Source organism: Ectopseudomonas khazarica (assembly GCF_004521985.1).
Classification (GTDB): domain Bacteria; phylum Pseudomonadota; class Gammaproteobacteria; order Pseudomonadales; family Pseudomonadaceae; genus Aquipseudomonas; species Aquipseudomonas khazarica.
On record NZ_SBHZ01000006.1, the window covers coordinates 165,812 to 222,987 of the forward strand.

At 66.0% G+C, this 57,176-nt stretch carries 50 protein-coding genes (2 of these 50 running past the window's edge); 32 read left to right on the top strand and 18 right to left on the bottom strand.

Translation table 11 applies throughout. The features are described 5' to 3' along the window. From EPK82_RS09760 to EPK82_RS09770, 3 genes are all read right to left on the bottom strand, one after another. Positions 1-290, bottom strand: the start of a protein-coding gene (locus tag EPK82_RS09760; RefSeq protein ID WP_134676438.1) for an amino acid ABC transporter permease. 457 nt of this gene lie to the left of the window's left edge; the window shows 290 of its 747 coding nt (coding positions 1-290); the start codon lies at positions 288-290; its stop codon lies off the left edge, out of view. A 237-nt stretch (positions 291-527) separates the two neighbouring features. Continuing rightward, positions 528-1,436 (bottom strand): glutamate/aspartate ABC transporter substrate-binding protein, encoded by a 909-nt coding sequence (locus tag EPK82_RS09765; protein WP_037056297.1) that lies wholly within the window; start codon positions 1,434-1,436, stop codon positions 528-530. A 246-nt stretch (positions 1,437-1,682) separates the two neighbouring features. After that, positions 1,683-2,576, bottom strand: a complete 894-nt coding sequence (locus EPK82_RS09770; protein ID WP_134676439.1) for an acyltransferase — start codon at positions 2,574-2,576, stop codon at positions 1,683-1,685. A gap of 161 nt (positions 2,577-2,737) precedes the next feature. Here EPK82_RS09770 and EPK82_RS09775 point away from each other — a divergent pair, with 161 nt between their 5' ends. The 6 genes from EPK82_RS09775 to creC all read left to right on the top strand — a co-directional run bounded on the left by EPK82_RS09775 (position 2,738) and on the right by creC (position 9,796). Further along, positions 2,738-3,976, top strand: a complete 1,239-nt coding sequence (locus tag EPK82_RS09775) for an HD-GYP domain-containing protein (RefSeq protein WP_037056302.1) — start codon at positions 2,738-2,740, stop codon at positions 3,974-3,976. A gap of 95 nt (positions 3,977-4,071) precedes the next feature. Beyond that, positions 4,072-4,584, top strand: coding sequence for a retropepsin-like aspartic peptidase RloA2 (rloA2, locus tag EPK82_RS09780; protein WP_134676440.1), 513 nt, complete (start codon positions 4,072-4,074; stop codon positions 4,582-4,584). A 162-nt stretch (positions 4,585-4,746) separates the two neighbouring features. Continuing rightward, on the top strand, positions 4,747-6,777 hold the full coding sequence (locus tag EPK82_RS09785; protein WP_134676441.1) for a methyl-accepting chemotaxis protein: 2,031 nt from the start codon (positions 4,747-4,749) through the stop codon (positions 6,775-6,777). 189 nt (positions 6,778-6,966) lie between these two features. Then, positions 6,967-7,404 carry a CBS domain-containing protein gene (locus tag EPK82_RS09790; protein ID WP_037056309.1) on the top strand — a complete coding sequence of 146 codons (438 nt, stop codon included), beginning with the start codon at positions 6,967-6,969 and terminating at the stop codon, positions 7,402-7,404. Positions 7,405-7,550: 146 nt separating this feature from the next. Then, positions 7,551-8,231, top strand: coding sequence for a two-component system response regulator CreB (creB, locus tag EPK82_RS09795; RefSeq protein WP_037056312.1), 681 nt, complete (start codon positions 7,551-7,553; stop codon positions 8,229-8,231). Between the two features lie 143 nt (positions 8,232-8,374). Then, positions 8,375-9,796 carry a two-component system sensor histidine kinase CreC gene (gene creC, locus EPK82_RS09800; RefSeq protein WP_134676442.1) on the top strand — a complete coding sequence of 474 codons (1,422 nt, stop codon included), beginning with the start codon at positions 8,375-8,377 and terminating at the stop codon, positions 9,794-9,796. Between the two features lie 380 nt (positions 9,797-10,176). Here the strand turns inward: creC and EPK82_RS25195 are convergent, their stop codons facing one another. From EPK82_RS25195 to EPK82_RS25200, 6 genes are all read right to left on the bottom strand, one after another. After that, positions 10,177-10,737 (bottom strand): hypothetical protein, encoded by a 561-nt coding sequence (locus tag EPK82_RS25195; protein ID WP_197738851.1) that lies wholly within the window; start codon positions 10,735-10,737, stop codon positions 10,177-10,179. A 94-nt stretch (positions 10,738-10,831) separates the two neighbouring features. Continuing rightward, complete coding sequence (locus tag EPK82_RS09810; protein ID WP_134676444.1) at positions 10,832-11,149, bottom strand: hypothetical protein; 318 nt, start codon at positions 11,147-11,149, stop codon at positions 10,832-10,834. Positions 11,150-11,298: 149 nt separating this feature from the next. Beyond that, positions 11,299-11,853 (bottom strand): YdeI/OmpD-associated family protein, encoded by a 555-nt coding sequence (locus EPK82_RS09815; protein WP_134676445.1) that lies wholly within the window; start codon positions 11,851-11,853, stop codon positions 11,299-11,301. A 244-nt stretch (positions 11,854-12,097) separates the two neighbouring features. Continuing rightward, positions 12,098-14,398, bottom strand: a complete 2,301-nt coding sequence (locus EPK82_RS09820; RefSeq protein ID WP_134676446.1) for an ATP-dependent DNA helicase — start codon at positions 14,396-14,398, stop codon at positions 12,098-12,100. Next, a complete protein-coding gene (locus tag EPK82_RS09825) occupies positions 14,395-16,026 on the bottom strand; it encodes a VRR-NUC domain-containing protein (RefSeq protein ID WP_134676447.1) in 1,632 nt (543 codons plus the stop codon). The genes EPK82_RS09820 and EPK82_RS09825 overlap by 4 nt, the downstream gene beginning before the upstream one ends. 224 nt (positions 16,027-16,250) lie before the next feature. Further along, positions 16,251-16,712, bottom strand: coding sequence for a hypothetical protein (locus EPK82_RS25200; RefSeq protein WP_208651114.1), 462 nt, complete (start codon positions 16,710-16,712; stop codon positions 16,251-16,253). A 170-nt stretch (positions 16,713-16,882) separates the two neighbouring features. On the opposite strand from EPK82_RS25200, the gene creD reads away from it, so the two are divergent. The 7 genes from creD (at position 16,883) to trhP (ending at position 23,748) form a co-directional block, all read left to right on the top strand. Then, a complete protein-coding gene (gene creD, locus EPK82_RS09835; protein ID WP_047591870.1) occupies positions 16,883-18,226 on the top strand; it encodes a cell envelope integrity protein CreD in 1,344 nt (447 codons plus the stop codon). Between the two features lie 47 nt (positions 18,227-18,273). Then, complete coding sequence (locus EPK82_RS09840; protein WP_037056330.1) at positions 18,274-18,576, top strand: hypothetical protein; 303 nt, start codon at positions 18,274-18,276, stop codon at positions 18,574-18,576. Between the two features lie 144 nt (positions 18,577-18,720). Further along, positions 18,721-19,503, top strand: coding sequence for a PA3715 family protein (locus EPK82_RS09845; protein ID WP_134676449.1), 783 nt, complete (start codon positions 18,721-18,723; stop codon positions 19,501-19,503). Positions 19,504-19,677: 174 nt separating this feature from the next. Further along, a complete protein-coding gene (locus EPK82_RS09850; protein ID WP_037056334.1) occupies positions 19,678-19,938 on the top strand; it encodes a DUF4212 domain-containing protein in 261 nt (86 codons plus the stop codon). Positions 19,939-19,941: 3 nt separating this feature from the next. Then, positions 19,942-21,711 (top strand): sodium:solute symporter family protein, encoded by a 1,770-nt coding sequence (locus EPK82_RS09855; protein ID WP_037056336.1) that lies wholly within the window; start codon positions 19,942-19,944, stop codon positions 21,709-21,711. Positions 21,712-21,801: 90 nt separating this feature from the next. After that, positions 21,802-22,308 carry a hypothetical protein gene (locus tag EPK82_RS09860; protein WP_037056343.1) on the top strand — a complete coding sequence of 169 codons (507 nt, stop codon included), beginning with the start codon at positions 21,802-21,804 and terminating at the stop codon, positions 22,306-22,308. A gap of 132 nt (positions 22,309-22,440) precedes the next feature. After that, on the top strand, positions 22,441-23,748 hold the full coding sequence (gene trhP, locus EPK82_RS09865; protein WP_134676450.1) for a prephenate-dependent tRNA uridine(34) hydroxylase TrhP: 1,308 nt from the start codon (positions 22,441-22,443) through the stop codon (positions 23,746-23,748). Positions 23,749-23,923: 175 nt separating this feature from the next. Here the strand turns inward: trhP and EPK82_RS09870 are convergent, their stop codons facing one another. Beyond that, positions 23,924-24,625, bottom strand: a complete 702-nt coding sequence (locus tag EPK82_RS09870) for a 3'-5' exonuclease (RefSeq protein WP_037056347.1) — start codon at positions 24,623-24,625, stop codon at positions 23,924-23,926. Further along, the gene (locus tag EPK82_RS09875; RefSeq protein ID WP_047591877.1) at positions 24,622-26,553 is read right to left on the bottom strand and encodes a putative nucleotidyltransferase substrate binding domain-containing protein; all 1,932 of its coding nucleotides are present in this window, start codon (positions 26,551-26,553) and stop codon (positions 24,622-24,624) included. Before EPK82_RS09875 ends, EPK82_RS09870 begins: the two co-directional genes overlap by 4 nt. Before the next feature lie 177 nt (positions 26,554-26,730). Here EPK82_RS09875 and EPK82_RS09880 point away from each other — a divergent pair, with 177 nt between their 5' ends. Next, positions 26,731-28,797 (top strand): LTA synthase family protein, encoded by a 2,067-nt coding sequence (locus EPK82_RS09880; RefSeq protein ID WP_134676451.1) that lies wholly within the window; start codon positions 26,731-26,733, stop codon positions 28,795-28,797. A 96-nt stretch (positions 28,798-28,893) separates the two neighbouring features. Here the strand turns inward: EPK82_RS09880 and EPK82_RS09885 are convergent, their stop codons facing one another. After that, entirely contained in the window at positions 28,894-31,071 is a 2,178-nt protein-coding gene (locus EPK82_RS09885; protein ID WP_134676452.1) for a malate synthase G, read from the bottom strand. A gap of 359 nt (positions 31,072-31,430) precedes the next feature. On the opposite strand from EPK82_RS09885, the gene EPK82_RS09890 reads away from it, so the two are divergent. Both EPK82_RS09890 and EPK82_RS09895 read left to right on the top strand, forming a co-directional pair. Further along, entirely contained in the window at positions 31,431-31,880 is a 450-nt protein-coding gene (locus EPK82_RS09890) for a GNAT family N-acetyltransferase (protein WP_134676453.1), read from the top strand. Positions 31,881-31,913: 33 nt separating this feature from the next. After that, on the top strand, positions 31,914-32,432 hold the full coding sequence (locus tag EPK82_RS09895) for a glycine cleavage system protein R (RefSeq protein ID WP_037056085.1): 519 nt from the start codon (positions 31,914-31,916) through the stop codon (positions 32,430-32,432). A gap of 253 nt (positions 32,433-32,685) precedes the next feature. On the opposite strand, the gene rarD is transcribed toward EPK82_RS09895, so the two are convergent. From rarD to EPK82_RS09920, 5 genes are all read right to left on the bottom strand, one after another. Then, positions 32,686-33,582: an EamA family transporter RarD gene (gene rarD / locus EPK82_RS09900; RefSeq protein WP_134676454.1), complete on the bottom strand. Its 897-nt coding sequence runs from the start codon at positions 33,580-33,582 to the stop codon at positions 32,686-32,688. Between the two features lie 359 nt (positions 33,583-33,941). Further along, on the bottom strand, positions 33,942-34,916 hold the full coding sequence (locus EPK82_RS09905) for a serine/threonine protein kinase (protein WP_134676455.1): 975 nt from the start codon (positions 34,914-34,916) through the stop codon (positions 33,942-33,944). A 74-nt stretch (positions 34,917-34,990) separates the two neighbouring features. Further along, a complete protein-coding gene (locus EPK82_RS09910; RefSeq protein WP_134676523.1) occupies positions 34,991-35,755 on the bottom strand; it encodes a TOBE domain-containing protein in 765 nt (254 codons plus the stop codon). A gap of 61 nt (positions 35,756-35,816) precedes the next feature. Further along, entirely contained in the window at positions 35,817-36,557 is a 741-nt protein-coding gene (locus EPK82_RS09915; protein WP_134676456.1) for a ComF family protein, read from the bottom strand. Positions 36,558-36,600: 43 nt separating this feature from the next. After that, positions 36,601-36,894, bottom strand: coding sequence for a hypothetical protein (locus EPK82_RS09920; protein WP_134676457.1), 294 nt, complete (start codon positions 36,892-36,894; stop codon positions 36,601-36,603). A 186-nt stretch (positions 36,895-37,080) separates the two neighbouring features. Here EPK82_RS09920 and bioB point away from each other — a divergent pair, with 186 nt between their 5' ends. From bioB to EPK82_RS09975, 11 genes are all read left to right on the top strand, one after another. Beyond that, entirely contained in the window at positions 37,081-38,139 is a 1,059-nt protein-coding gene (bioB, locus tag EPK82_RS09925) for a biotin synthase BioB (protein ID WP_037056076.1), read from the top strand. Between the two features lie 106 nt (positions 38,140-38,245). Next, complete coding sequence (gene bioF / locus EPK82_RS09930) at positions 38,246-39,415, top strand: 8-amino-7-oxononanoate synthase (RefSeq protein ID WP_037056074.1); 1,170 nt, start codon at positions 38,246-38,248, stop codon at positions 39,413-39,415. Next, positions 39,408-40,130: an alpha/beta fold hydrolase gene (locus EPK82_RS09935; RefSeq protein ID WP_134676458.1), complete on the top strand. Its 723-nt coding sequence runs from the start codon at positions 39,408-39,410 to the stop codon at positions 40,128-40,130. Before bioF ends, EPK82_RS09935 begins: the two co-directional genes overlap by 8 nt. Beyond that, on the top strand, positions 40,120-40,977 hold the full coding sequence (gene bioC, locus EPK82_RS09940) for a malonyl-ACP O-methyltransferase BioC (RefSeq protein WP_394346197.1): 858 nt from the start codon (positions 40,120-40,122) through the stop codon (positions 40,975-40,977). The genes EPK82_RS09935 and bioC overlap by 11 nt, the downstream gene beginning before the upstream one ends. Before the next feature lie 62 nt (positions 40,978-41,039). After that, on the top strand, positions 41,040-41,729 hold the full coding sequence (gene bioD, locus EPK82_RS09945; protein ID WP_037056071.1) for a dethiobiotin synthase: 690 nt from the start codon (positions 41,040-41,042) through the stop codon (positions 41,727-41,729). A gap of 96 nt (positions 41,730-41,825) precedes the next feature. Beyond that, entirely contained in the window at positions 41,826-42,125 is a 300-nt protein-coding gene (locus EPK82_RS09950; RefSeq protein ID WP_047592815.1) for a hypothetical protein, read from the top strand. A gap of 52 nt (positions 42,126-42,177) precedes the next feature. Next, positions 42,178-42,912 (top strand): putative metalloprotease CJM1_0395 family protein, encoded by a 735-nt coding sequence (locus EPK82_RS09955; protein WP_134676459.1) that lies wholly within the window; start codon positions 42,178-42,180, stop codon positions 42,910-42,912. 169 nt (positions 42,913-43,081) lie between these two features. Continuing rightward, a complete protein-coding gene (locus EPK82_RS09960) occupies positions 43,082-44,887 on the top strand; it encodes a phenylacyl-CoA dehydrogenase (RefSeq protein ID WP_134676460.1) in 1,806 nt (601 codons plus the stop codon). 115 nt (positions 44,888-45,002) lie between these two features. Next, positions 45,003-46,322 (top strand): GGDEF domain-containing protein, encoded by a 1,320-nt coding sequence (locus EPK82_RS09965; RefSeq protein WP_218952838.1) that lies wholly within the window; start codon positions 45,003-45,005, stop codon positions 46,320-46,322. A gap of 103 nt (positions 46,323-46,425) precedes the next feature. Continuing rightward, positions 46,426-48,216, top strand: coding sequence for an acyl-CoA dehydrogenase C-terminal domain-containing protein (locus tag EPK82_RS09970; protein ID WP_134676461.1), 1,791 nt, complete (start codon positions 46,426-46,428; stop codon positions 48,214-48,216). A 162-nt stretch (positions 48,217-48,378) separates the two neighbouring features. Then, entirely contained in the window at positions 48,379-50,157 is a 1,779-nt protein-coding gene (locus EPK82_RS09975) for an acyl-CoA dehydrogenase C-terminal domain-containing protein (protein WP_037056060.1), read from the top strand. Positions 50,158-50,208: 51 nt separating this feature from the next. On the opposite strand, the gene EPK82_RS09980 is transcribed toward EPK82_RS09975, so the two are convergent. Further along, a complete protein-coding gene (locus tag EPK82_RS09980; RefSeq protein WP_134676462.1) occupies positions 50,209-50,802 on the bottom strand; it encodes a HutD/Ves family protein in 594 nt (197 codons plus the stop codon). A 216-nt stretch (positions 50,803-51,018) separates the two neighbouring features. On the opposite strand from EPK82_RS09980, the gene hutI reads away from it, so the two are divergent. From hutI to hutH, 5 genes are all read left to right on the top strand, one after another. Beyond that, positions 51,019-52,230, top strand: a complete 1,212-nt coding sequence (gene hutI / locus EPK82_RS09985; protein ID WP_037056058.1) for an imidazolonepropionase — start codon at positions 51,019-51,021, stop codon at positions 52,228-52,230. Then, complete coding sequence (hutG, locus tag EPK82_RS09990) at positions 52,220-53,158, top strand: formimidoylglutamase (protein WP_134676463.1); 939 nt, start codon at positions 52,220-52,222, stop codon at positions 53,156-53,158. Before hutI ends, hutG begins: the two co-directional genes overlap by 11 nt. Before the next feature lie 93 nt (positions 53,159-53,251). Continuing rightward, positions 53,252-54,577 (top strand): YjiH family protein, encoded by a 1,326-nt coding sequence (locus tag EPK82_RS09995; RefSeq protein WP_134676464.1) that lies wholly within the window; start codon positions 53,252-53,254, stop codon positions 54,575-54,577. A gap of 39 nt (positions 54,578-54,616) precedes the next feature. Continuing rightward, entirely contained in the window at positions 54,617-56,287 is a 1,671-nt protein-coding gene (gene hutU, locus EPK82_RS10000) for a urocanate hydratase (RefSeq protein ID WP_134676465.1), read from the top strand. Then, on the top strand, positions 56,284-57,176 hold the 5' portion of the coding sequence (gene hutH / locus EPK82_RS10005; RefSeq protein WP_037056054.1) for a histidine ammonia-lyase. The gene runs 649 nt beyond the window's last position; the window shows 893 of its 1,542 coding nt (coding positions 1-893); its start codon is at positions 56,284-56,286; its stop codon lies off the right edge, out of view. The genes hutU and hutH overlap by 4 nt, the downstream gene beginning before the upstream one ends.

Genomic DNA, 57,176 nt, shown 5'->3' on the forward strand with positions numbered 1-57,176 from the left:
TCCAGGGGTTCCGGCAGCAGGTCCGGCACCAGGAAGTACCAGAGGAACAGCTGCACCAGCAGCGGCACGTTGCGGAAGATTTCCACGTAGGCGGTGGCCAGGCCGGACAGCCAGCGGTTCGGCAGGGTACGCATGACGCCGAGCAGCGCGCCGAGCGCCAGGGCGATCAGCCAGCCTGCCAGGGCGATGGCGATGGTCCAGCCCAGGCCGGTGACGAACCAGTCCAGGTAGGTCTCGCTGCCGATGCCGGTGGACTTGAAGTAGATGCCCCAGTCCCAGTTGTAATTCATTGCAACTTTCCCCTCTGCTGAGGAAACGATCTGCTGCGCGTCGGCTCTGCTGTGTCGAAGGCAGATGCTCGCTGGCGAGATCGTGAATACGTTGGCGAAGCGCGAAAGCGGGCGACAGTTCCCCGTATCCGCGTGGGCGGATGGTCTCGGCTTCGTCAGGAATTAGGTTGGGGAGGCCGCAGGCCTCCCCGGAGTCCCCGCGCCGTCACGCCTCGTGAGCGTGGCGGCGCATCACCGTCAAATCTGTTCTGCGGATTTGTCGGTCGGGTTGGCGATCAGCTGCTTCAGCTCGTCGCTCATGGGGAAATTCAGGTTCAGGCCCTTCGGTGGGACGGGCTGCTGGAACCACTTGGCGTAGATCTCGTTGATCTCGCCGGAAGCGAAGGTGTCGCTGATGGCCTTGTCGACCACCTTCTTGAAGGCCTCGTCGCCCTTGCGCAGCATGCAGCCGTAGACCTCGAAGGACTGCGGCGTGCCGACCACGCTCCAGTCGTCAGGCTTCTTGGCCTTGGCCATCTCGCCGGCGAGCAGGGCGTCGTCCATCATGAAGGCCACGGCGCGGTTGGACTCGAGCATCAGGAAGGACTCCCCGTGGTCCTTGGCCGAGATCACGTTCATGCCCATCTGCTTCTCGGCATTCATCGACTTGATCAGGCGCTCGGAGGTGGTACCGGCGGTGGTCACCACGTTCTTGCCCTTGAGGTCGCCGAAATCCTTGATGCCGCTGCTGTTCCTGGCCAGCAGGCGGGTGCCGACCTCGAAGATGCCGACGGAGAAGTCGACCTGCTGCTGGCGTTCGACGTTGTTGGTGGTGGAGCCGCATTCCAGGTCGACGGTGCCGTTCTGCACCAGGGGAATACGGGTCTGCGAAGTCACCAGGTTGTAGCGTACCTTGAGGTCAGGCAGGCCCAGTTCCTGTTTCAGCGCCTCGACCACTTTCAGTTGCAGATCGTGGGAGTAGCCGATGGGTGTGCGCGAGTTGTCGCCGAAGTAGGAGAAGGGGATGGAGGAGTCGCGGTGGCCCAGGGTGATGGTGCCGGTGTCCTTGATCTTCTTCAGGGTGCCGGTCAGCTCCTCTGCGATGGCCGGAGTGGAGAGAATGGCTGCAGCGACGGCCACGCTCAGTACACGGTGGAAGGTACGCATGAATCGAGTCCTCGGTATTGTTGTTGTGATGGCGTGCTCACGCCACTTTGCTCACGGAAGGTCTATCGCATTCCTGAGGGGGACTTGAGCAGGTTGCATGCCAGCGCTTTCGAGGACCTTGTATTTATTTCAAGTGATTGATTTTAAAGAAATTAAACTTATTGCCCGAGCGGGGCGAGATGCCTGTTCGTTCGACCTTCCGACCATCGCGCTGCGCGGCATTCGGAAAACCGAACGACAAGCCGGTCATGGCTGGGCGTCGTGGCGCAGGTCGGCGATGCGCGCGTCCTTGGCCTGCCACAGCGCGGACACCCAGTCCTGCATCTGCTGGCGGAAGGCGGGGTCGTTCTCGTAGTCGCCGCGGCACAGCGTCGGGTCGAGAGGCAGCGTGCGGATGTCGACGATGACCTTCGCGACCTGGCCGCTGAGCAGGTCCCAGAAGCCTGGTACCTGCTGGTCGGGATAGACCAGGGTCACGTCCAGCACGGCGTCCAGCTGCTCGCCCAGCGCGGCGAGGACGAAGGCCACGCCACCCGCCTTGGGCTTGAGCAGATAGCGGTACGGCGACTGCTGCTGCGCCTGCTTGGCCGGGGTGAAACGGGTGCCTTCCAGGTAGTTGACCACGGTGACGGGCAGGCGCTTGAACTTCTCGCAGGCCGCCTTGGTGATCTCCAGGTCCTTGCCCTTCATGTGCGGGTTCTTCTCCAGGAATGCCCTGGAATAGCGCTTCATGAAGGGGTAATCCAGCGCCCAGAAGGCCAGGCCGAGGAACGGCACCCAGATCAGTTCCTGCTTGAGGAAGAACTTGAAGTAGGGCGTCTTGCGGTTGAACGCCTGGACCAGCGCGGGAATGTCGACCCAGGACTGATGGTTGCTGATCACCAGGTAGGAGCAGTCCTGGCGCAATTCGGCATTGCCGCGAATGTCCCAGCGGGTCGGGGTCAGCAGGGCGAAGATGCGCTTGCAGTTCTCGGCCCAGAATTCGGCGACCCACATCACGCCGCGCGAGCAGGCGTCGCGCGCGGCCTGGCCGGGCAGCACGAATTTGCCCAGCGCGATCAACAGCAACGGGCCGATCAGGATCAGGGTGTTGGCGAGTAGCAGAACGACGTTCGCAAGGCCGGTCAGCAGGGGGCGCATGTCGACTCCATGGCAGGCGGTGAGCGGCCATCTTATGCAAGCGCGACGCTTTGCTCAAAGCGCTGCTGACTGGCCTATTGCCAGTTGAGAGGCTATATACCCATGAGCCTCATCGGAAGTAGCCTGGTCAGGGAAGGCATTCTCATCTTTCGGTACATGCCATGCTCAAACGGATCGCCGTCACCGATCTTCGTGTCGGAATGTTCATCCAGGAATTCTGTGGTTCGTGGATGGATCACCCCTTCTGGAAATCCAAGTTCGTCCTCAACTCCGAAAAGGATCTCGCACGCATTCGCGACAGCGCGATCAGCGAACTGTGGATCGACGTCAGCAAGGGGGCTGACGTCGCCGCCGGTGTGCAGGCCGCCACCGAGGCCGAGGTCGAATGCGAGGCACAGGCCCGCCTGCTGGCCGCCATCGAGCCACCCAAGGTCAGGAACCTGTCGATGGAGCAGGAGCTGGAGCAGGCGGTCAAGCTCTGCGCGCGCTCCAAGCAGGCAGTGGTGGACATGTTCAGCGATGCACGCATGGGCCAGGCGCTGCAGTTCGATCAGGCCGAGTCGCTGGTGGAGGAGATCTCCCAGTCGGTGATGCGCCACCCCAATGCGCTGATCAGCCTGGCGCGGCTCAAGCACAGCAACGAATACACCTACATGCACTCCGTCGCGGTGTGCGCGCTGATGATCGCGCTGGCCCGTCAGCTCGGCCTGCCCGAGGCGGCCGTGCGCGAGGCGGGGCTGGCCGGCCTGCTGCACGACATCGGCAAGATGGCGGTGCCGCAGGACCTGCTGGACAAGCCCGGCAAGCTCACCGACGGCGAGTTCGCCGCCGTGCGCAAGCACCCGGAGGAGGGCGGCAACATCCTCATCGCCAGCAAGCAGGTCAGCGCGCTGGTGCTGGATGTCTGCCTGCACCACCACGAGAAGATCGACGGCAGTGGCTACCCCCATCGCCTGCAGGGCGAGCAGATCAGCCTGCTGGCGAAGATGGGCGCGGTGTGCGATGTGTACGACGCCATCACCTCGAACCGTCCGTACAAGGCGGGCTGGGACCCGGCGGAGTCGATCCGCAAGATGGCCGAGTGGAAGGGCCACTTCGACGAGCTGGTGTTCCAGGCCTTCGTCAAGACCGTCGGCATCTACCCGGTCGGCGCGCTGGTGCGCCTGCAGAGCGGCCGCCTGGCCGTGGTCATGGAGCAGAACCCCAAGGCGTTGCTGGCGCCCAGGGTCAAGGTGTTCTTCTCGGCCAAGTCGCGCGTGCCGTTGCCGCAGAGCGTCGTCGATCTGAGCAAGATCACCGATCAGGACCGTATCGTCGGGCGCGAGTCCGCCGAGGAGTGGGGCTTCGAGCGCCTCGACGAGCTGTGGACCGGGATGGAGCTGGAAGGCCGCGGGCGCTAGCGCCTGAGGATGTAGCATGCGGTAACGCTTGGCGGGGAACATGGCCCGGGCAGGGCAGTCGTAGATTCGGTCACCGCAAACGAGAGGACCGACCCTTGAAATATGCTCTGCTCCTGCTGGCCGCCGCCATCAGTCTGCCGGCCATGGCCAACCAGCAACCCGATCTCTACGGTCGCTACGAACTGATCAAGCTCCCGGACCTGGGCAAGACCCTCAAGGCCAAGATGGACACGGGCGCCATGACCGCCTCGCTGTCCGCCAAGGACATCGAACCCTTCACCCGCGACGGCCAGGACTGGGTGCGCTTCCGTCTGGCCGTGGACGGTGCCGACGACACCCTGTACGAACATCCGCTGGTGCGCATCGCCGAGATCAAGAAGCGCGCCGAGGAAGGCGGCGAAGCCGGTACGCAGGACGTCGCCTACTCGCAGCGACCGGTGATCGAGATGCCGATCTGCCTGGGCGACGAGGAGCACACCATCGAGATCAACCTGACCGATCGACGTACCTTCAGCTATCCGCTGCTGATTGGTGCCAGCGCCATGCGCGATCTTGGTGCAGCGGTGGACCCGGCCGAGCGATACACCCGCGACCGTCCCCAATGCTGAGTTAATTGTCGCATTTCGGCAAAGGCTGATTCCCATTGGCCATTACACTCATTCGGAGTGCCCTGTAACGACTTCCTCGCGCCATGGGGCGCCGGGCCTGCTTCTTGCTAACTGCAATTGTTTGCCAGGCCTGTAGGCCCATTAGGTCACTGAGGTGTCGTCATGACGGGAGTACTCAAGCCGGGTGTACGGCTGCTGCAGCGTTTCAGTTTTGCCCACAAGTTCCAGCTGGTGTTCCTGTTGTTCGCATTGCCGTTGGGCTATGCGCTCTGGGTGATCAGCAGCGATTCCCTCTCGCGCCTGGATTTCGTCGACCGCGAGGTCGAGGGTGCGCAGGCGCTCGAGCGCATGGCCAAGGTGCAGCAGGAGCTGATCGCCCAGCGCACCCTGTTCGCCCGCTGGAAGGGCACCGAAGACGCCGCCGAAGGGCAGCTGCGCCAGCGTGAAGCGCAGCTCGATGCGGCCCTGGAGCAGGCGGCCGAGCCGCTGCAGAGCGCGTTGATCAGCGCCCAGGCGCGCGAGCACTTTCAGGCCCTGCAGGGCGAGCGCGACAGCCTGCGTGCGGAGGCGCTGAAAAAGGTGGCGCTGCCCGATGCGCTGGAGCGCTACCAGAAGACCCTGCTGCATCTGATCGCGCTGCGCGAGCAGGTGGCGACCGACAGTGCCCTGATTCTCGATCCGAATCTCGACACCTACCTGATGATGGAGCAGATCACCTACATCATGCCGCGCCTGCTCGAGCAGCTCGGCACCTTCGCCGCGCAGGGGCATGGCGCCGTGGTCTCGCAGCATTTCACCCTGCAGAGCCGGGTGCTGATCCGCGACCTGCGCCGCAGCCTGGACGAGCAGCAGGCGCAGCTGGTCAAGGCGCAGACCACCCTGTCACGCGAGGCCCCGCAGGCCATGCGCCAGCTGAGCGAACCCTTCGAGGCCTCGCTCAAGGCCTTCGACGATTTTCTTGCCCAGATCGACCGCGACATGTTCGAGGCCAGCCCCATGGCGCTGACGCCCGAGCAGTTCATCCAGCGTGTCGAAACCCTGCAAGTGCAGCTGCAGGACTTGCAGCAGGCGATCTATCAGCAGTTCTCCGTCAGCCTCGGTGGCTATCGGCAACGGGCGCTGAACACGATGATCGAGGTGGTCGGTGCGTTCGTCCTGCTCACCCTGCTGGCGATGTACGTGATGCTGTGCCTGAACGCTTCGATTCGCATCAGCACCGGCAACATCATCGAAGCCGCGCGTGGCCTGCGTGACGGTGACCTGCGCGTGCGCATGGAAGTGAACGGACGCGACGATCTGGCGGCCATCGCCCAGGCATTGAACATTGCCGTCGAGCAGATGCGCGACTCGCTGCAAGGGGTCAACCGCGAGAGTCAGCAGCTCGACAGCACGGTGCAGCTGCTCGGTGGCCAGGCCCAGCACGCGCTGGACGCCGTCGAACAGCAACAGGCGCAGATGAGCCAGATCGCCACCGCCGCCACGCAGATGGCCGCCACCGCGCAGAGCGTGGCGCAAAGCTGCGAGCAGGCGGCCGTGGAAGCGCAGCAGACCCGTGAGGTGGCGCTGAGCAGCAACCAGCGCAGCGAGCGCACCAGCGCCAGCATGCGCCAGCTCAGCAGCCGCCTGGGCGACAGCGCCGCGGCGTTGCAGGAGCTGCGTGAGCAGACGCAGCAGATCAACCGGGTGGTCGAGGTGATCAAGGGCATCGCCGAACAGACCAACCTGCTGGCGCTCAACGCCGCCATCGAGGCCGCCCGCGCGGGCGAGGCGGGGCGCGGGTTCGCCGTGGTCGCCGACGAGGTTCGCTCGCTGTCCAAGCGCACCCAGGACTCGACCCAGGAGATCGCCCAGACCGTGGACAACCTGCAACGCGTGGTCGGCCAGTCGGTCACGCTGATGGAGGACGCCTGCTCCCAGGCCGACGGCGATATCGGCAGCGTGCTGGCCATGGGTGACGAGCTGCAGAACATCGTCGATTCCGTGCAGCGGGTCAGCGACCGCCTGGCGCAGATCGCCACGGCGGCCGAGCAGCAGGCCGCCACGGCCGATGAGGTCAGCGGCAACATCCAGCAGGTCGACCAGGCCGCAGGGCAGTTGCTCGATGGCGCCCAGGCCGTCAGCAGCGCGGCCGAGCAGTTGCGCCGGGGCAGCGAAGGGCTGGCGCAGAATACCGGGCGTTTCAGCCTCGACTGAGGTTGGGGGTGCAGCCGAAAGCAGCGGTGCGCCGAGGCGGCGCCGGAGCCGGGCCGGAGCGCCAGCCCGGCCCGTTCCTCGCCTGTTGTGGCCGGCCTGAACGGCATTCGGCGATCTTTCGTGCAGCTCCTGAGCTGACCTGGCTGGCCAACTCTGCTAAAAACAATGCAAACCACACGGAGCCCCAGCATGAAAACGGTCGCCGAAGTCCTCAGAACCAAGTCGAACGCCCTTCTTTACAGCATCGATGCCGACGACTCCCTGCTCGATGGCCTGCGCATCATGTCCGAGAAGGGCATCGGCGCCCTGGTGGTACTGTCTGGCGGGCGGCTGGTGGGCATCGTCAGCGAGCGCGACTACGTGCGCAAGGTGGCCCTGGCCGAGCGCTCCATGCTGGCGGCCAAGGTCAGCGAAATCATGACCCGCGACGTGATCAGCGTCGGCCCGCGCGACAGCCTGCAGCACTGCATGGAGCTGATGACCGAGCGCCGTCTGCGCCACCTGCCGGTGCTTGCCGAGGGCGAGCTGATCGGCCTGCTTTCCATCGGTGACCTGGTCAAGGAAACCATCGCCGAACAGGCCGACCTGATTCGCCAGCTGGAGCAGTACATTCGCGGCGAGCACTGAGCCTGCCCGAGCGCGTCGCGGTGCCCCCATCCAATGGCAGTTGCAGCCCGCCAACGGCGTCCCGGCGGGTTGCCCCCGCCTGCGCTTGACGCCCGCCGCCGCCCTCGGCAGTCTCCTGCCGTCGAACCCCAGGTGCAGGACGCCCGATGCCGCAGATACTCATAGTCGAAGACGAAGCCGCGATTGCCGACACCCTGGTCTATGCTCTGCAGGCCGAAGGCTTCACCACTCACTGGTCGAGCCTCGGCAGCGAGGCGCTGAGCCTGCTGGAGAGCGGTCGCTTCGACTTGGCCATCCTCGACGTCGGCCTGCCGGATATCAGCGGCTTCGAGGTGTGCAAACGCTTGCGGCGCTTTTCCGAGGTGCCGGTGATCTTCCTCACCGCGCGCAGTGAAGAGATCGATCGCGTGGTGGGCCTGGAGATCGGCGCCGACGACTATGTGGTCAAGCCCTTCAGCCCGCGCGAGGTGGCCGCCAGGGTCAAGGTCATCCTCAGGCGCATGGTGCCGCGCGAAACCACGGAGAGCGTCGCGCCAGGCGTTTTCCAGATCGACGACGCGGCCTTTCGCATCCACTACCACGGCCAGGCGCTGAGCCTGACCCGCCACGAGTTTCGCCTGTTGCGCACCTTGCTCGGCCAGCCGGGGCGGGTGTTCTCCCGCGAGCAGCTGCTCGACGCGCTCGGCGTGCCCAGCGAAGCCGGTTACGAGCGCAACATCGACAGTCACATCAAGAGCCTGCGGGCCAAGCTGCGCAGCGTTGCCGCCACCGAGGAACCGATCCAGACCCATCGTGGCCTGGGCTACAGTTTCGAACCGGCGGCCTAGCGCCTTTCCTCGATCTGCCAGGCTCGGTCGAGCGGCGTTGCAGATGCCTTCGGAATGCTCGTTCACCCTTGTAAACTCCGCGTCCTCGGGCGTTTGCACCACCCTTTCCCTCCAGTTCGCGAGACCGTAGAGAGGCTCCTACCATGCCGTTGGGCGTTCGCATCTTCCTCGTCTACTTCCTCTTCGTCGGCCTGGCGGGCTGGTTCGTGCTCAGCACGGTGATGGACGAGATTCGTCCCGGCGTGCGCCAGAGTACCGAGGAGACCCTGGTCGATACCGCCAACCTGCTGGCGGAGATCCTGCGTGACGAGGTCAAGGCCGGTACCCTCGGCCAGGGCCGCCTGCCAGAGGCACTGGAGGCCTATGGCCGGCGCCAGCCGCAGGCGACCATCTGGGGACTGACCAAGGCCGAGGTCAACCACCGCATCTACGTCACCGACGGCCAGGGCATCGTCCTGCTCGACTCAGCGGGCCAGGCGGTCGGTCAGGACTATTCGCGCTGGAACGATGTGCTGCTGACCCTGCGCGGCCAGTACGGTGCCCGTTCCACCCGCGAAGACCCGAATGACCCCGATTCGTCGGTCATGTACGTGGCGGCGCCGATCAAGGATGGCGAGCGGATCATCGGCGTGGTCTCGGTGGCCAAGCCCAACCGCACCCTGCAACCCTACATCGAGCGCTCGCAGAACCGCCTGGCCTGGCTCGGCGCCGGCCTGATCGGCCTCGGCCTGCTGATTGGCGCGGCGCTGTCCTGGTGGCTCAGCGCCGCACTGGGCAAGCTGACGCGCTATGCCCAGGCGGTCAGCGAGGGGCAGCGCGCCGAGGCGCCGCAGGTACGGGGTGGCGAACTGGGGCAACTGGCCGTGGCAGTCGAACGCATGCGCACCGAGCTGGAGGGCAAGGCCTACGTCGAGCGCTACGTGCACACCCTGACGCATGAGCTGAAGAGCCCGCTGGCCGCCATCCGGGGCGCCGCCGAACTGCTCGAGGGCGACATGCCGGTGGAGCAGCGCCAGCGCTTCGTGGCCAATATCCAGCAGGAAAGCGCACGCCTGCAGAACCTCATCGAGCGCCTGCTGCATCTGGCCCAGGTGGAGCAGCGCCAGGGGCTGGAGGAGCGCGTGACGGTCGCGCTGGGGGCTCTGGTCGACGAGCTGCTGCAGGCGCAGCAGGCACGCATCACCGCCGCCGGTCTGCAGGTCGAAGAGGCGCTGCCAGCGGGCCTCAGTCTGCGGGGCGAGCGCTTCCTGCTGCGTCAGGCGCTGGCCAACCTGCTGGACAATGCCCTGGACTTCACGCCACCCGGCGGGCGCATCCGTATCGCCGCCGAACGCCGGGGCGAGGGTGTCGTGCTGCGCCTGTTCAACCAGGGCGAAGCCATCCCCGATTACGCGCTGGCACGCCTGACCGAACGCTTCTACTCCCTGCCGCGCCCCAATGGCGGGCGCAAGAGCACGGGGCTTGGCCTCAACTTCGTCCAGGAAGTGGCCGAACTGCATGGCGGCGAGCTGCAGGTCGGTAACGTCGAGGGGGGCGTAGAAGTACGCCTGACGCTGCCCACATAGGATGGGTAGCGCAACGCGAAACCCAACATCTGTTGGTTTCCAATTTTCGCTGCGCTCAAGCCAGGCAGGGTGGACAAGCTTCGCGTTGTCCACCCTACGCGACTGAAGCGTCTCCCACGGGACGGTGCCTGACAGCGCCCGCATGCAACCTGCTTCGCCACTGACTACATCCGGTCCGCCAGCGCTGCGGTGTTGCGCCCCTTGACCCCGGATGGCGCGTGGAGCGATTCGTTCAACGACCGATGGCTGACGCGGTTCGCCGCTGATGTGTCCTTGCTTGTTTGAATAAATATCTATTTATTCGATTCATTGCTTCGTTTATTTGCGCTATTCAATCGATTTCATGTGAGTAGCATAGGTTCCGTACTCACTTTCCAGCCTCATCCAGGAGCCTGATCATGAAAAAGCAAATCCTCGCCAGCCTCGTTATCGCCGCACTTTCCGCCAGCGCTTTCGCCGCGCCGCAGATTTCTGTTCAGTCCGTCGCTGCCCCTGTCGTCGCAGCAGACGGCGCTGACCGCGTGGGTGCGCACCGAGTGGCCGAAGGGGGCGCCGAGCGAACCCTCGAGCGCTTTCGTGTCGCCGAGGATGGTGCTGACCGCGTTGGTGCCGATCGTGTCGCCGAGGGCGGTGCCGAGCGCGTAGGTGTCAATCACATTGCAGAAGGCGGGGCCGAACGTACCCTCGAGCGCTTTCGTGTCGCCGAAGATGGCGCTGATCGCGTCGGTGCTGATCGTGTCGCCGAGGGCGGTGCCGAGCGCGTAGGCGTCAACCGCATTGCAGAAGGCGGGGCCGAACGTACTCTCGAGCGCTTGCGTGTCGCTGAAGATGGCGCTGATCGTGTCGGTGCCAATCGTGTCGCCGAGGGTGGTGCCGAGCGAGTGGGCGCCAGTCGCACTGCCTGATCGACGCTTCACTCCGCTTCGACTGAAGGCGCCCATCCGGGCGCCTTCGTCGTTTATCGATAGCGCCCACGTTCTGCGTGGGTGCTATCCAGGGTTTGCTGTAGTGCCATGGCCTCGCCTGCCGATCCCTTCAGATGGCCTGGCCCAGCGCGAAAACAGGCAGGTACATCGCCAGGATCATGACGATGATGGCCAGCGTCAGGCCGATGACGCCCGTCAGGCAGGCGGCCAATGGCCGGCGTTCGGCCTTGGGCCAGAACAGGAACGCCGCGATCACCAATATCGGCAGCACCCAGAGCCACAGGTGGTAGCTCAGGGCGAGCTGCGTCATCAGCGGTAGTTGGGCCCCGAAACTGTCGAAGACCTGCTGAAACGCAGGGATGACCAGCATCGGCAGCGCCGCCGCAATGAGTGCACAGATCAGCCCCACGATCAGGCGGATGGCCATGGTGGCGCTGCCACCCTGATCCGACCCGCCTTCGAGGGGCGACTGAGGGGGTTGGTATGGATTGGTCATAGGGCCATGGTGTCTGGGGAAGGGGAGGGCTCGATGAGCGAAGCGACTCAGGTGTCAGGCGTTTCAACGCCGTTCGTCATTCAGGAGTCTTCCGCTTCGGGCGCTCGGAAAGCCTTGCTGTAGTAACCCGACTGATCGAAGCAGCAGACCCGTTTCTTTCCGGATGCCAGCATGTCGCAGGCATCGGCAATGCGCTTTTCGCGCGTCTTGAGCTGCTTGGCTGACGTGATCCAGTGTATCCAGTCTACGCGCGCGATGGTCGTCGTGGCGTTCCACACTTCACAGGCTCGAGGGGTGGCTGCCAGTGCCACCTGCAGATCCGACGGGATCTCGGGTTCGGGTTCACTGGCGACAGGGGTGAGCTCCAGTGTCACGACATCCCCGGCGGCCGCGCCTGCGGCTTCCTGCAGGGCGCTGCTGACCTGCAGCCAATGGCTCAGTTGGCCATCCGGCTCAAGGGTCGCCTGGAACGGGTGGCCATTGAGCCTGCCGGCAACGGTCGTCCTGCCGCGTCTTGGCAGCTGTTCGCTGGCTTCCCTCGGCAGTACCACGAACGTCCATGACCTGTCGCCGGCAGGCTTTGCCGGGCGCAGAAGCCTTGCTTCGAAGCGGCATTTCACATCGGCTGTCGTCACGGCAAACCCTCCGTTCAGTACGCCTGGCCATGCATGGACGCGCAATGGCGCACAGGCTGCGGGCGGTCTCGATGGATGACCTTCCGGGTCATGCTGGAAATCCTTCTCTGGTTCGCCGTCTGTGGCGAGGCGCTGGAGTGTCTGGAGGTTATACCGCATGTCGGATAGCTGTTGGGAGGCCATGATCCCGCGCTGAGCGTCCGGCCTCCGGAGAGCGGCGCCATGATCGTGGACACATCCGCTGCTACGGATCGGCTTGCGGTTGCAGCGTATGGGCTTGTCGCGGCAAACGCAGCAGGTCGACCTGCCACCAGGTCGGCAGCAGGCGACGGACTTCCGGGCGGGCGAAGCGGTCGTCGATCAGGTAGAGCACGCCCTGGTCTTGCGGTGTGCGGATCACCCGGCCAGCGGCCTGAACCACCTTCTGCAAACCGGGATAGAGGTAGGTGTAGTCGTAGCCGTTGCCGAACAGGGCGTCCATGCGTTGGCGGATTTCCTCGTTGATCGGGTTGAGCTGCGCCAGGCCGAGCGTGGCGACGAAGGCGCCGATCAGGCGTTCGCCGGGCAGATCCACGCCTTCGCCGAAGACGCCGCCGAGCACGGCGAAGCCGATACCGCGACCACCGACCTGGAAGCGTTCGATGAAGCCCTGGCGCGCTGCTTCATCCATCTGCCGTGACTGCGTCCACAGCGGAATCTGCGGGTGATCGCGGCGCAGTTGCTGCAGCACCTGCTCCAGGTACTGATAGCTGCTGAAGAAGGCCAGGTAGTTGCCGGGGCGTTCGCTGTACTGGCGCGCCATCAGCTGGCAGATCGGTGCCAGCGAGGCATCGCGGTGCTGGTAGCGGGTCGACAGGTTGCGCACCACCTGCACGTGCAGCTGTTCGGCGCTGAATGGCGAGGCGACGTCCAGGCACTGGGTCTCGATCGGCAGGCCGAGCAGGTCAAGGTAGTAGTGGCTGGGGCTGAGGGTGGCTGAGAACAGCGTGGCGCTGTGCGCCTCTTCGAAGCGCGGGCCGAGGAAGGGCGCCGGCAGGATATTGCGGATGCACAGCGTGGAATGGCTGCGCCCGTTGCCGGCCTCTTCGCGGTTGATGTCGAACAGTGAGTGCGGGCCGAAGCTTTCCGCCAGGCGGCAGAACAGCATGGCGTCGAGGTAGAAGCTGAGCAGTTCACCGGCATTGCCTTCGGGCTGGTCGGTGAGCAGGTCGGTGATGGCGCTGACCGCCTTGCCCAGCGCGGCGAGCAGCAGGTCCGGCGCCAGCGGATAGACCTGGTAGGGGACCTGCTGTTCACGGTGCAGCTGGTCCCAGTGGCGGTCGACCCGTTCCAGCACGCTCCTCAGGCGTTTCGGTGCGTCGCGGCACATGGCCTTGAAGCGCGCCTGATCCAGTTCGGCGCTGTACATGCCGCGCCCGCGCTCGACCAGGTTGTGCGCCTCGTCCACCAGCAGGCAGACGCGCCACTGGTTGACCAGGGTGAGGCTGTGTAGCAGGGCGCCGAGGTCGAAGTAGTAGTTGTAGTCGCACACCACCACATCGCTCCAGCGGCACAGCTCCTGGCTCAGGTAGTAGGGGCAGACGCCATGGGCGATGGCGATGTTGCGCACCGCCTGCTGGTCCAGCCAGCGCTCCTTGAGCGCCGCGCTGCGTGCTGCCGGCAGGCGGTCGTAGAAGCCCTTGGCCAATGGGCAGGAGTCGCCGTGGCAGGCCTTGCTCGGGTGCTCGCAGGCCTTGTCGCGGGCCACGTGTTCCAGCACGCGCAGTGGCGTGTCCGGCTCGCGCAGGCGCTGCAGGGCATCCAGCGCCAGGCGCCGGCCCGGTGTCTTCGCACTGAGGAAGAACAGGCGGTCGAGCTGCTGGCCGGGCATGGCCTTGAGCTGCGGGAACAGGGTGCCGAGGGTCTTGCCGATGCCGGTGGTGGCCTGGGCCAGCAGGTAGTGGCCGTCGCGTGCCGCGCGGTACACGGCCTCGGCCAGTTGCCGCTGGCCGTGGCGGAATTCGCCGTAGGGGAAACTCAAGGCCTCCAGCGCCTGGTTGCGCGCCTGCTGGTGGGCCTGTTCCTGCCGCGCCCAGGTAATGTAGCGGCGGCAGTGCAGGGCGAAGAACTCACCCAGCGACGCGGCGCTGTGGCGCTCGCGGAAGACCGTCTCCTGCTGGGTGATGACGTTGAAGTAGACCACTGCCAGGTCCAGCTCGTCGCAGCCCAGCTCCTGGCACAGCAGCCAGCCATAGATCTTCACCTGCGCCCAGTGCAGCAGGCGGTGGTTGGCGGGGATGCGCGAGATGTCGCCTCGGTGGGTCTTGATCTCCTCCAGCAGACGAAACTCGGGGTCGAAGCCGTCGGCGCGACCACTGACCGTCAGCCCTTCGAACTGGCCGATCAGTGGCAACTCGGACACGTAATCCGGGCCGCGCCGGGCCACCACCGTGGCGTGCCCGGCCATGCCCTCCTGGGCCGTCGGCGAGGGAGTGAAACGCAGGTCGAGATCACCTTCCTTGGCGGTGAACTCGCACAGCTCGCGCACGGCGACGCGCAGGTTCAATCGAGCCACTCCACGTAGCAGACGCTGACCGGCATGCCGTGCTCGGCGCAGAACGCCAGCCAGCGCTTCTGGTTGTCCTGCAGGCGGTCACCGGGGCCCTTCACCTCGATCATCCGGTAGCGTCCCTCGCGGGGCCAGAACTGGATCAGGTCGGGCATGCCGGCGCGGTTCTCGCGAATATCGGCCAGCAGGCGGCGGAACCAGGCGCCCAGGTGCGCTGGCGGCAGGCAGGCCAGCGCCTGCTCCAGGCGCTCGGCATCGAGCAGCTCCCAGAACACGAACGGTGACTGGATGCCGAATTTCTCGGCATGGGTACGGCGCATGGCGTCGCGATAGCTGCCGTCATCCAGGCGCGCCAGGCAGGCGGCGAACAGCTCGCTGCGCCGGGCGTGGAAGTCGGCGCGGTGCAGATCGACCGGGCCGGTATGAAAGGGATGGAAGAAGGCACCAGGCAGCGGGGCGAAGATCGCCTCCCAGCAGAGCAGGCCGAACAGCCCGCAGATCAGCGTGTTCTCAACGTAATGCACCGGCGCATCGGGCGCGGCCAGGTGCGCGGCCACGGCCAGCTCGACGCTGGCGGCGCGCGGCAGGCGCAGGTCGAGACGATCCTCATCGAGCTTCGCCGCCTTGGGCGCTGCCGGCAGGCCGAGGCGCTTGCGCAGGCGGGTGCGTGCGCGTCCGGCCAGTTGCGCTTCCTCGGCGTTGAGCGGCGCTTCTAGCACCTGTTCGACCAGGGTCAGCGCCTCGGCATCCTGGCCCAGGCGTTCCAGCACGCGAATCTGCCGTTGCCGCGAGCCGAGTGCGCGGGTGTCGCGATACAGCGTCAGCGCCGAGTCCAGTTCGCCCGCGCGCTCCAGATGCTGCGCCAGTTGCAGCAGCAGGCGCTGGTGACGTTCGTTGATATGCGCGCTGGCGCTGGCAAAGTCGCCGAGCTGCTGCAGCACCTCGGGCACCGTCACGCCTGCTTCGAAGGTCTCGCGGCAGAGGCGCAGATGCAGGTAGTCGTCGACGTCCTGACGGCTGCGAAAACCGCGTGAGCCGGGGGTGATCGGCACCTGCTCGTAACGGAATATCCCCAGGTCGGCCAACACGAACTCCGACCAGTCCTGTGCCAGGTTGCCGAAGAACATCAGCCGCAGGCGGTCGCACAGCGGGCCGATGGCCAGGCTCAACAGGCGCTCATCCAGCCGTGGGCACCAATCGGCCAGGCTGCGCGGTTCCGTGTGCAGCGCGCGCAGGTGTTCGAGCAATTCGCTCTTCTTCAGGCTGCCGCCGGGCAGGTCGTCGGCGAAGTGCGTGGCCAGCTCATCCTTGAGCAGCAGGGCGCCCAGCTCGTCGAAGGTCAGCGCTGCGTGCTCGATCAGCCAGCCCGACGCCAGCAGCGCGCCAGCCGCAGTGGCGATGTCGCCGATCTCCGCATAGCGCAGCTTGCTGGCGCGAAAGTGCACGCCCTTGCGCATGACCAGGCGCACCAGCAGCGCCTGGGATGGCAGCGGCAGTTGGACAAAGTTCGCGACGAAGGCCAGCTCGGCGGCGTCCATCAGGTCGCGATGATGGGTGTCGAGCCAGTCGAGGGCCTTGCGGAAGTTGGCCAGGTAATAGAGTTCGGGGGCGTCGAGGTTGAGCATGGTGCGAAGTCTTACTGGTTTTTTATACAGATGCCAGTGCCGTTCACCCGCTGCAGTGCCTGAGCAGACGGAAGGCGGGGCGCCTGAGTCGTGCCTGAGAAGTGAGCCTATCTAGCTGATTGGAAAGAGGTTTTTCAGCTATCGATGGCGTCGATTGTCACTATCCCGAGATGTCCCTTTTGCCGTTCCGGGGCGTGCGTAACATGACAACCGTACCCAGTTGCTCACCCCTTCTCAGGAGAACGAACATGAAAAAGCAGATCCTCGCCAGCCTTGTCCTCGCCGCCCTGTCCGCCAGTGCCTTCGCCCTGCCGCAGGTAACCGTCGAGCAACCCACCGCCCCTGTCGTCGCTGAAGATGGCGCCGATCGTGTAGGCGCGAACCGTGTCGCCGAAGGTGGTGCCGAGCGTACGCTGGAGCGTTTCCGCGTAGCCGAAGATGGCGCCGATCGCGTCGGTGCGAACCGCGTTGCCGAAGGCGGTGCCGAGCGCACGCTGGAGCGTTTCCGCGTAGCCGAAGATGGCGCCGATCGCGTTGGTGCGAACCGTGTCGCCGAAGGCGGTGCCGAGCGCACACTGGAGCGTTTCCGCGTCGCTGAAGATGGCTCCGATCGCGTCGGTGCGAACCGTGTCGCCGAAGACGGTGCCGACCGCGCAGGTGCCAGCCGTATCAGCTGATCCGGTCATCCATCACGCGGGAGCAGTCTCATGCCGCACAGCCGTTAGCAAGGGCGCCCTCGACCGGCGCCCTTTCTGTTTCTCACATTCTCCACACAATCTCCACGCTCGCCCCATACCCCCGCCACCCAGGCTGCCCAGACTCTGCCGTACCTTCACTCGCTACGGAGAGCCGTACCATGAGCCGTACCCTGGGCTTCAAGCTGGGCGCCATCGCCCTGCTGATTCTGCTGTTGATGATTCCCCTGTTGATGATCGATGGCCTGGTCGACGAGCGCCAGGGCCTGCGCCATGACGTGCTGCAGGACATCGCGCGCAGCTCCAGCTATCGCCAGCAGGTCACCGGGCCGATTCTGGTCGTGCCTTACATCAAGACCACTCACGAGTGGAAAACCAACAAGACCACCGGCGAGCGCTATACCGAGGAGCGTCAGCAACGCGGACGCCTGTACTTCCTGCCGGAGCGCTTCGTGCTCGAAGGGCAGGTCGGCACCGAGCTGCGGGCGCGGGGCATCTACCAGGCGCGCCTGTACCACAGCGACAGCCAGGTCAGTGGCCAGTTCCGCCTGCCGGCGCGCCTGGGCCTGGGCGACGACCTCGGCTTCTACCGCTTCGAGAAACCTTTCCTCTCGGTCGGCATCAGCGACATTCGCGGTATCAGCAATGACCTGCAGCTGCGCCTCAATGGCCAGACCCTGAGCTTCGCACCCGGCAGCGGCGACGACAGTTTCGGCGCGGGCGTGCATGCACCGATCCCCGCACTCGACCCGCAGGGTGGGCAGAGCCTGGAGTTCGCCTTCGACCTCAAGCTGCAGGGCACCGAGCAGTTGTCGATCGTGCCGGTCGGGCGTGACAGCCGGGTCAAACTGAGCTCCGACTGGCCGCACCCGAGCTTCGTCGGCGAGTACCTGCCGAACCGTCGCAGCATCGACGCCAAGGGCTTCACGGCCGAATGGCAGACCAGCTTCTTCGCCACCAACCTGGAGGAGGCGCTGCGTGACTGCGTGGTGGGCGAGCGCTGCCAGGCGCTGTTCGGCCGCCACTTCGGCGTCAGCTTCGTCGACCCCGTCGACCAGTACCTGAAGACCGACCGGGCGATCAAATACGCGCTGTTGTTCATCGCCCTGACCTTCGCGGCGTTCTTCCTCTTCGAAGTGCTCAAGCGCCTCGCCGTGCACCCGGTGCAGTACGCCCTGGTGGGGCTGTCGCTGGCGCTGTTCTACCTGTTGCTGCTGTCGCTCTCCGAGCACCTGCCTTTCGCGCTGGCCTATGGCCTTTCCGCCACGGCCTGCGTCGGCCTGATCGGCTTCTACGTCAGCCACGTGCTGCACAGCTGGCAGCGTGGCATGGGCTTTGGTGCCCTGCTGGCGGCGCTCTACGGGATGCTCTACGGCCTGCTCAGCGCCGAGGATTACGCCCTGCTGATGGGCTCGCTGCTGGTCTTCGGCGTGCTCGGCAGCGTGATGGTACTGACCCGCAAACTGGACTGGTATGGCGTTGGCCGCGCGGCCCCGCAAGCCTGAATCATATGGCGCGGCAGTGGCCGCGCCGCTTCTCTGGAGGTGATCCCATGCGTCTTCTCATGCAGTTTTCCGCGTGCCTGGGCCTTGGCCTGGTGGTAGCCGTGATGATTCTGATCGGTCTGATGTTCGTTGGCTGGTTCGACGTCATCGATGGTCTGCTGATGACTGGCAAGCCCCTCGCCAGCCTGAGCCTGATGGTGTTGCCGGAGGGCTTCTGGAGTTCGCTGACGGGGGTGCAGGACGCCGCGAACAACAGCTCGCTGCGTTCCTTTCTGGCGCTGTGTGCCGCCCTGGGCCAGGTCGGCCTGATCCTGGCGCTGGGTTTCATGCGCCTGTGGTACCGCGCATGAGCGGGCATATCGGTTTGCGTGAGGAGGCGCGTGCCGGGCATCTGCTGGCACGACGCATCGCCTGGCTGTTTCGCGATGCCCGTCATGGGCAGTGGTGCTGCGCTGACGTAGACTCACGGCGGGATGAACAGGAGGTGTTCAGGGATGACATTCAGACTCGCCGCGGGCCTGGCCGGCCTGCTGACCGCCAGCGTGGTGCTGGCCGATGACTGCTCGGCGCAACTGCCTGGCTGGCTGGAACAGGCGCACCCGGGCCAGGCTGGCGGAATCTGGCTGCAGGATGAGCGCGGGGCCTATCGGGTGGATGCCCGGCAGAGCATCTGCAAGGTCTGGCCGGCGCGGCCGCACCTGGCCCTGGTCGCCGTGCCGCTGCTGCGCGAGGAGCATGACGACCATGGCCAGAGCGACCTCGAAGTCCTGCTGCTCGATAGTGCCAGGCAGGACGTCGTGGCGCGCCTGATCGAACCCAACCGGCTGGATTGGGATGCGATATTCGTCGATGGCATCGAGTTCGACACCGCCCCTTATCGTCTGCGTGCGCAGGACCTGGCCTTCGGTGTCCGCATCAAGCGGCGCAACGGATCAGCCCCCAATCCCTTCCTCGAAACCGAACTCAACCTGTACGAGCTGGATGGACAGCACCTGAGGTCGGTGCTGAGCGAGCTGGTGGTGCAGCGCTCGGGAGGGGAGTGGGATACCCACTGCGCCGGAGAGTTCAGCGAATCCACGGGCGTGGTGATCATCACCGAGCGCGTCGGGCATGCCGGCTATCGCGACCTGCAGCTCAGGATGAGCGCTATCCACAGCCGCTCCGCAGAGGTCGCGGGCGACTGTCAGACGGTCGAGCGCAGCACCCAGCGTTCCCGATACACCATCGAATACGGCGACGAGCGCTATCTGCTGCCGATCGAGCTGTCGCCGCTCTGAGCGGCCACCCGCTCCCGCACGATCTGCGCGAGGTTTTGCAAAACAGCGCCCGCATGCCGCACATGGACGGGCAGTCATGACGATCTTCGGCTAATACCAATGTCTAGCTGTCGGCTTTTGCTGGCCAGCTGCTAGTTTGAAGGTGCATCAGAATAACAATAACCGGAGGCGTCTATGACTTCTGAACAAGCAAATGCCGCGGCCTACTGGAAGGCCAATGTGCGGCTCATCACCTGGAGCCTGATCATCTGGGCGCTGGTTTCCTACGGATTCGCCATGATTCTGCGCCCCATGGTCGCGGGTATCTCGGTAGGCGGTTCCGACCTCGGATTCTGGTTCGCGCAGCAGGGCTCCATCCTCTTCTTCATCGGGCTGATCTTTCACTACGCGTGGAGACTGAACAAGCTCGATAAAGAATTCGGCGTCGAGGAGTAGGTCATGAGCCAGTTCGTAATCAACATGCTGTTCGTGGGGGCGTCCTTCGCGCTCTACATCGGTATCGCCATCTGGGCGCGCGCCGGTTCCACCAAGGAATTCTACGTCGCGGGCGGTGGCGTCCATCCGGTCACCAACGGCATGGCGACGGCTGCTGACTGGATGTCCGCAGCCTCGTTCATTTCCATGGCGGGCCTGATCGCCGCCGGTGGTTATGCCAACTCCACCTTCCTCATGGGCTGGACCGGTGGCTACGTGCTGCTGGCGATGCTGCTCGCGCCCTACCTGCGCAAGTTCGGCAAGTTCACCGTGCCGGACTTCATCGGTGATCGCTTCTACAGCCGCGGTGCGCGTCTGACTGCGGTGATCTGCCTGGTGATCATCTCCGTCACCTACGTGATCGGCCAGATGGCCGGTGCCGGTGTCGCGTTCTCGCGCTTCCTCGAAGTGAGCAACTCGACCGGTATCTGGATCGCCGCAGCGGTGGTGTTCGCCTACGCCGTATTCGGCGGCATGAAAGGCATCACCTACACCCAGGTGGCGCAGTACGTGGTGCTGATCATCGCCTACACCATTCCGGCGATCTTCATCTCCCTGCAGCTGACCGGTAACCCGATTCCGCCGCTGGGCCTGTTCGGTGACCATGCCGAGTCCGGCCTGCCGCTGCTGCAGAAGCTCGATGCCGTGGTCCGTGACCTGGGCTTCGCCGCCTACACCGCTGACGTCGACAACAAGCTGAACATGGTGCTGTTCACCATGTCGCTGATGATCGGTACTGCCGGTCTGCCGCACGTGATCATCCGCTTCTTCACCGTACCGCGCGTGGCCGATGCCCGCTGGTCCGCTGGCTGGACGCTGATCTTCATCGCGCTGCTGTACCTCACCGCTCCGGCCGTGGCCTCCATGGCACGCCTGAACCTGATGACCACCATCTACCCGGAAGGCACCTCGGCGCCTGCGCTGTCCTATGAAGAGCGTCCGGAGTGGGTCAAGACCTGGGAAACCACCGGTCTGATCAAGTGGGAAGACAAGAACGGCGACGGCCGCATCCAGATGTACAACGATGCCGCACCGGCCTTCACCGCGACCGCTCAGGAGCGTGGCTGGAACGGCAACGAGCTGACCGTCAACAACGACATCCTGGTGCTCGCCAACCCGGAAATCGCCAACCTGCCGGGTTGGGTCGTGGGTCTGATCGCGGCGGGTGCCATCGCGGCTGCACTGTCCACCGCGGCGGGGCTGTTGCTGGCGATCTCCTCGGCGATCAGTCATGACCTGATCAAGACCCTGATCAATCCGAAGATCAGCGAGAAGAACGAGATGCTCGCCGCGCGAATCTCCATGGCCTGCGCGATCCTCCTGGCGACCTATCTGGGGCTCAATCCGCCTGGGTTCGCCGCGCAGGTGGTGGCGTTGGCCTTCGGTATCGCGGCAGCCTCGCTGTTCCCGGTGCTGATGATGGGGATCTTCTCCAAGCGCATGAACGACAAGGGCGCGATCTGCGGCATGGTTGCCGGCCTGGCCATCACCCTGGTGTACATCTTCACCTACCTGGGCTGGTTCTTCATTCCGGGCACCAACATGCTGGCCAATACCCCGGACAACTGGTTCATGGGCATCTCCCCGGCTTCCTTCGGTTCCGTCGGTGCGCTGATCAACTTCGCCGTGGCCTACGCCGTGTCGATGGTCACCGCCGAGCCGCCGCAGGAAATCCAGGATCTGGTGGAAAGCGTGCGTACCCCCAAAGGTGCTGGTGCCGCTCTGAGCCACTGAGCATAATCCTGGCCTGACGCCATCGTTCGATGGTCCAGGGTCTGACAGACGGGCCTCCACGGAGGCCCGTCTTTTTTCGGGAACAGTCGTATGTTGTGGACTTTGCTTGCCATCGTGGTTTCGGGGCTCGGCGCTGCCGGTATTGCCCTGCTGCTGCGCAAACTGACGCGCAACAGGTTGCCCAGGTGGATCATTCCGCTGTTCGGTGGCCTGGGCATGCTGGGTTACCAGGTGTCCTACGAGTACGCCTGGTTCGAGCACCAGCAGCAGCGCCAGCCGAAGGAGTCGGTCGTGGTCGCGACCGAGCAGGGGCATGTGTTCTGGCGTCCCTGGAGCTACTTCGTACCCATCACCACGGCCTTCACCGTGCTCGACAGCAAGAGCGTCGTGCGCCAGCAGGTCGCGGATGCGCGGGTGGCGGAATTCATGCTCTATCGCTTCGAGAAGCAGCATGTCGACCATGTCTCGCACCAGGCGCACCTGCTCAACTGCGAAACGGCCGAGCTGCTGCCGCTGGATGAGCAGAAACAGCCGCAGCTGTCCCAGCTCAAGCGCATCGACAAGAGTGACACCCTCTACCGCCTGACCTGTCAGTAGGTCAGCGCGTGACCTGCCTCGCCGATCTTGCGGCGGGGCACGGGTCTTTCTGCCGGCGCATAGACCCAGGTCAATGCCCGCGCAGTGCATCTGCATAGAATCGCCAGCCCCTGATTTTTCGAGCGCGCGGTCATGCCCCGTTTTCCCGAATTGCTATCGCCGGCCGGCACCCTGAAGAACATGCGCTACGCCTTCGCCTACGGCGCCGATGCGGTGTATGCCGGGCAGCCACGTTACAGCCTGCGCGTGCGCAACAACGAATTCGATCACGCCAACCTGGCGCTGGGCATCGCTGAGGCGCACGCACAGGGCAAGCAGTTCTACGTGGTGGTCAACATCGCCCCGCACAACGCCAAGCTCAAGACCTTCCTCAAGGACCTGGCGCCGGTGATCGAGATGGCGCCCGACGCGCTGATCATGTCCGACCCCGGCCTGATCATGCTGGTGCGCCAGCATTATCCGCAGATGCCGATCCATCTGTCGGTGCAGGCCAACGCGGTGAACTGGGCCAGCGTCGAATTCTGGCGGCAGCAGGGGCTGACGCGGGTGATCCTGTCGCGCGAGCTGTCGCTGGAGGAGATCGGGGAAATCCGCACCCAGGTGCCGGGCATGGAGCTGGAGGTATTCGTCCACGGCGCGCTGTGCATGGCTTATTCCGGGCGCTGCCTGCTGTCGGGCTACATCAATCGTCGCGATCCCAACCAGGGCACCTGTACCAATGCCTGTCGCTGGCAGTACCAGGCCACGCCGGCAGCCGAGAACGAACTGGGCGAGATCGTGCGCGTGGTCGACCCGACCCTGGGCCAGGGGGCGCCGACCTCTCAGGCCTTCGTGCTGCAGGAAGCGGGGCGCCCGGAGGAGGAAATGAGCGCCTTCGAGGACGAGCACGGCACCTACATCATGAACTCCAAGGACCTGCGTGCGGTGCAGCACGTCGAGCGCCTGGTGCGCATGGGCGTGCATTCGCTGAAGATCGAGGGCCGCACCAAGAGCCACTTCTACGTGGCGCGCACTGCCCAGGTCTATCGCCGCGCCATCGACGATGCGCTGGCCGGCAAGCCCTTCGACCCGAGCCTTCTGGGCAGCCTCGAATCGCTGGCCCACCGTGGCTATACGGAGGGCTTTCTGCGCCGCCACGTGCACGACGAATACCAGAACTACGAGCGCGGCAGCTCGGTTTCCGAGCGTCAGCAGTTCGTTGGCGAGCTGACCGGCGAGCGCCGTGGCGAGCTGGTCGAAGTGCGGGTGAAGAACCGCTTCGCGGTGGGTGATGGCCTGGAACTGATGACGCCACAGGGCAACCTGCGCTTCACCCTGCAGCAGCTGCAGAACGCACAAGGCCAGGCGCAGTCGGTAGCACCTGGCGACGGCCACGTCCTCTACCTGCCGCTGCCGGCGCAGGTGCAGCTGGAGTACGGCCTGCTGATGCGCGATCTGTAGGGCGCGAGGGTGGAGGGATAGCGTTTTCGGTGGATGGGTGAAGCGTCATCCACCCTACGGGGTTGTAGGGGCAGGGGTGGATCGCCGGCAAGCCGGCTCCTACGGATCGCGTCGGCACAGGCGTAGCCTCTGGCAGGGTGTAGGAGCCCGCTTGCGGGCGATGCGCAGGGCGCCGCTACATCGCCTGCTGGCGGCGGCGTCGGCTGGCCAGCTGGCGTTCCAGTTCGCAGAGGCTGTCGATGCCCTGGCGGCGTGCCTTGCTGAACAGCATCAGCGCCAGCTCGGCGGTGACCAGCGCGTCGGCGCTGGCGTTGTGGCGCTGTTGCACCTGCAGGCCGAACTCGGCGACCCACTCATCCAGTCCGCCCTGACGCACGCGTGCCTGCGGGCAGAGCAGGGGGGCGATCTCGGCAACGTCGAAGAAGTTGTGCTGCAGGCGATAGTCCAGACTCTGGCGCAGGGCACGCCCCAGCATGCGCTGGTCGAAACCGGCATGGAAGGCCAGCAGAGGGCTGCTGCCGACGAACTCCATGAAGTCCAGCAAGGCCTCGGCCGGGTCGACGCCGCGTGCCACCTCGCTGGGTGCGATGCCATGGATCAGGGTGCTGGCGCTGGCCTGGTGGTCGGGCCGGCGCAGGGTGCATTCGAACTGTTCGGCGAAGTCGATGGCGCCGTGATCGATCACCACCGCGCCAATCGCCAGCACCAGGTCGCGGCGCATGTTCAGGCCGGTGGTCTCCAGGTCCAGCACGACGATGCGTTGCTGGTGCAGCGGCCGCTCATCGAGCGGCGCGGGCGCACTCAGGGCCTGGCGACGTTGCAACTGCTGCTGGGTCAGGGCCGGGCCACGGCCGGTGAACCAGGTGAACTTGCTCATAGCTGATACCTCATGGCCAGGCTGCTCTGCAGTCGCTGAGCCTGGCGGAAGGACTCGCGCAGGATACGCCGGTCCAGGTGATTCAGGTGATCGGGGTCGACCCGATTGGAGTAGGGCAGTTCGTCGCGCGCCTGCAGCTGGTGCTGCTGCATGCGGGTTTGCTGGATGAAATGATAGGCCTCCTCGTAGGCCGCGCCATCCAGCGCATCGATCACGCCCTTGGCGACCAGCGCGCGCAGGCGCTCCAGGGTGCCGACCGAGCTGATGCCGTTGGCCAGCGCCAGCAGGCGGGCGCCATCGACGAAGGGCGTCAGGCCCTGCACCTTGAGATCGAGGGTGTCCTTGTCGGCGCCGGAGCGCGCCACCACGAAGTCGCGGAAGCGGCCCACCGGCGGACGCTGGCGCAGGGCGTTCTCGGCCAGCATCTTCTGGAACAGGCTGTTGCTGGCGACGCGTTCGAGCAAGGCGGCGCGCAGCTGTTCGCAGCCGGTATCCGGGCCCCAGATGGTGCGCAGGTCGAAGTAGATCGACGAGCCCAGCAGGTTCTCCGGCGTAGCTTCGTCCACGAAACCGGCGAAGCGCCGCGACCACTCCTGCCGCGACAGGCACAGCTCCGGGTTGCCGGCCATGATGTTGCCCTTGCACAGGGTGAAGCCGCATTGCGCCAAACGCTGGTTGATCTCGACGGCCAGCGGCAGCAGGCGGCCACGGATGGCGGCGGCCTCGGCAGCGTCGGCGGCCTCGAAGAGAATGCCGTTGTCCTGGTCGGTGTGCAGGGTCTGCTCGCGGCGGCCTTCGCTGCCGAAGCACAGCCAGGTGAACGCGATGCCCGGGTCGCCCATGTCCTCGAGGGTCAGCTCGATCACCCGGCACACGGTGTGGTCGTTGAGCAGGGTGACGATGTGGGTGATCTGCGTCGAGCTGGCGCCGTGGGCGAGCATGCGATCGACCAGCAGGCGAATGTCGCTGCGCAGCCCGGCCAGGGTCTCGACCTTGCCGGCGTGGCGAATGGTACGGGCCAGGTGGACCAGGTCGACCCGCTGCAGGCTGAACAGGTCTCGCTCGGAAATGACCCCGCAGAGCTTCTCGTTCTGCACCAGGCAGACGTGGGCGATATGCCGCTCGGTCATGGCGATGGCGGCGTCGAAGGCACTGGCGTCCGGTTGCAGATGGAAGGGGTTGGGGGTCATCAGCCGGTCGATCGGCTGCGCCAGGTCGACGCCGTCGGCGACTACCCGGCGCAGGTCGCGCAGGGTGAAGATGCCCAGGGGCCGCTCGCTCGGGTCCACCACCACGATGCTGCCCACGTGCTGCTCGTGCATCAGCCGCACGGCCTCGCGCAGGGGCGTGTGCGGCGCGCAACCGATGGGTTGGCGCATGGCCAGTTCACCCAGGCGGGTATCCAGCGAGTACTGCGCGCCGAGGGTTTCCACGGCGCGCAACTGCACCTGCTGGTTGACCTGGTCGAGCAGGCTGCTGACGCCGCGCAGGGCGAAGTCGCGCAACGGGTTGGAGACGGCGAACAGCTTGATGAAGGCGTGCTTGGCCAGCAGCAGGCAGAAGGTGTCCTCGGCGGCCAGGTGTTCGGTGCGGGTGGCGCGCTCGCCGATCAGTGCGGCCAGCGGAAAGCATTCGCCAGCGGTGATCTCGAAGGTGGTCTCGGTGCCACGGCGTGCGCTGTGTGGGCGCTCGCCGTGCACACGGCCCTGCTTGACGATGTAGAAGTGCTCGACCACGCCATCGGCGGGTTTGATGATCGAGTCGCCCTCGGCATAGAAGCGCAGCTGGCAATGCTCGACCAGAAACGCCAGATGGGCGGTGTCCATCTGGTTGAAGGGGGGGAACTTCTGCAGGAACTCCATGGTGCCGTGGATGTTCTGCAGCACCGCGGTCTTGCCCGCATCGGCCATCGCGTCGGCCTTGCTCATGGGCTTGCGCCTCGCACGTTCGGGATGCTTGCAGTGTGGCCCCGGCACGGCGTTTTGCCCATTGCACCTAAGTAGGGGGCAGCGGCAACGCGCGCCGCACGGGGTTTTGACGAAATTTTTACGTCCCCCCGGGCAGACTTCGCCAGCCCTCGTGTTCCGCAACCAGCAGGCCTTTCCATGCAGCCATCCGTACCCGCCGCCCGAGCCCCGGCTCAGGTCAGCATCGCCAGCCATCTGGCATTCATCCTGAGCAGCGCACTGTGCATGCTGCTGCTGTTCGCGCTGGCGCGCCTGGGCCTGCTGGCCTACAACCATGCGCTGATCGCCGATACGCCGGCCAGCACCTTCGCCGAGGCCTTCTTCAACGGCGCGCGGTTCGACCTGCGCCTGATCGTCTACCTGTGCATCCCGCTGACCCTGGCGCTGCTCAGCGTGCGGGCGATGCGTGCGCGCCACCTGCAGGTGGCCTGGCTGACCCTCGCCACCAGCCTGTGCCTGTTCTTCGCCGTGGTCGAACTGAACTTCTACCGCGAATTCCATCAGCGCCTGAACAGCCTGGTGTTCCAGTACATGCAGGAAGACCTGGGCACCGTGGCCAGCATGATCTGGAACGGCTTCCCGGTGCTGCGCCTGCTGCTGGTCTGGGCCCTGGCCAGCGTGCTGCTGGCCTGGCTGTTCCGCCGCATCGAACGCGCCACCCGTGCACGCGCGAACGCCAGCGCGCCGCACTGGGCGGCCCGCAGCGCGGTGTTCGTGATGTTCCTGCTGGTCTGCGTCGTGGCCGCGCGTGGCACCCTGCGCTCCGGTCCGCCGCTGCGCTGGGGCGACGCCTATACCACCGATTCGATGTTCGCCAACCACCTGGGCCTCAACGGCACCCTGACCCTGGCCAATGCCGCCAGCAACTACTTCTCCGATCACCGTGACAACAGCTGGAAGGCGACCCTGCCGGCGGACGAGGCCCGGCAGGTGACCCGCGACCTGCTGCTGACCCCGCGTGACCGCCTGATCGATGCCGACCAGGCGGCCGTGCGCCGCATCTACACGCCGCCGCCCGAAGGCCAGCTGCCGCAGGTGCGCAACGTGGTGGTGATCCTCATGGAAAGCATGGCGGGGCGCTACATCGGCGCGATGGGCAACCAGGACGGCATCACGCCGAACTTCGATGCGCTGGCCAAGCAGGGTCTGCTGTTCCAGCGCGTGTTCTCCAACGGTACCCACACCCACCAGGGCATGTTCGCCACCATGGCCTGCTTCCCCAACCTGCCGGCGTTCGAGTACCTGATGCGCATGCCCGAGGGCAGCCACCAGTTCTCCGGGCTGCCGCAGCTGCTCAGTGCCCGTGGCTACGATGACGTCTACGTCTACAACGGCAGTTTCGCCTGGGACAACCAGTCCGGCTTCTTCGCCAACCAGGGCATGCGCAATTTCGTCGGCCGCGAGGACTTCGTCGACCCGGTGTTCATCGACCCGACCTGGGGTGTCTCCGACCAGGACATGTTCAGCCGTGGCGCCGACGAACTGGCCAGGCTGGGGCGCCAGGGCAAGCCCTTCTATGCGCTGCTGCAGACGCTCTCCAATCACACCCCTTACGCCTTGCCGGAAAACCTGCCGGTCGAGCGCGTCAGCGGCCACGGTTCGCTCGACGAGCACCTGACCGCCATGCGCTACGCCGACTGGGCGCTGGGGCAGTTCTTCGCCAAGGCACGCCAGGAACCCTATTTCAAGGACACCCTGTTCGTGGTGCTGGGCGATCACGGCTTCGGCAACGATGAACAGATCACCGAGATGGACCTGTCGCGCTTCAGCATCCCGCTGCTGATGATCGGTCCGGGCGTGCAGGAGACCTTCGGCAGCAGCCGCGATACCGTCGGCAGCCAGATCGACGTGGTGCCGACCATCGTCGGGCGCCTGGGCCTGCCGGTGCAGGCGCAGTGCTGGGGCCGCGACCTGCTGGCGCTGCCACCGGGCGATGCGGGGGTGGCGGTGATCAAGCCGTCCGGCAGTGACCAGACCGTGGGCCTGGTGAGCGGTGACCGCATCCTGGTCAAGCCACGTGACCGTGACGCGCGCCTGTATCGCTACCAGCTGGGCCACGACGCAGGTGCCGAGGTGATCGATGACGCCCAGGCGCGTACGGACCTGGAGCGCAAGCTGTCGGCCTTCGTCCAGACCGCGACCGCCAGCCTGCTGGGCAATACCACCGGCGTCTCGCTGGACAAGACGGCGCAGGCCAAGCGCTAGCTGCACAGGCCTGCTTCTGCGGAAGGGGCTTGAGCCGCGACCGTCCAATAAAAAACCGCCCCGAGGGGCGGTTTTTTCATACCTGCTGCGCGGGTATCACAGGCCGTTCTTGGCCTTGTACTCGCGGCGACGGCGGTGCAGGACCGGCTCGGTGTAGCCGTTGGGCTGCTTGCAGCCTTCGACGACCAGCTCCAGCGCGGCCTGGAAGGCGACGTTGCTGTCGAAGTCCGGGGCCATCGGGCGATACAGCGAGTCGGCCGCGTTCTGGCGGTCGACCACCGGTGCCATGCGCTTGAGGCTCTCGACCACCTGCGCCTCGCTGACGATGCCGTGGCGCAGCCAGTTGGCCAGCAGCTGGCTGGAGATACGCAGGGTGGCGCGGTCTTCCATCAGGCCGACATCGTTGATGTCTGGCACCTTGGAGCAGCCGACGCCCTGGTCGATCCAGCGCACCACGTAGCCGAGGATGCCTTGCGCGTTATTGTCCAGCTCGTTGCGGATTTCTTCCGCTGACCAGTTGGTGTCCTTGGCCAGCGGGATGGTCAGGATGTCATCCACCGACGCCGGGGTGCGCTTGGCCAGCTCGGCCTGACGGGCGAACACGTCGACCTTGTGGTAGTGCAGGGCGTGCAGGGTGGCGGCGGTCGGCGACGGGACCCAGGCGGTGTTGGCGCCGGACAGCGGGTGCGCGACTTTCTGCTCGAGCATGGCGGCCATCAGGTCCGGCATCGCCCACATGCCCTTGCCGATCTGCGCACGGCCCTGCAGGCCGGTGGCCAGGCCGACGTCGACGTTGTTGTTCTCGTAGGCACCGATCCAGGCTTCGCTCTTCATGGCGGCCTTGCGCACGACCGCGCCCGCTTCCATGGAGGTGTGGATCTCGTCACCGGTACGGTCGAGGAAGCCGGTGTTGATGAACACCACGCGCTCGCTGGCGGCCTTGATGCAAGCCTTGAGGTTGACGGTGGTGCGGCGCTCTTCGTCCATGATGCCGACTTTCAGGGTGTTGCGGGCCAGGCCCAGCACATCCTCGACGCGGGCGAAGATCTCGCTGGTGAAGGCGACTTCTTCCGGGCCGTGCATCTTCGGCTTGACGATGTAGACGCTGCCGGTGCGGGTGTTCTTGCGGCTGGTGTTGCCGTTCAGGTTGTGCACCGCGATCAGGCTGGTGAACAGCGCGTCCTGGATGCCTTCCGGAATCTCGTTGCCCTCGGCATCGAGGATGGCCGGGTTGGTCATCAGGTGACCGACGTTGCGCACGAACAGCAGCGAGCGGCCGTGCAGGGTCAGTTCGCCACCGTCGACCTTGGTGTAGACGCGGTCCGGGTTCATGGTGCGGGTGAAGGTGCTGCCGCCCTTGGACACTTCCTCGGCCAGGTCGCCCTTCATCAGGCCCAGCCAGTTCTTGTAGACCACGACCTTGTCGTCGGCATCGACGGCGGCGACGGAGTCTTCGCAGTCCATGATGGTGGTCAGCGCCGCTTCCATCAGCACGTCTTTCACGCCGGCGGCGTCGGTGCTGCCGATGGGGCTGCTGGCATCGATCTGGATTTCGAAGTGCAGGCCGTTGTGCTTGAGCAGCACCGCGACCGGTGCGCTGGCGTCACCCTGGAAGCCGATCAGTTGCGCGTCGTCGCGCAGGCCGGTGTTGCTGCCGCCCTTGAGGCCGACGACCAGCTTGCCGTCGACGATCTTGTAGGCGCTGGAGTCGACATGCGAGCCGGCGGCCAGCGGAGCGGCCTCGTCGAGGAAGGCGCGAGCGAAGGCGATGACCTTGTCACCACGGACCTTGTTGTAGCCCTTGCCCTTCTCGGCGCCACCTTCTTCGCTGATCACGTCGGTGCCGTACAGTGCGTCGTACAGCGAGCCCCAGCGGGCGTTCGAGGCGTTGAGGGCGAAGCGGGCGTTCATGACCGGCACGACCAGCTGTGGGCCGGCCAGGCGGGCGATTTCTTCGTCGACGTTCTGCGTGGTGGCCTGGAAGTCCTGCGGCTCTGGCAGCAGGTAGCCGATCTCCTGCAGGAAGGCCTTGTAGGCAGCGGCGTCATGAGCCTGACCCTGGCGCGTCTGGTGCCAGGCATCGATCTGCGCCTGCAGCTCGTCACGCTTGGCCAGCAGGGCACGGTTCTTCGGTGCCAGGTCCTTGATGACCGCGGCGGCGCCAGCCCAGAAGCTGTCGGCAGCGATGCCGGTACCGGGGATGGCTTCGTTGTTCACGAAGTCGTACAGGGCTTTGGCGACCTGCAGGCCACCGACTTGAACGCGTTCAGTCATCACTTGCCTCACTCTCTCTGAGCTCTACTCAAAAGCCACTTCGGGCCCCTCTGAAACTACCTGCGTTGCCATCGACTACGCCTTTGGAGAGGCTCGTCGGAGACGGCCTTGCCGTCTTGTAGTCCAAGGCGCGGCATACTACATCAAGATTCGGGGGAAATGCAGTGGGGATACGTCAGTCCGCGACCGAAAAGGTCTTTTCGGTCATTATCGATACGCTGTGTGTGCAAAAAAGAGTGTCATTGTTTCATAAAAATCGTAAAAACGTACACGATTAATTGTTCTGGCTACTGACAAGCACGCGAATATGGCCTACGCCGCCTCGCCTATACTGCCTGTCGTGCATTCTGGAGTGCCTCATGACGGTATCTGCTGCTAGTGCCAATGACCTGGTCGATCTCTCGCGTCTGTTCGCCGGCTACCTGCGTTTCTACCAGGTGCCGAGGGCAGAGACGGACATCGCGGATTTCCTCGGCGAGCGCCTGCAACGCGGCGACGCGCAGCTGTTCATCGCCCGCGACGCGCAGGGCGTTGCCCAGGGGTTCGTCCAGCTCTATCCGTTGTTCTCCTCGCTGGCGCTGGAACCGGCCTGGCTGCTCAGCGATCTATATGTGGACGAAGCGTCCCGCCGCGCAGGTGTCGGCGAGGCGCTGATGAACGCGGCCCGTGCCCACGCCGAGGCCACGGGTGCCTGTGGCCTGCAGCTGGAGACGGCGAAGAGCAACCTGGCCGGGCAGCGTCTCTACGAGCGTCTCGGCTATGTGCGTGACGAACAGTTCCTTACCTATTGGCTGGCGCTGAAGCGCTGACCCTGTGGCTATGACATGAGAGAGGGGCAGTAGATGGATCATCTGGTATTGACGGTGATTGCCGCGGATCAACCCGGCCTGGTCGAGCGCCTGGCTGGCTGCGTCGCGGCCCACGGCGGCAACTGGCTGGAGAGCCGCATGGCGCGCATGGCCGGGCAGTTCGCCGGGATCGTGCGGGTGGACGTGCCGGGCGAGGCGCATGGTGCGCTGATCCGGGAGCTCGAAGCCCTGAGCGCACAGGGGATTCGCGTGCAACTGGCGGCCAGTGGCAGCGAGCCCGGCGGACGCTTCACCTCGATTCGCCTGGAGCTGGTGGGCAACGACCGTCCGGGTATCGTCCGCGACATCACCCGCGTGCTCGCCGAGCAGGGCGTCAACCTGGAAAACCTGCTGACGGAAGTGGCGCCGGCGCCCATGAGCGGCGAGCTGCTGTTCACCGCCGAAGCGATGCTGGCGGTGCCCGAGTCGCTGGAACTGGAGCAGTTGCAGGCACGCCTGGAGACCCTGGCCGATGACCTGATGGTCGAGCTGAACCTGCGTGCCGAGGACTGATATCCACGGCCTGCGTGGATCAGCCTGTGGATAAACTGGGGAGCCCCGACGCACCACCTAGTGCGCCGGGGCTTTTCGTTGGCTGGCTAAAAAATCAGCAGGATCAATGGCTTGTGCACAAATGCCGGGGATGGATCTGTGGATAAGCCTGGGGTGAACGAGGCCGCGCCAGGAACGACGCGGCCTGCAGCCGGCTGAGCGTTTTCTGTGCAGCGAGTACGGCGCGCAACGCCTCGGCGCCGTCTCCTGCTGCCTATCGAGCGGGCGGGCGCTTGCGCAGGCTCAGCCAGATATCGATGCTGTATACAATCAGCGCAGCCCAGATGCAGGCAAAGGCGAGCAGGGTGCTCGGCGAGAAATGCTCGTCGAACAGCAGGATGGCCTGCAGCAGCACCAGTGTGGGCGCCAGGTACTGCAGAAAGCCCAGCGTGGTGTAGGGCAGGTGCCGCGCCGCCGCATTGAAGCACACCAGCGGCACCAGGGTGATCGGGCCTGCCGCCGCCAGCCAGAGGGCCTCGCTGCTGGTCCAGAAGCTTGCCTGGCTGCTCGTGGCCGCCGGGTGCAGGAGCAGCCAGCCCAGTGCCAACGGCAGCAGCAGCCAGGTTTCCACCACCAGGCCGGGCAGGGCCGCGACTGGCGCCTGCTTGCGAATCAGCCCGTAGAAACCGAAGGTCAGGGCCAGCACCAGCGAGACCCAGGGCAGGCTGCCGACCTGCCAGAGCTGTTGCAGCACGCCCAGCGCGGCCAGCGCGACGGCCAGCCACTGCAGGCGGCGCAGGCGTTCGCCGAGGATCAGCAGGCCGAGCAGAACGTTGATCAGCGGGTTGATGTAGTAGCCCAGGCTGGCCTCGATCATGCGCCCGTTGTTCACCGCCCAAACGTACACCAGCCAGTTGGTGGCGATCAGCAGGCCGCAGCCGGCGAGCACCGCCAGGCGCCTGGGGTTGTCACGCAGCTCGCGCCACCAGCCCGGGTGCTTCCAGACGAACAGCAGCAAGCCGCCGAACAGCGCCGACCAGAGCACGCGATGAACGATGATTTCCATCGCGGGTACGCTTTGCAGGGCTTTGAAGTAGAGGGGGAACAGGCCCCAGATGATGTAGGCGGTAAGGCCCAGAATGTACCCGCGCTGCGGGTTGGCGGTGGCCATCGATGATCCTTGCTGGGGCGGCTTGAGGTGCCGGCAAATTCTAGTCTTCTGGCCCCGGACTTGTCTGTCCGTTCAGTTTCCCTGGCTGCCCAGGCCTGGGGGAAAGTCGTAAGGCAAACTTTACGCGGTGCGCGCAACTGTATCGGTATGCGGGGCCGGCGCAGTCGCTGGGTAGCCCGGATGCAATCCGGGACCCCGGGGTGGAACGGCAAGCATCGCGGCTGAAGCCGCTCCTACGGCACAGGTGAACACCGCTAGGAGCGGCTTCAGCCGCGAAAGCTCCATCTCTCGAATCGCCGCAATGACCTCGCGCGAGGGCGTGGCTCGGATTCACGCCGGGCGCGCAGCCAGGCCAGGTTTCAGAACAGCCGCAACGGCTCCTCATCCAGCGCAGCCAGCTGCTCGCGCAGGGCGAGAATCTGGTCGCCCCAGTAGCGCTCGCCGGCGAACCAGGGAAAGGCCAGGGGGAAGGCCGGGTCGTCCCAGCGCCGTGCGATCCAGGCGCTGTGGTGCATCAGGCGCAGGGCGCGCAGGCCCTCGATCAGCGGCAGTTCGCGGGCGGCGAAATCATGGAACTCCTGATAGCCATCGACCAGTTCGGCAAGCTGGCCGAGGCGCTCATGGCGTTCGCCGGCCAGCATCATCCACAGGTCCTGCACGGCCGGGCCCATGCGGCAGTCATCCAGGTCGACCATATGGAAGCTGTCATCGCGGCACAGCAGGTTGCCGGGGTGGCAGTCACCATGCAGGCGGATGGCCTGGTAGCGCACGCGGGAGAACAGCTCGTCGAGGCGTACCAGCAGGTCGCGGGCGACCGACTCGTAGGCCGGCAGCAGGCTTTTCGGAACGAAACCGCCGTCGAGCAGTGCGCCCAGGGCGGCATGGCCGAAGTTGTCCACCGCCAGGGTCTCGCGGTGGGCGAACGGACGACTGGCGCCGATGGCGTGCATGCGTCCGAGCAACTGGCCTAGACGATACAGCTGATCGAGATTGCCGGGCTCCGGGGCGCGGCCACCACGGCGCGGGAACAGGGCGAAGCGAAAACCGCCATGCGCGAACAGCGTCTCGCCGTCGCGTGACAGCGGCGCCACCACCGGCACTTCATGCTCGGCCAGCTCGGCGCTGAAGGCATGCTCTTCACGGATCGCCGCGTCGCTCCAGCGATCCGGGCGGTAGAACTTGGCGATCAGCGGCGTCTCGCCCTCGATGCCGACCTGATAGACGCGGTTCTCGTAGCTGTTCAGCGCCAGCACGCGAGCGTCGCTGAGGTAGCCGAGGCTTTCCACGGCGTCGAGTACCAGGTCCGGGGTGAGGGTCGAAAAAGGATGGCTCATGAACGGCTCCGCACAAGTGGGCGCCCAGTCTACCGGCTTGCGCGAGGCGCAGGGGGCTGGTCGTCGCCGGTGCGCTACAGCTGGGTGCCGAGCAGCACCTGACTGGCGGCGAACTGGGCACGGACCGGGTCGTCGCGGTTCAGGCCCAGTGCCGTCAGCTGCTCGGCGGCGATCAAGGCGCACAGGGTCTGGCCGCTGGCCAGGCCGATGCGTACTTCGCTGGGGCCGTCGAGCGCCGGAATGATCTGTTCGATGCGCCCTTCGAGGGCATTGCGCTGTTCGTCGCGGGGCGCGTGCAGCGGGTGCAGCTCCAGCCAGCCGGCCTTGATCAGGGCGACGACGTTGCTGCCCGGCTGCAGGTGCAGGTTGTCCGTACTGTCATGGGTGATCTGCGCCTGCAGCCGCTCACCGCCCGGCAGTTCGATATCGATCAGGTCGTTGTGCCCGCAAGGATGAATCGCACGCACGCGACCGGCGAGCTGGTTGCGCGCGCTGGTGCGCAGCATCAGGCGGCCGAGCAGTTGCAGGTCGGCGTCGTCCTCGGCGGCCAGCAGCAACTGGGCCTGCAGCGCCTGCACGCGCTGGTGCAGGGCCAGCAGGCGCTCGCCGGCTGGCGTCAGGCGTGCGCCGCCACCGCCCTTGCCGCCGACGCTGCGGCTGACCAGCGGCTGCTCGGAAAGATTGTTCAGCTCGTCGATGGCGTCCCAGGCCGCCTTGTAGCTCAGCCCGGCGGCCTTGGCGGCGCGGGTGATGGAGCCCAGCTCGGCAATCCGTTCCAGCAGGGCCAGGCGTTTGGGGCGACGGCTGAGTAGTTGCGCGAGAGGGTCGAGCTGAGACATGGCGGACGGGCAGGCGAGAAGAATGTCGGGCACGGTGCGTGACTGCGCCCGGCACGTCAAGTCAGCCGTCACTCGGTGCTGGCGTGCGGGCCAGGCAGTAAACGTCGATGCGTGACGCCCCGGCGCGGTGCAGCAGCTGGGCGATGCTGCTGGCGGTCGCGCCCGTGGTCAGCACGTCATCGACCAGCGCCAGATGAGCGCCGCGGAGCCGGGCCTGCGGCTCCAGGGCGAAGGCCTGGCGCAGGTTGCGCTTGCGCGTGGCGGCGTTCAGCCCCTGCTGCGCAGGGGTATCGAGCGGGCGCCGCAACCAGTCGCCGTGAACCGGCAACTGCAGGCTGGCGCCCAGCCAGTCGGCGAGCATCTGCGCCTGGTTGAAGCCACGTTGCCGTTGCCGCCGCTGAGCCAGTGGCACGGGCAGCAAGGCCTGTGGCCTGGGCAGGCCTTCGGCATAGGCATGGCGCAGGTGCTCGGCCAGCAACTCGGCGAGCAGGCGACCGTGCGGCCACTGGCCCTGGTGCTTGAAGCGGGTGATCAGGCTGTCTACCGGGAAGGCATAGCGCCACGGCGCTTCCACGCGGGTGAAGCCTGGCGCCTTCTTCTGGCAGGCGCCGCAGGTCAGTCCTTGCGCGGGCAAGGGCACGGCGCAGACTAGGCAATGCGCCCCCAGCCAGGGCAGCTCGACTTCACAGGCCGTGCAGATGCCGTGCGTGGGGTGGTCGTTGGCGTCGTCGCACAGTTGGCAGTGGCGCCGCAGGCGCAACCAGCCGAGACGTTGCAGCGAGCGCAGGTCGAATCCGGGCATGACGGCTCATCCTTGAGCGACGGAGCCCCGAGCCTAGCAGGTCTCAGCGAATCAACCAGCCCATCACCACCAGGCCGAGGAACAGCCAGATGATCCCGCCGATGATCGAGCGTCTCAGCAGCGCACGCACGCCGTTGTAGAGAAACAGCAGGCCGATGATCAGCAGGATGATGCTGAAGATCGAGACGTCCATGCCGATGGCGCTGGCCAGGCCGCGGAGGAAATCGTCGAATGCATCGGCAACGGCTCCCAGCGCACCGGACAGCACGTCCACGACGAAACGGATGGCGCGACCCAGTACCTGGCCGAGTCCTTCGAAGAAACCTTCTACCTGCATGCAAGCGTCCTGTATTGGCGATAGGCATTGGGCAAGATGCCATGATGGAAGTTCGATCGATCAATATGTGATCAGTGGTAAACCTGTGCCTTTCTTGCGGTTGACAGCATCCAACTGCCACTTATGATGGCCTGAGCCTGAATGCCCCCTCAAACAGATGCCACCAAGCGTCGAAGGATTTCCCAGATGAGCGCAACCGCAGCAACCACCGCCCGCCACGATTGGTCCCTCGCCGAAGTTCGCGCGCTGTTCGAGCAGCCCTTCAACGATCTGCTGTTCCAGGCGCAGACGGTACACCGCGCGCACTTCGATCCCAACCGCGTGCAGGTCTCGACCCTGCTGTCGATCAAGACCGGTGCCTGCCCGGAGGACTGCAAGTACTGCCCGCAGTCCGGCCACTACAACACGGGCCTGGACAAGGAAAAGCTGATGGAGGTGCAGAAGGTGCTGGAGGCGGCGGCCGAGGCCAAGGCCATCGGCTCGACGCGCTTCTGCATGGGCGCGGCGTGGAAGCATCCGTCGGCCAAGGACATGCCCTACGTGCTGGAAATGGTCAAAGGCGTGAAGAAGCTCGGCCTGGAAACCTGCATGACCCTCGGTCGTCTGGACCAGGAACAGACCCAGGCGCTGGCCGATGCGGGGTTGGACTACTACAACCACAACCTCGACACCTCGCCGGAGTTCTACGGCAACATCATCACCACGCGCACCTACGGCGAGCGCCTGCAGACCCTGGCCTACGTGCGCGAGGCGGGCATGAAGATCTGCTCCGGCGGCATTCTCGGCATGGGCGAGTCGGTGGACGACCGCGCCGGGCTGCTGATCCAGCTGGCCAACCTGCCCGAGCACCCGGAAAGCGTACCGATCAACATGCTGGTCAAGGTCAAGGGCACGCCGCTGGCCGAAGAGAAGGACGTCGATCCGTTCGACTTCATCCGCACCCTGGCGGTGGCGCGCATCATGATGCCGCAGTCCCATGTGCGCCTGTCCGCCGGTCGCGAGCAGATGAACGAGCAGATGCAGGCCCTGGCCTTCATGGCCGGTGCCAACTCGATCTTCTACGGCGAGAAGCTGCTGACCACCGCCAACCCGCAGGCCGACAAGGACATGGCCCTGTTCAAGCGCCTCGGCATCAAGCCGGAAGAGCGCGAGGAACATGCCGACGAGGTGCACCAGGCGGCCATCGAGCAGGCCCTGGTCGAGCAACGCGACTCCCAGCTGTTCTACAACGCGGCCTCGGCCTGATATCTCCCAGGTGGATGGATGAAGCGTCATCCGCCCTGCGCAGCCCGAGGTCATGCGCAGGGTGGCTGACCCGCTTGCGGTTATCCACCGTTCTCCGGTGCCTGCCATGTCTTTCGATCTTGCTGCCCGCCTGGCCGAACGCCAGGCAGCCGACCTGTTCCGCAGCCGCCCCCTGCTGCAGACCCCGCAGGGTCCGCAGGTGCGTGCTGATGACCAGGAGCTGCTGGCCTTCTGCTCCAACGATTACCTGGGCCTGGCCAACCACCCCGAGGTGATTCGCGCGCTGCAGCAGGGCGCGGAGCAATGGGGCGTCGGTGGCGGCGCGTCGCACCTGGTGATCGGCCACAGCACGCCTCACCATGAGCTGGAAGAGGCGCTCGCCGCGTTCACCGGACGCCCGCGCGCGCTGCTGTTCTCCACGGGCTACATGGCCAACCTCGCCGTCGTCACCGCGCTGCTCGGCCAGGGTGACAGCGTGCTGGAGGATCGCCTCAACCACGCGTCGCTGCTCGACGCCGGCCTGCTGTCCGGCGCGCGCTTCTCGCGCTACCTGCACAACGATGCGGTCAGCCTGGCCAATCGCCTGCGCAAGGCCAGCGGCAACTGCCTGGTGGTCACCGATGGGGTGTTCAGCATGGATGGCGACCTGGCCGACCTGCCGGCGCTGTGCGCCGAGGCGCGGCTCAAGGATGCCTGGGTGATGGTCGACGACGCCCATGGCTTTGGCCCGTTGGGCGCGACCGGCGCTGGCATCGTCGAACATTTCGGCCTGGGCCAGGATGACGTGCAGGTGCTGGTCGGCACCCTGGGCAAGGCCTTTGGTACCGCCGGTGCCTTCGTCGCTGGCAGCGAAGAGCTGATCGAGACGCTGATCCAGTTCGCCCGCCCCTATATCTACACCACCAGCCAGCCGCCCGCCGTGGCCTGCGCCACGCTGAAGAGCCTGGAGCTGCTGCGTACCGAGAGCTGGCGCCGCGAACACCTGGCCGGGCTGATTGCCCGCTTCCGTCAGGGCGCCAGCGAGATCGGCCTGGACCTGATGGACAGCCCGACGCCGATTCAGCCGATCCTGGTGGGTGACAGCGCCCGTGCCCTGAAGCTTTCTGCGTTGCTCAAGGCGCGCGGCATGCTGGTCGGCGCCATCCGTCCGCCGACCGTGCCGGCCGGCAGCGCGCGCCTGCGCGTGACCCTCTCCGCCGCCCATAGCGCAGCGCAGCTCGAACTGCTGCTCGAAGCCTTGGCCGAATGCTGGCCCCAGGTGCACACCGATGACTGAGAAACTGATTCTGCTGCCCGGCTGGGGCTTCGATGCGGCCGTGCTGCAACCCCTCGCGGATGCACTGGGTGGCGAGTGCCAGGTGCAGGTCGCCGCACTGCCCAGGCTGGCCTCCGCGTCTGCCGGGGACTGGCTCGACGAGCTGGATGCGCGTCTGGCCGATGGTTGCTGGCTGGCCGGCTGGTCGCTGGGCGGCATGCTCGCCGCTGCCCTGGCGGCGCGGCGCGGCGCGCGTTGCCGCGGCCTGATTACCCTGGCCAGCAATGCCTGCTTCGTGGCCAGCGAGCGCTGGCCGCAGGCGCTGGCCGAGGACACCTACAACGCGTTCTACCAGGGCTGCCAGGCGAATGCCGGCGCGACCCTGAAACGCTTCGCCATGCTCTGTGCCCAGGGCGCTGCAGATGCGCGCGGCCTGTCGCGGCAGCTGCAGGCCCACCTGCTCGCGGGTGACGAGGCGGCACTGCTCGCCGGCCTGCGGGTTCTGGCGAGCCTCGACAATCGTGCGCCGCTGGCGGCCTTCGGCGGGGCGCAGCTGCATCTGCTGGCCGAGCTGGACGCCCTGGTCCCGGCTGCGGCGGGCGACGCGCTGCTGGCGCTGTTGCCGGCGGGCGAGGTGGATGTACTGGAGGGCTGCGGTCATGCCTTCGTGCACGAGCAGGCTGACAGCGTGGCGGCGCTGATGCTGGATTTCATCCGTGAGTCCGATGATGGCTGAGCGTTTCGAACGCGCGCAGGGCTCCGACGTCGAGGTGAGCACGGCGGCCCTGCCGGACAAGCGCCAGGTGGCGGCGTCGTTCTCGCGAGCGGCGGCGAGCTACGATGCCGTGGCCGAGCTGCAGCGCCATGTCGGCACGCAACTGCTGGCGCGTCTGCCGGTTTCGCTGCAGCCGCATCGCTGGCTGGACCTGGGCAGCGGTACGGGTTATTTCACCCGCGCCCTTGGCGAGCGCTATGGGCAGGGGACGGGGTTGGCCATGGACATCGCCGAAGGCATGCTGCGCCATGCCAGGCCCCAGGGGGGCGCCGCGCATTTCATCGCCGGTGATGCCGAGGCCCTGCCGCTGCAGACGGCCAGCGTCGACCTGCTGTTCTCCAGCCTGGCGCTGCAGTGGTGCGCCGATTTCCCGCGCGTGCTGAGCGAAGCGCAGCGGGTGTTGCGCCCCGGCGGCGTGCTGGCGTTCTCCAGCCTGTGCGTCGGCACCCTGCAGGAGTTGCGCGACAGCTGGCAGGCGGTCGACGGCTTCGTCCACGTCAATCGCTTCCGCCGGTTCGAGGACTACCAGCAGTGTTGCGCCGCCAGTGGCATGCAGGTGCTGAGCCTGCAGCGCCAGGCGCAAACGCTGCATTTCCCCGACCTGCGCAGCCTGACCACCTCGCTCAAGGACCTTGGCGCGCACAACCTCAACCCAGGCCGGCCGGGCGGCCTGACCGGGCGTGCGCGCATTCGCGCGCTGGTCGAGGCCTACGAGCGCTGGCGTCAGCCCGCCGGGCTGCCTGCCACCTATCAGGTGGTCTACGGCGTGTTGCAGAAACTTCCGGGCGACCTTGCTGGCGTCGCCTAGCGGCGGCCCGTAATCGCCCGCCAGAAAGACACCTTCGGATAGCAGCGACGGGAGACATCGTCATGACGCACGCCTACTTCGTCACGGGGACGGATACCGAGATCGGCAAGACCACCATCGCTGCCGGCCTGCTGCACGCTGCCCGCCTGCGCGGGTTGAGTACTGCGGCGGCCAAACCGGTCGCCTCCGGTTGCCAGCGAACGCCGCAAGGGCTGCGCAACGACGATGCACTGGCCCTGCTGGCGCAGTGCTCGCTGCCGCTGCGCTACGAGGAGGTCAACCCGCTGGCGTTCGAGCCGGCGATCGCGCCGCACCTGGCGGCGCGCGAGGTCGGCGTCGAGTTGACTGTCGCCAGCCTGGCCAGCCCGGTACGCGCGATCCTGGCAAGGAACGCCGACTTCTCCCTGGTCGAAGGTGCCGGTGGCTGGCGTGTACCCCTGGCCGGGCGCGAGAGCCTGTCGGACCTGGCCCAGGCGCTGGCGATACCGGTGATCCTGGTCGTGGGTGTGCGGCTGGGCTGCATCAATCACGCGGTCCTGACGGCCGAGGCCATCGAACGTGACGGGCTCGAGCTTGCCGGCTGGGTCGCCAATATCGTCGACCCGCAGACCTCGCGCCTGGAAGAGAACCTGGCGACCCTGGGCGAGCGATTGCCCGCCCCGTGCCTGGGCCGGGTGCCGTACCTGGCAGATGCGAGCGCCGCAGCGGTGGCGCAGCACCTGGCGCTGGAACGCCTGGTCGACTGGGAATAAACAGCCGGCGGACGATAGCCTTTTGTCTGTACATTTTTTAGCCGACTTCTGCTTCAATACGCAGCATCAGGTTTTATTTCCCCTTGGGAGCTGTCGATGGAAATCTCCAGCAATGCATTCAGTTCGGGTTTGAACGGCATCCAGGCCGGGCAACGCCGTGTCGAGCAGGCGGCCAGCGACATCGCCAGCAACGCGGTGACCGAGCCGCAGCAGCCCAGCCAGACGCCACCGCAGAACCAGGTGAACCCCACGCCACAGTCTGCCGAGCAGACGCGCCCCGACCTGGCGGAAAGCCTGGTCGCCTTGCGCGTTGGCGAGAACGAGGTGCGGGCCAGCTCACGTGTCGTGGAAACCGCCGATGAGGTGCTGGGTACGCTCATCGACACGCGTGCGTAAGTAGTTCCACCCCGGCCGTGGATGCGGCCTGCAACGGGGTAGGAGGGAGCACATGCAGATCGGCAACAGCGTGCCACCTTTCGTCCCTGCGCCGTCCTTCTCTTCGGCTCGGCCCCTCTCGTCCGACGTTTCCCCCGATATCGCCCGTGCCGACCAGGCACCCGTGACCGCGCCGCAGGAGCAGCAGGCGAATTCCAGCGCCTCCGGGCGCGAAGAGGCTGACCGTACCTCCACCGATGCGGCGGACGACAGCGCCGAAGCCAGCCCCCGGGAGCAGCGCCAGCAGCAGCTGGAGATCGCCGATCTGGTTCAGCGCGATCGCGAAGTGCGCACCCACGAACAGGCCCATGCGGCTGTCGGTGGGCAGTACGCCGGTTCACCGACCTACAGCTTCAAGCGTGGCCCTGACGGCCAGCGCTATGCCGTCTCCGGTGAGGTCGGCATCGACACGGCCGCTGTCCCCAATGACCCCGAAGCCACCTTGCGCAAGATGGAAGTCGTGCTGCGTGCCGCCCTCGCGCCCGCCGAGCCCTCCGCACAGGATCTGCGCGTGGCCGCCCAGGCCCAGGCCAAGGCGGCGCAGGCGCGGGTGGAGCTGGCCGAGCTGCGCCGCGACGAAGCCGCCAGCGCCAGCGAGGAGAGCAAGGGGCGCGACGACGAACGGCAAGCCCAGGAGGCGTCTGACGAGCAGGGCCAGCAGGCCGTGCCGCCCGCACCTGACCTTGACCTGTACCGGCGCCTGGGCGAGTTGCCGTCGTCGGAGCCCGGCATCGATCTGGTCGCGTGACGGGTCGATTGGCAGCGCTTGACAAGGGGTTGGCGTAAACGTATGTTTCAAACGCCTGTTTGATTGCTTCGGCCGCAGCCTCGTGGCCGGGCAGCCGGGAGTGATCCCGAGAGCGACCGCCAAGACGGTCACCCCAACTACTAGGAATCCACCGCAGAGGTTTACCGCTATGCCTGACTACAAGGCCCCCTTGCGTGACATTCGTTTCGTTCGTGACGAGCTGCTGGGCTACGAAGCGCACTACCAGAGCCTGCCAGGTTGCCAGGACGCCACTCCGGACATGGTCGACGCCATCCTCGAGGAAGGCGCGAAGTTCTGCGAGCAGGTCCTGTCGCCGCTGAACCGCGTGGGTGACACCGAAGGCTGCACCTGGAGCGAGTCCGGTGTGAAAACCCCGACGGGCTTCAAGGAGGCCTATCAGCAGTTCGTCGAAGGCGGCTGGCCGAGCCTGGCCCATGACGTCGAGCACGGCGGTCAGGGTCTGCCGGAGTCGCTGGGGCTGGCGATCAGCGAAATGGTCGGTTCGGCCAACTGGTCGTGGGGCATGTACCCGGGCCTCTCCCACGGTGCGATGAACACCCTGAGCGCCCACGGTACCGACGAGCAGAAGCACACCTACCTGACCAAGCTGGTATCCGGCGAGTGGACCGGCACCATGTGCCTGACCGAGCCGCATTGTGGTACCGACCTGGGCATGCTGCGCACCAAGGCCGAACCGCAGGCCGACGGCAGCTACAAGGTCACCGGCACCAAGATCTTCATCTCCGCGGGTGAGCACGACATGGCCGGCAACATCGTCCATATCGTCCTGGCCCGCCTGCCCGATGCTCCGGCCGGTACCAAGGGTATCTCGCTGTTCATCGTGCCGAAGTTCATGCCCAACGCCGATGGCGGCGTAGGCGAGCGCAATGCCGTTTCCTGTGGCTCCATCGAGCACAAGATGGGCATCCACGGCAACGCCACCTGCGTGATGAACTTCGACGGCGCCACCGGCTTCCTGATCGGCCCGGCCAACAAGGGCCTTAACTGCATGTTCACCTTCATGAACACCGCTCGCCTGGGTACCGCGCTGCAAGGCCTGGCCCACGCCGAAGTCGGTTTCCAGGGTGGCATCAAGTACGCCCGTGAGCGTCTGCAGATGCGTTCGCTGACTGGCCCGAAAGCGCCGGAAAAAGCCGCTGACCCGATCATCGTGCATCCGGACGTGCGCCGCATGCTGCTGACCATGAAGGCCTTCGCCGAAGGCAACCGTGCCATGGTCTACTTCACTGCCAAGCAGGTGGACATCGTTCAGCACAGCGACAACGAAGAAGAGAAGAAGGTCGCCGACGAGCTGCTGGCGTTCCTGACGCCGATCGCCAAGGCCTTCATGACCGAAGTGGGCTTCGAGTCCGCTTCCCACGGCATGCAGATCTACGGTGGCCATGGCTTCATCAGCGAGTGGGGCATGGAGCAGAACCTGCGTGACTGCCGCATCTCCATGATGTACGAAGGCACCACCGGCGTTCAGGCGCTCGACCTGCTGGGCCGCAAGGTGCTGATGACTCAGGGCGGCGCGCTGAAGAACTTCACCAAGATCGTGCACAAGTTCTGCCAGGCCAACGAAGGCAACGACGCCGTCAAGGAATTCGTCGAGCCGCTGGCCAAGCTGAACAAGGAGTGGGGCGACATCACCATGAAGATCGGCATGGCGGCGATGAAGGATCGCGAGGAAGTCGGTGCCGCTTCGGTGGACTACCTGATGTACTCCGGTTACGCCTGCCTGGCCTACTTCTGGGCCGACATGGCGCGCCTGGCTGCCGAGAAGCTGGCTGCCGGTGCGGGTGACGAGGCCTTCTACAAGGCCAAGCTGCAGACTGCCCGCTTCTACTTCGCGCGCATCCTGCCGCGCACTCGCGCGCACGTCGAGACCATGCTGTCCGGCGCCAGCAACCTGATGGACATGGACGAAGAGCACTTCGCGCTCGGCTTCTGATTCCGTCACGGTTGAACGCAAACGCCGCCCTTCGGGGCGGCGTTTGCGTTTTTTCGCGTCGTACTGAAGGGAATGTCGCATCCTGTCGCTGTTTTCAATCATCGAAGCAGGCAGAATGCCTTCATCTCTTGCTCAGGGTGTCCGCGTGATCCGTCCGGCCAATCTGCGCCTCAGCCATTTCCTCTCCTCGCTGCCGTTGCTGGTCGGCGCATTCGTGGCTGCTCGGCTGCCGGTGCTCAGCGAATTCTTCATCTCCCTGTTCAATGTCCTGCCGACCCTGCTGTTGCTGCTCGGCGGCGCCTTCTGCCTGGCCTATGGCCGCCAGCGCGAGGTCTTCCTGCTGCTGGTGCTGTACGTCGGCTACTTCATGCTCGATATCCAGGTCGATCACTTCCGTGACAACGGCCAGGTCAGGGACGACGCCGCCCTGGTCTTTCACCTGATCTGCCTGCTGTTGCCGATGCTCTACGCCCTCTACGGCTGCTGGGAGGAGCGTTCGCACCTGGCTCAGGACATGCTGGCGCGGGCGCTGGTCCTGCTGGCGGTGAGTGCGGTGGCCTTCGCGCTCGGACGCCGTTATCCACAGGGCATCGCCGACTGGCTGGCGCAGATCCACTGGCCGGCGTTGCACGGCGCCTGGATGAGCCTCGCGCAGCTGACCTACCTGGTGTTCCTGGTCGCTTTCGTCGCGCTGCTGGTGCAGTACCTGCGACGCCCGCGGCCCTTGCACGCGGCGCAACTGGTCGGGCTTGTCGGCCTGCTGTGGATGCTGCCGCAGGTGTTCATCATGGCCCATGCGCTGCAGGTGATGAGCAGCATGGTCATGCTCATGCTGGTGGCGGCGGTGGCGCACGAGGCCTACCAGATGGCCTTCCGTGACGAGCTGACCGGCCTGCCCGGACGGCGTGCGCTCAACGAGCGTCTGCAGCGCCTCGGGCGTGACTATGTGATCGCCATGGTCGATGTCGATCACTTCAAGAAATTCAACGATACCCATGGTCATGACGTCGGCGACCAGGTGTTGCGCCTGGTCGCCAGTCAGCTGCGCAAGGTCGGCGGTGGCGGCAAGGCCTACCGCTATGGCGGCGAGGAGTTCACCCTGCTGTTTCCCGGCAAGAGCGTGGAGCAATGCGTGCCGCACATGGAGGCCGTGCGCCTGGCCATCGAGCAGTACCGCATGCAGCTGCGCGACAAGCAGAGCCGTCCGCGTGATGATCGCGAGGGCAAGCAGCGCCGTGCCGGCAAGGCGGCCAGCGAGGTTTCGGTGACGGTCAGCATGGGCGTGGCCGAGCGCCAGGCCGAGCAGCGCACACCGCAGGAAGTGATCAAGGAAGCGGACAAGGCGCTGTACAGCGCCAAGGCCGCCGGGCGTAACTGCATTCGCAGCGCCGGGCAGCGACGTGGTGCGGTGAAGGTCAGCGCCCCGGCCGACTGAGCCGGCTTATGGCGGCGCATTCAGGCGGCCAACGATCATTGTTGCCGTTCCATTCGCGGCAGTAGCGTGGGGCACCTGACCGCTACCCGAATGGAGAACGACCATGCCCGAGTACAAGGCCCCGCTGCGCGACATGCGCTTTCTGATCGACGATGTCTTTGCCTTTCCCGCCCACTACGCCAGCCTGGGGGCCGACGATGCGAGCCCGGATATGGTCGCGGCGATCCTCGAGGAGGGCGCCAAGTTCTGCGAGCAGGTGCTGGCCCCGCTGAACCGCAGCGGTGACGAGGAGGGCTGCCATTTCGACAACGGCGTGGTGACCACGCCCAAGGGCTTCAAGGAGGCCTTCGCGCAGTATGCCGAGGGTGGCTGGATGGGCCTGGCCGCCGACCCGCTGCATGGCGGGCAGGGCCTGCCCGAGTCACTCGGCCTGATCGTCGCCGAGATGGTCGCCTCGGCCAACCAGTCCTGGGCCATGTACCCGGGGCTGACCCATGGCGCCATGTCCGCGATCCACGCCCATGGCAGCGAAGAGCAGAAACAGACCTACCTGACGCGCCTCACCGAAGGCCGCTGGACCGGCACCATGTGCCTGACCGAGCCGCATTGCGGCACCGACCTGGGCATCATCAAGACACGCGCCGTGCCGCAGGCCGATGGCAGCCATGCGATCTCCGGGACGAAGATCTTCATCTCCGCAGGCGAGCACGACATGAGCGAGAACATCGTGCACCTGGTGCTGGCCAAGCTGCCCGACGCGCCTGCGGGCACCCGGGGCATTTCCCTGTTCATCGTGCCCAAGTTCCTGCCCCAGGGTGACGGCATCGGTGCGCGCAATGCGGTGAGCTGCGGTTCCATCGAGCACAAGATGGGCATCAAGGCCTCGGCGACCTGCGTGATCAACTTCGACGCGGCGACCGGTTACCTGATCGGCGAGGCCAACAAGGGCCTCGCCTGCATGTTCACCATGATGAATCATGCCCGCCTGGGCACCGGCATGCAGGGCCTCTGCCTGGGCGAGGCCAGCTATCAGGGCGCGCTGCGCTACGCCAGGGAGCGCCTGCAGATGCGCGCGCTGACGGGACCGAAGGCGCCGGACAAGGCGGCCGATCCGATCATCGTCCATCCCGATGTCCGCCGCATGTTGCTGACCATGAAAGCGTTCAACGAGGGCAACCGCGCGCTGGCCTACTTCACTGCGCAGCTGATCGATGTCGCGCACCGCGCCGAGACGGCCGAAGCGCGCCAGGAGGCCGAGGACCTGCTGGCCTTGCTCACGCCGATCTGCAAGGCGTTCATGACCGAGACCGGGCTCGAGGCCACCAACCACGGCATGCAGGTTTTCGGCGGGCATGGCTACATCCGTGAGTGGGGCATGGAGCAACTGGTGCGCGATTGCCGCATCGCACCGATCTATGAAGGCACCAATGGCATCCAGGCTCTTGACCTGCTCGGGCGCAAGGTGCTGGGCAGTCAGGGCAAGCTGCTGCGCGGTTTCACCCGTGTCCTGCACAAGTTCTGCGAGGCCCAGCAGGAGCATCCGCAACTGGCCCCGCAGGTGGCGCAGCTGGCGGCGTTGAACCGGCAGTGGGGGGAGCTGACGCAGAGCATCGGCATGGCCGCGATGAAGAATCCGGACGAGGTCGGCGCGGCGTCGGTCGATTACCTGATGTATTCGGGCTATGTCACCCTGGCGTACTTCTGGTTGCGCATGGCTGTGGTCGCCCAGGAAAAGCTCGCGCAAGGGGATGACGATGGCTTCCATCAGGCCAAGCTGGTGACGTGCGCCTTCTACTTCCAGCGCATCCTGCCGCGCACCGAGGCGCATCGTCTGGCGATGTCGGCGGGCAGCGTCAGCACCATGCAGCTGGCGGAAGAACACTTCGCCTTCTGACCGCTGGTCGAGGCAATTCGGCCCGCCTTCTGGCGGGCCTTTTCATTTCATGGACATATGAGCGGTTGCTGAATAATTGGTCACAACATGACCCTATGTGTCTGAAAAGTTGTTGGATTAAACTCGGTCCACATACGTAAGTCCGCTTTTCGAGGATGTGTCATGGCCGATTACAAAGCCCCCCTGCGCGACATGCGCTTCGTGCTCAATGAAGTATTCGATGTCTCCAAGCTCTGGGCCGAGTTGCCGGCCCTGGCCGAAGTGGTCGATGCCGATACCGCCAGCGCCATTCTGGAGGAGGCCGGCAAGGTCACAGCAGGCAGCATCGCGCCGCTGAACCGCAGTGGCGATGAAGAAGGCTGCTCCTGGGACGACGGCGCGGTGAAAACGCCGGCTGGCTTCCCCGAGGCCTACCAGACCTACGCCGAAGGCGGCTGGGTGGGTGTCGGTGGTTCGCCGGAGTTCGGCGGCATGGGCATGCCCAAGGTGATCGGCGCCCAGGTCGAGGAAATGGTCAACTCGGCCAACCTGTCCTTCGGCCTCTACCCGATGCTGACCGCCGGTGCCTGCCTGTCGATTCTCAACCACGCCAGCGAAGAGCTGAAGGCGCAGTACCTGCCGAACATGTATGCCGGCGTCTGGGCCGGCTCCATGTGCCTGACCGAGCCGCATGCCGGCACCGACCTGGGCATCATCCGCACCAAGGCCGAGCCCCAGGCCGATGGCAGCTACAAGGTCACCGGCACCAAGATCTTCATCACCGGTGGTGAGCACGACCTGACCGAGAACATCATCCACCTGGTGCTGGCCAAGCTGCCGGATGCGCCGGCTGGCCCGAAAGGCATTTCGCTGTTCATCGTGCCCAAGGTCATGGTCAATGCCGACGGCTCGCTGGGTGAGAAGAACGCCCTGGGCTGCGGCTCCATCGAGCACAAGATGGGCATCAAGGCCTCGGCCACCTGCGTGATGAACTTCGATGGCGCCACCGGCTACCTGGTCGGCGAAGTGAACAAGGGCCTCAACGCCATGTTCACCATGATGAACTACGAGCGCCTGGGCGTTGGCATCCAGGGTCTGGCACTGGGTGAGCGCAGCTACCAGAGCGCCGTCGAGTATGCGCGCGAGCGCATCCAGAGCCGTGCCCCGACCGGCCCGCAGGCAAAAGACAAAGCAGCCGACCCGATCATCGTGCATCCGGACGTGCGTCGCATGCTGCTGACCATGAAGGCGCTGAACGAGGGCGGCCGTGCCTTCTCCAGCTACGTCGCCATGCAGCTGGACACCGCCAAGTACAGCGAGGACAAGGACACCGCCAGGCGCGCCGACGAACTGGTCGCCCTGCTGACGCCGGTGGCCAAGGCCTTCCTCACCGACATGGCGCTGGAAACCACCGTGCATGGCCAGCAGATCTTCGGTGGCCATGGCTTCATCCGCGAGTGGGGCCAGGAGCAGCTGGTGCGCGACTGCCGCATCACCCAGATCTACGAAGGCACCAACGGCATCCAGTCGCTGGACCTGATGGGGCGCAAGATCGTGGGCAGCGGTGGCAGCTTCTACAAGCACCTGTCCGACGAGATCAAGGCGTTCGTCGCCTCGGCCGATGCCGGCCTCGCCGAGTTCACCCAGCCGCTGACCGCGGCGGTGCAGAACCTCGATGAGCTGACCGCCTGGGTCCTGGATCGTGCCAAGAGCAACCCCAACGAAATCGGCGCGGCGTCGGTGGAGTACCTGCACGTGTTCGGCTACACCGCCTACGCCTACATGTGGGCGTTGATGGCGCGCGCGGCGCTGGGCAAGGAAGCTCAGGACGAGTTCTACGCCAGCAAGCTGGGCACGGCGCGCTTCTACTTCGCCCGCCTGTTGCCGCGCGTTCACTCCTTGAGCGCCTCGGTCAAGGCCGGCAGCGAATCGCTGTACCTGCTGGATGCCGCGCAGTTCTGAGTCCCGCTGCGTGGTGGATGAGCCCCGGCCCCTGTGCCGGGGTTTTTCATTTCAGCGGCAGCGCGCCTTCAGCCTGCCCAGGTAGAGCAGGGCGGGGCGCTGCGACTGCAGGTGCAGCGGCCCCAGCTCGTTCTCCACGAGCAGGCCGTTGCCCGCCGCGATGTCGTGCAGCACGCCGCCTGCATCGGCCCTGACGGCAGTCTGCGCTGCGTTCCACAACAGCAGTACCTCGGCATCGTTCTCCACGAGCTGTTCGCCCTGCAGCCTCAGCGCCTGCAGGTCATGCGTCCAGGCGCCGCGCCGCGTCATCAGGTTGAGGTCGGTGATGGGGCCGTCCTGCAGCTGCGCGCTGATCGCCTCCTCACCGCCGAATACCGCGATGGTGCCGTCGCCCGACAGCGTCTCGCGCCGGCCGTTTTCCCGCTGCAGGTGCAAGCCCTTGCCGGCCAGCACGACCAGGCTGCGGTCGATGCCAGGGAAGTGGGAGAAGGCACCGCTGGAGGCGACGCTCGCGCTGCTGATGCGCCAGTCGAAGTCGTCCAGGCTGGCACCTGCCGGGCAGATAGCCAGTTCCAGCGTCGAGCCGCCGCCGTTCTTCCAGGGCATGGCGATGGCGCTGCTGGGGTCGAGCAGGGTGTAGGGCATGGTCTTCTCTAATGTATATACATATTGGGGTGGGTCGCCGGCATGGCGACCGCCCGCCTCGTCATTCCCCGCGTGTCGCGGAGGTGGCTGCAATCATAACGTATCACTGCAACGTTCAAGCGACAGGCGGATGATCTTGGCATGCGTCGCCGGCTTGACGTCGATTCGATTCGTTTCTATTGTATATACAAATAAAGCGCAAAGAGCACCAGGCCGATGCATTCCAATTCGAAACAGCTGTGGCGCGACGTTCAGGTCTTCGATGGCCAGGCGCTGCTGGACGAGGCGATGACCGTGCGCGTCGACGACGGTCGCGTGGCCGGCATGTGGCCGTCGCGGGCGTTCGCCGAAGCGGACGCCCAGGGCGCCGTCGAAGCGGGGCAGGGTGGGGTGATGACGCCGGGCCTGGTCGACTGTCACACGCACCTGGTCTACGCCGGCGACCGCGCCGGTGAATTCGAGCAGCGCCTGGAAGGGGTCAGCTACGCCGAGATCGCCAAGGCCGGCGGCGGCATCCTCAGCACCGTGCGCGCGACTCGCGAAGCCAGCGAGGAGGCGCTGCTCGCCGCCAGCCTGCCGCGTCTCGACGCGCTGCTCGCCGATGGCGTGACCACCGTGGAGATCAAGTCCGGCTACGGCCTGACCCTGAGCGACGAACTGAAGATGCTGCGTGTCGCCCGTCGTCTCGGCGAGCTGCGTCCGGTGCGCGTCACCACCACGCTGCTGGGTGCCCACGCGCTGCCTCCGGAATACGCCGGGCGCGCCGATGATTACGTGAGCCTGGTTTGCGACGAGATGATCCCGGCCGCCGCTGGCGAAGGGCTGGCCGACGCGGTGGATGTGTTCTGCGAAGGCATCGGTTTTTCCCCGGCGCAGTGCGAGCGCATCTACCAGGCCGCCCAGGCGCACGGCCTGGCGATCAAGGCGCATGCCGAGCAGCTGTCCAACCTCGGTGGCAGCGCCCTGGCCGCGCGCTACGGCGCGTTGTCGGCCGACCATATCGAATACCTCGACGAGGCCGGCGTGCGGGCCATGGCCGAGGCCGGCACCGTTGCCGTGCTGCTGCCCGGCGCCTTCCACGTGCTGCGCGAGACGCAGTTGCCGCCCATCGACCTGCTGCGCCAGTACCAGGTACCGATGGCCGTGGCCAGCGACGCCAACCCCGGCACCTCGCCGATCTGCATGCCGAGCCTGATGGCCAACCTGGCCTGCACCCTGTTCCGCCTGACCCCGCGCGAAGCCCTGGCCGGCATGACCGCCCATGCTGCCCGCGCCCTCGGCCTGCCCGAGCTGGGACGGATCGCCGTCGGCGCAGCGGCGGACCTGTGCCTGTGGGACATCCAGCACCCGGCCGAGCTGGCCTACGCGGTGCAGAGCGGGCGCCTGCGCCAGCGCATTTTCAACGGAGTCATCACCCATGCTCGCTGATCGTTTCTCCCTCGACGCCTGGACCGGCCGTATCGACCCCGAGCCGGACAGCCCGCGCTGGCACCAGCGCATCCAGCCGCTGGCCGAGGCCCGCGAGCCGGGCCTGGCCCTGCTCGGCTTCGCCTGCGACGAGGGCGTGCGGCGCAACCATGGCCGTGTCGGCGCCGCCGGCGGGCCGCTGGCCCTGCGCAAGGCACTGGCCAACCTGGCCTGGCACCGTGAAGCACCGGCCTTCGACGCCGGCGACGTGATCTGCGAGGACGGCGACCTGGCCGCCGCCCAGGCGCGCCTGGCGCGTGGCGTCTGTGCGCTGCTGGAGGCGGGGCACCTGCCGCTGGTGCTCGGTGGCGGCCATGAGGTGGCCTTCGGCAGCTGGTCCGGCCTGGCCGAGCATTTCGCCGGACGGAAGACGGCGCCGAAGATCGGCATCGTCAACTTCGACGCGCATTTCGACCTGCGCGATCCGGCGCATGTGCAGTCCTCGGGTACGCCCTTCGCGCAGATCGCCGAGCAGTGCCAGGCCCGTGGCTGGCCGTTCCACTACGCCTGCCTGGGCGTCAGCCGAGCCAGCAATACCCGCGCGCTGTTCTCCCGCGCCGCCGAGCTGAACGTGCTGGTGCGCGAGGACCACGAGATGCGCGAGGCCGGCCTGGCCGCCATCGCGGCTGAGCTGGAGACCTTCCTCGCCGACTGCGACGCCTTGTACCTGACCATCGATATCGACGTGCTGCCCGCCTGCGAGGCGCCGGGCGTCAGCGCACCGGCCGCGCGCGGGGTGCCGCTGGCGCTGCTCGAGCCGCTGCTCGAAGGCCTCAAGCGCAGCGGCAAGCTGCGTCTGGTGGATTTCGCCGAGCTCAACCCGAACCACGACATCGACAACCGCACCGCCAAGGCGGCGGCGCGCCTGATTCACCTGCTCAGTCTCTGAGCAGGCGCCACCCCGACGCTTTCTCGCACAACAACAACTACGAGGAACCTCCCATGTACGTCATCGTCCGCCGCAGCGGCCAGGAGCCGCGCCATGTCTGAACCCCTGTCACTGAGCGGCAGCGTGTCGCGCCCGCGTGCCCTGGCGCGCCTGCTGGGTTACAGCCTGATCGGCCTGCTGCTGTTCTTCGTACCGTTCGACATCGGCGGGCGCTCGACCATCCTCCTCGACCACGCCGCCAGCGCCCTGCAACTGCACGCGCGTCCGCTGGTGATCGGCCTGGCCCTGCTGTTCATGCTCTACGGCGCACTGGCGCCCTGGCTCGACGGCAGCTGGCGCAGGAGCCTGACCCACACCGCGTTCAGCGTCCTCAAGGTATTCGGCCTGCTGATCGGACTGGCCTACCTGCTGCAGCTCGGGCCGCAGGCGCTGTACCAGCCGGGCATGCTGCCGTTTCTGTTCGACAAGCTGGTGCTCAGCCTGGCGCTGATCGTGCCGCTGGGCTCGCTGGCCCTGGTGTTCCTCATCGGCTTCGGCCTGCTCGAGCTGATCGGCGTGCTGATGCAACCGGTGATGCGGCCTATCTGGCGGACACCCGGCAAGTCGGCCATCGATGCCGTGGCGTCGTTCGTCGGCAGCTACTCGGTGGGCCTGCTGATCACCGACCGCATGTATCAGCAGGGGCACTACAGCGTGCGTGAGGCGGCGATCATCGCCACCGGCTTCTCCACCGTGTCCGCACCGTTCATGGTGATCATCGCCAAGACCCTGGGCCTGATGGGGCAGTGGAACCTGTATTTCTGGGGAGCCATGGCCGTGACCTTCAGCGTGACTGCGGTCAGCGCGCGCATCTACCCGCTCTCGCGGTTGCCGTCCGAGGCCATCCCCGAGGCGCAGCTGCAGGCTGGTGAAAGCCGCCTGGGCAGCGCCTGGCGGGCCGGCCTGGAACAGGCGGGCAGTGCGCCGTCGTTGCGCTGCGCGCTGCGCGATACTTTCGTCGACGGCCTGCGCATGACCGCCGCGATCCTGCCGAGCATTCTCGCCGTCGGCCTGCTCGGGCTGCTCGCGGCCAAGTACACGCCGCTGTTCGATGCCCTCGGCGTGCTGCTCTACCCGCTGACCTGGCTGTTCGGTCTGGACGAGCCGATGCAGGTGGCCCGCGCCCTGTCCTCCGGCCTCGCGGAAATGTTCCTGCCGGCGATGCTGCTCAAGGACGCCGATGTGCTGGTCAAGTTCGTCACCGCCATCGTCTCGGTGAGCAGCGTGCTGTTCCTCTCCGCCTCGATTCCCTGCGTGTTGGCCACGCGGATTCCCCTGAGCCTGGGGCAACTGCTGCTGATCTGGCTGCAGCGCACCCTGCTCAGCCTGCTGTTCGCCATCCCCCTGGCGTACCTCGCACAATTTCTGGGCTGGCTCTGACCGCCCGTGACTAACCCGTTCTCCCCAGGAGCCCGCAACATGACCAAGTTCCGCGACACTGAAATCCGCGCCCCGCGCGGTACCCAACTGAATGCCAAGAGCTGGCTGACCGAAGCGCCGCTGCGCATGCTGATGAACAACCTCGACCCGGACGTGGCCGAGAATCCCAAGGAGCTGGTGGTGTACGGCGGCATCGGTCGTGCCGCGCGCAACTGGGAATGCTTCGACAAGATCGTCGAAACCCTGAAGGAGCTGAACGACGACGAAACCCTGCTGGTGCAGTCGGGCAAGCCGGTCGGCGTGTTCCGCACCCACAAGGACGCGCCGCGCGTGCTGATCGCCAACTCCAACCTGGTGCCGCACTGGGCCAACTGGGAACACTTCAACGAGCTGGATGCCAAGGGCCTGGCCATGTACGGCCAGATGACCGCCGGCAGCTGGATCTACATCGGCAGCCAGGGCATCGTCCAGGGCACCTTCGAGACCTTCGTCGAGGCCGGTCGCCAGCACTATGACGGCAACCTCAAGGGGCGCTGGGTACTCACCGCCGGTCTCGGCGGCATGGGCGGCGCCCAGCCGCTGGCCGCGACCCTGGCCGGTGCCTGCTCGCTGAACATCGAGTGCCAGCAGTCGAGCATCGACTTCCGCCTGCGCAGCCGCTACGTCGACGAGCAGGCCAGCGATCTCGACGACGCCCTGGCGCGCATCGCCAAGTACTGCGCCGAAGGCAAGGCCATTTCCGTCGCGCTGCTGGGCAACGCCGCCGAGATCCTGCCGGAGCTGGTCAAGCGTGGCGTGCGCCCGGACATGGTCACCGACCAGACCAGCGCCCACGATCCGCTCAATGGCTACCTGCCGATCGGCTGGACCTGGGAGCAGTACAAGGACCGCGCCGCCACCGACCCTGCCGCAGTGGTCAAGGCGGCCAAGCAGTCGATGGCCGTGCACGTGCAGGCCATGCTCGATTTCCAGAAGATGGGCGTGCCGACCTTCGACTACGGCAACAACATCCGCCAGATGGCCAAGGAAGAGGGCGTGGCCAACGCCTTCGACTTCCCGGGCTTCGTGCCGGCCTACATCCGTCCGCTGTTCTGCCGTGGTGTCGGCCCGTTCCGCTGGGCGGCGCTGTCCGGCAACCCCGAGGACATCTACAAGACCGACGCCAAGGTCAAGGAACTGATCCCGGACGACGAGCACCTGCACCGCTGGCTGGACATGGCCCGCGAGCGCATCAGCTTCCAGGGCCTGCCGGCGCGCATCTGCTGGGTCGGCCTGGGCCTGCGTGCCAAGCTCGGCCTGGCGTTCAACGAAATGGTCCGCAGTGGCGAGCTGTCCGCGCCGGTGGTGATCGGCCGCGACCACCTCGACTCCGGTTCGGTGGCCAGCCCCAACCGCGAGACCGAGGCGATGGCCGACGGCTCCGATGCCGTGTCCGACTGGCCGCTGCTCAACGCCCTGCTCAACACCGCCAGCGGTGCCACCTGGGTGTCGCTGCACCATGGTGGCGGCGTGGGCATGGGCTTTTCCCAGCACTCCGGCGTGGTGATCGTCTGTGACGGTACCGACGAGGCCGCCGCCCGTATCGCCCGTGTGCTGACCAACGACCCCGGTACTGGTGTAATGCGTCACGCCGATGCCGGTTACCAGATCGCTATCGATTGTGCCCGCGAGCAGGGTATGAACCTGCCGATGATCGGCAAAGGAGAATGAACGTGACTGCCCTGAACCTGAACCCTGGCCAGCTGACCCTGGCCGACCTGCGCACCGTCTACCAGGCTCCGGTGCGCCTGACCCTGGACCCGAGCGCCCATCAGGCGATCGACGCCAGCGTCGCCTGCGTCGAAAGCATCATCGCCGAGGGCCGCACCGCCTATGGCATCAACACCGGCTTCGGTCTGCTGGCCTCGACCCGCATCGCCAGCCATGACCTGGAAAAACTGCAGCGCTCGCTGGTGCTGTCGCACGCGGCCGGTATCGGCGAGCCGCTCAGCGACGCCATGGTGCGCCTGATCATGGTGCTGAAGATCAACAGCCTGGCGCGCGGTTTCTCCGGCATCCGGCGCAAGGTGATCGACGCGCTGATCGCCCTGGTCAACGCCGAGGTCTACCCGCACATTCCGCTCAAGGGCTCGGTAGGCGCCTCCGGCGACCTGGCGCCGCTGGCGCACATGTCCCTGGTGCTGCTCGGCGAGAGCCAGGCACGGCACAAGGGCGAGTGGCTGTCGGCCACCGAGGCGCTGGCCGTGGCCGGCCTGGAGCCGATGACCCTGGCCGCCAAGGAGGGCCTGGCCCTGCTCAATGGCACCCAGGTGTCCACCGCCTACGCCCTGCGCGGGCTGTTCGAGGGCGAAGACCTGTACGCCGCTGCCAGCGTCTGCGGCGCGCTCAGCGTCGAGGCGCTGCTCGGTTCGCGTTCGCCGTTCGATGCGCGCATTCACGCTGCCCGTGGCCAGCGCGGACAGATCGATGCCGCCGTGGCCTACCGTCACCTGCTCGGCGACAGCAGCGAGATCGGCCGCTCCCACGAGGCCTGCGACAAGGTGCAGGACCCGTATTCGCTGCGCTGCCAGCCGCAGGTCATGGGCGCCTGCCTGACCCA

Coding starts and splice junctions, on each gene's coding strand:
- EPK82_RS09765 (WP_037056297.1), bottom strand. CDS start 1,436: ATGCGTACCTTCCACCGTGTACTGAGCGTGGCCGTCGCTGCAGCCATT.
- EPK82_RS09770 (WP_134676439.1), bottom strand. CDS start 2,576: ATGCGCCCCCTGCTGACCGGCCTTGCGAACGTCGTTCTGCTACTCGCC.
- EPK82_RS09775 (WP_037056302.1), top strand. CDS start 2,738: ATGCTCAAACGGATCGCCGTCACCGATCTTCGTGTCGGAATGTTCATC.
- EPK82_RS09785 (WP_134676441.1), top strand. CDS start 4,747: ATGACGGGAGTACTCAAGCCGGGTGTACGGCTGCTGCAGCGTTTCAGT.
- EPK82_RS09790 (WP_037056309.1), top strand. CDS start 6,967: ATGAAAACGGTCGCCGAAGTCCTCAGAACCAAGTCGAACGCCCTTCTT.
- creB (WP_037056312.1), top strand. CDS start 7,551: ATGCCGCAGATACTCATAGTCGAAGACGAAGCCGCGATTGCCGACACC.
- creC (WP_134676442.1), top strand. CDS start 8,375: ATGCCGTTGGGCGTTCGCATCTTCCTCGTCTACTTCCTCTTCGTCGGC.
- EPK82_RS25195 (WP_197738851.1), bottom strand. CDS start 10,737: ATGGGCGCCTTCAGTCGAAGCGGAGTGAAGCGTCGATCAGGCAGTGCG.
- EPK82_RS09810 (WP_134676444.1), bottom strand. CDS start 11,149: ATGGCCATCCGCCTGATCGTGGGGCTGATCTGTGCACTCATTGCGGCG.
- EPK82_RS09825 (WP_134676447.1), bottom strand. CDS start 16,026: ATGCTCAACCTCGACGCCCCCGAACTCTATTACCTGGCCAACTTCCGC.
- EPK82_RS25200 (WP_208651114.1), bottom strand. CDS start 16,712: ATGACCGGATCAGCTGATACGGCTGGCACCTGCGCGGTCGGCACCGTC.
- creD (WP_047591870.1), top strand. CDS start 16,883: ATGAGCCGTACCCTGGGCTTCAAGCTGGGCGCCATCGCCCTGCTGATT.
- EPK82_RS09840 (WP_037056330.1), top strand. CDS start 18,274: ATGCGTCTTCTCATGCAGTTTTCCGCGTGCCTGGGCCTTGGCCTGGTG.
- EPK82_RS09845 (WP_134676449.1), top strand. CDS start 18,721: ATGACATTCAGACTCGCCGCGGGCCTGGCCGGCCTGCTGACCGCCAGC.
- EPK82_RS09850 (WP_037056334.1), top strand. CDS start 19,678: ATGACTTCTGAACAAGCAAATGCCGCGGCCTACTGGAAGGCCAATGTG.
- EPK82_RS09855 (WP_037056336.1), top strand. CDS start 19,942: ATGAGCCAGTTCGTAATCAACATGCTGTTCGTGGGGGCGTCCTTCGCG.
- EPK82_RS09860 (WP_037056343.1), top strand. CDS start 21,802: ATGTTGTGGACTTTGCTTGCCATCGTGGTTTCGGGGCTCGGCGCTGCC.
- trhP (WP_134676450.1), top strand. CDS start 22,441: ATGCCCCGTTTTCCCGAATTGCTATCGCCGGCCGGCACCCTGAAGAAC.
- EPK82_RS09870 (WP_037056347.1), bottom strand. CDS start 24,625: ATGAGCAAGTTCACCTGGTTCACCGGCCGTGGCCCGGCCCTGACCCAG.
- EPK82_RS09875 (WP_047591877.1), bottom strand. CDS start 26,553: ATGAGCAAGGCCGACGCGATGGCCGATGCGGGCAAGACCGCGGTGCTG.
- EPK82_RS09880 (WP_134676451.1), top strand. CDS start 26,731: ATGCAGCCATCCGTACCCGCCGCCCGAGCCCCGGCTCAGGTCAGCATC.
- EPK82_RS09885 (WP_134676452.1), bottom strand. CDS start 31,071: ATGACTGAACGCGTTCAAGTCGGTGGCCTGCAGGTCGCCAAAGCCCTG.
- EPK82_RS09890 (WP_134676453.1), top strand. CDS start 31,431: ATGACGGTATCTGCTGCTAGTGCCAATGACCTGGTCGATCTCTCGCGT.
- EPK82_RS09895 (WP_037056085.1), top strand. CDS start 31,914: ATGGATCATCTGGTATTGACGGTGATTGCCGCGGATCAACCCGGCCTG.
- rarD (WP_134676454.1), bottom strand. CDS start 33,582: ATGGCCACCGCCAACCCGCAGCGCGGGTACATTCTGGGCCTTACCGCC.
- EPK82_RS09905 (WP_134676455.1), bottom strand. CDS start 34,916: ATGAGCCATCCTTTTTCGACCCTCACCCCGGACCTGGTACTCGACGCC.
- EPK82_RS09910 (WP_134676523.1), bottom strand. CDS start 35,755: ATGTCTCAGCTCGACCCTCTCGCGCAACTACTCAGCCGTCGCCCCAAA.
- EPK82_RS09915 (WP_134676456.1), bottom strand. CDS start 36,557: ATGCCCGGATTCGACCTGCGCTCGCTGCAACGTCTCGGCTGGTTGCGC.
- EPK82_RS09920 (WP_134676457.1), bottom strand. CDS start 36,894: ATGCAGGTAGAAGGTTTCTTCGAAGGACTCGGCCAGGTACTGGGTCGC.
- bioB (WP_037056076.1), top strand. CDS start 37,081: ATGAGCGCAACCGCAGCAACCACCGCCCGCCACGATTGGTCCCTCGCC.
- bioF (WP_037056074.1), top strand. CDS start 38,246: ATGTCTTTCGATCTTGCTGCCCGCCTGGCCGAACGCCAGGCAGCCGAC.
- EPK82_RS09935 (WP_134676458.1), top strand. CDS start 39,408: ATGACTGAGAAACTGATTCTGCTGCCCGGCTGGGGCTTCGATGCGGCC.
- bioC (WP_394346197.1), top strand. CDS start 40,120: ATGATGGCTGAGCGTTTCGAACGCGCGCAGGGCTCCGACGTCGAGGTG.
- bioD (WP_037056071.1), top strand. CDS start 41,040: ATGACGCACGCCTACTTCGTCACGGGGACGGATACCGAGATCGGCAAG.
- EPK82_RS09950 (WP_047592815.1), top strand. CDS start 41,826: ATGGAAATCTCCAGCAATGCATTCAGTTCGGGTTTGAACGGCATCCAG.
- EPK82_RS09955 (WP_134676459.1), top strand. CDS start 42,178: ATGCAGATCGGCAACAGCGTGCCACCTTTCGTCCCTGCGCCGTCCTTC.
- EPK82_RS09960 (WP_134676460.1), top strand. CDS start 43,082: ATGCCTGACTACAAGGCCCCCTTGCGTGACATTCGTTTCGTTCGTGAC.
- EPK82_RS09965 (WP_218952838.1), top strand. CDS start 45,003: ATGCCTTCATCTCTTGCTCAGGGTGTCCGCGTGATCCGTCCGGCCAAT.
- EPK82_RS09970 (WP_134676461.1), top strand. CDS start 46,426: ATGCCCGAGTACAAGGCCCCGCTGCGCGACATGCGCTTTCTGATCGAC.
- EPK82_RS09975 (WP_037056060.1), top strand. CDS start 48,379: ATGGCCGATTACAAAGCCCCCCTGCGCGACATGCGCTTCGTGCTCAAT.
- EPK82_RS09980 (WP_134676462.1), bottom strand. CDS start 50,802: ATGCCCTACACCCTGCTCGACCCCAGCAGCGCCATCGCCATGCCCTGG.
- hutI (WP_037056058.1), top strand. CDS start 51,019: ATGCATTCCAATTCGAAACAGCTGTGGCGCGACGTTCAGGTCTTCGAT.
- hutG (WP_134676463.1), top strand. CDS start 52,220: ATGCTCGCTGATCGTTTCTCCCTCGACGCCTGGACCGGCCGTATCGAC.
- EPK82_RS09995 (WP_134676464.1), top strand. CDS start 53,252: ATGTCTGAACCCCTGTCACTGAGCGGCAGCGTGTCGCGCCCGCGTGCC.
- hutU (WP_134676465.1), top strand. CDS start 54,617: ATGACCAAGTTCCGCGACACTGAAATCCGCGCCCCGCGCGGTACCCAA.